The 48642-nt window shown below is 43.8% G+C and carries 44 protein-coding genes, 1 tRNA gene and 1 rRNA gene; 29 read left to right on the top strand and 17 right to left on the bottom strand.

Features of this window, described 5'->3' with window-relative positions:
- The 3 genes from AB204_RS03695 to AB204_RS03685 all read left to right on the top strand — a co-directional run.
- The coding region (locus AB204_RS03695) for a PI-PLC domain-containing protein (protein ID WP_152671490.1) at nt 1-1445 on the top strand (1445 nt) is incomplete at its 5' end.
- 114 nt (nt 1446-1559) lie between these two features.
- A complete protein-coding gene (locus tag AB204_RS03690; RefSeq protein ID WP_047962032.1) occupies nt 1560-2036 on the top strand; it encodes a hypothetical protein in 477 nt (158 codons plus the stop codon).
- Nucleotides 2037-2363: a lysozyme inhibitor LprI family protein gene (locus AB204_RS03685; RefSeq protein ID WP_047962031.1), complete on the top strand. Its 327-nt coding sequence runs from the start codon at nt 2037-2039 to the stop codon at nt 2361-2363.
- Between the two features lie 67 nt (nt 2364-2430).
- Here the strand turns inward: AB204_RS03685 and AB204_RS03680 are convergent, their stop codons facing one another.
- The 3 genes from AB204_RS03680 to AB204_RS03670 all read right to left on the bottom strand — a co-directional run bounded on the left by AB204_RS03680 (nt 2431) and on the right by AB204_RS03670 (nt 4807).
- Nucleotides 2431-3126, bottom strand: coding sequence for a hypothetical protein (locus tag AB204_RS03680; protein WP_047962030.1), 696 nt, complete (start codon nt 3124-3126; stop codon nt 2431-2433).
- A 39-nt stretch (nt 3127-3165) separates the two neighbouring features.
- A complete protein-coding gene (locus tag AB204_RS03675) occupies nt 3166-4080 on the bottom strand; it encodes a hypothetical protein (protein WP_047962029.1) in 915 nt (304 codons plus the stop codon).
- Between the two features lie 268 nt (nt 4081-4348).
- On the bottom strand, nt 4349-4807 hold the full coding sequence (locus AB204_RS03670; protein ID WP_458864239.1) for a GNAT family N-acetyltransferase: 459 nt from the start codon (nt 4805-4807) through the stop codon (nt 4349-4351).
- A gap of 258 nt (nt 4808-5065) precedes the next feature.
- Here AB204_RS03670 and AB204_RS03665 point away from each other — a divergent pair, with 258 nt between their 5' ends.
- Both AB204_RS03665 and AB204_RS03660 read left to right on the top strand, forming a co-directional pair.
- Complete coding sequence (locus AB204_RS03665) at nt 5066-5293, top strand: TA system antitoxin ParD family protein (RefSeq protein WP_047962028.1); 228 nt, start codon at nt 5066-5068, stop codon at nt 5291-5293.
- The gene (locus AB204_RS03660; RefSeq protein WP_047962027.1) at nt 5271-5597 is read left to right on the top strand and encodes a type II toxin-antitoxin system RelE/ParE family toxin; all 327 of its coding nucleotides are present in this window, start codon (nt 5271-5273) and stop codon (nt 5595-5597) included. The genes AB204_RS03665 and AB204_RS03660 overlap by 23 nt, the downstream gene beginning before the upstream one ends.
- Before the next feature lie 194 nt (nt 5598-5791).
- Here the strand turns inward: AB204_RS03660 and AB204_RS22230 are convergent.
- Nucleotides 5792-5886 (bottom strand) — tRNA-Sec (locus AB204_RS22230).
- A 232-nt stretch (nt 5887-6118) separates the two neighbouring features.
- On the opposite strand from AB204_RS22230, the gene prlC reads away from it, so the two are divergent.
- Nucleotides 6119-8161 (top strand): oligopeptidase A, encoded by a 2043-nt coding sequence (prlC, locus tag AB204_RS03655; protein WP_047962026.1) that lies wholly within the window; start codon nt 6119-6121, stop codon nt 8159-8161.
- A gap of 7 nt (nt 8162-8168) precedes the next feature.
- Complete coding sequence (rsmJ, locus tag AB204_RS03650) at nt 8169-8912, top strand: 16S rRNA (guanine(1516)-N(2))-methyltransferase RsmJ (protein ID WP_047962025.1); 744 nt, start codon at nt 8169-8171, stop codon at nt 8910-8912.
- Between the two features lie 87 nt (nt 8913-8999).
- Here the strand turns inward: rsmJ and gdhA are convergent, their stop codons facing one another.
- Both gdhA and uspA read right to left on the bottom strand, forming a co-directional pair.
- Nucleotides 9000-10343, bottom strand: a complete 1344-nt coding sequence (gene gdhA, locus AB204_RS03645) for an NADP-specific glutamate dehydrogenase (RefSeq protein ID WP_047962024.1) — start codon at nt 10341-10343, stop codon at nt 9000-9002.
- A gap of 259 nt (nt 10344-10602) precedes the next feature.
- A complete protein-coding gene (gene uspA / locus AB204_RS03640; RefSeq protein WP_047962023.1) occupies nt 10603-11034 on the bottom strand; it encodes a universal stress protein UspA in 432 nt (143 codons plus the stop codon).
- A gap of 282 nt (nt 11035-11316) precedes the next feature.
- Between uspA and uspB the strand changes: the two genes are divergently transcribed.
- Nucleotides 11317-11646 (top strand): universal stress protein UspB, encoded by a 330-nt coding sequence (gene uspB, locus AB204_RS03635; protein ID WP_047962022.1) that lies wholly within the window; start codon nt 11317-11319, stop codon nt 11644-11646.
- A 97-nt stretch (nt 11647-11743) separates the two neighbouring features.
- Here uspB and pitA read toward each other — a convergent pair whose 3' ends face one another.
- Entirely contained in the window at nt 11744-13234 is a 1491-nt protein-coding gene (gene pitA, locus AB204_RS03630; RefSeq protein WP_047962021.1) for an inorganic phosphate transporter PitA, read from the bottom strand.
- A gap of 298 nt (nt 13235-13532) precedes the next feature.
- Between pitA and AB204_RS03625 the strand changes: the two genes are divergently transcribed.
- Entirely contained in the window at nt 13533-14777 is a 1245-nt protein-coding gene (locus AB204_RS03625; RefSeq protein ID WP_047962020.1) for a BaiN/RdsA family NAD(P)/FAD-dependent oxidoreductase, read from the top strand.
- Here AB204_RS03625 and AB204_RS03620 read toward each other — a convergent pair.
- Nucleotides 14774-15040, bottom strand: coding sequence for a hypothetical protein (locus AB204_RS03620; protein WP_053067827.1), 267 nt, complete (start codon nt 15038-15040; stop codon nt 14774-14776). The two genes, AB204_RS03625 and AB204_RS03620, sit on opposite strands and share 4 nt — an antisense overlap.
- Nucleotides 15041-15606: 566 nt before the next feature.
- Here AB204_RS03620 and AB204_RS03615 point away from each other — a divergent pair.
- The 5 genes from AB204_RS03615 to AB204_RS03595 all read left to right on the top strand — a co-directional run bounded on the left by AB204_RS03615 (nt 15607) and on the right by AB204_RS03595 (nt 22357).
- On the top strand, nt 15607-16737 hold the full coding sequence (locus AB204_RS03615) for a LuxE/PaaK family acyltransferase (RefSeq protein WP_047962019.1): 1131 nt from the start codon (nt 15607-15609) through the stop codon (nt 16735-16737).
- A 1-nt stretch (nt 16738) separates the two neighbouring features.
- A complete protein-coding gene (locus AB204_RS03610) occupies nt 16739-19174 on the top strand; it encodes an acyl-CoA reductase (protein ID WP_047962018.1) in 2436 nt (811 codons plus the stop codon).
- A gap of 18 nt (nt 19175-19192) precedes the next feature.
- Nucleotides 19193-20434, top strand: coding sequence for a phenylacetate--CoA ligase family protein (locus AB204_RS03605; protein ID WP_047962017.1), 1242 nt, complete (start codon nt 19193-19195; stop codon nt 20432-20434).
- A gap of 12 nt (nt 20435-20446) precedes the next feature.
- Nucleotides 20447-21373 (top strand): GNAT family N-acetyltransferase, encoded by a 927-nt coding sequence (locus AB204_RS03600; protein ID WP_047962016.1) that lies wholly within the window; start codon nt 20447-20449, stop codon nt 21371-21373.
- Between the two features lie 288 nt (nt 21374-21661).
- Complete coding sequence (locus AB204_RS03595) at nt 21662-22357, top strand: pirin family protein (protein ID WP_047962015.1); 696 nt, start codon at nt 21662-21664, stop codon at nt 22355-22357.
- Nucleotides 22358-22472: 115 nt separating this feature from the next.
- Here AB204_RS03595 and pckA read toward each other — a convergent pair whose 3' ends face one another.
- From pckA to AB204_RS03575, 4 genes are all read right to left on the bottom strand, one after another.
- Complete coding sequence (gene pckA, locus AB204_RS03590) at nt 22473-24092, bottom strand: phosphoenolpyruvate carboxykinase (ATP) (protein ID WP_047962014.1); 1620 nt, start codon at nt 24090-24092, stop codon at nt 22473-22475.
- A gap of 260 nt (nt 24093-24352) precedes the next feature.
- A complete protein-coding gene (gene hslO / locus AB204_RS03585; protein WP_047962013.1) occupies nt 24353-25225 on the bottom strand; it encodes an Hsp33 family molecular chaperone HslO in 873 nt (290 codons plus the stop codon).
- A gap of 26 nt (nt 25226-25251) precedes the next feature.
- Nucleotides 25252-25665: a ribosome-associated heat shock protein Hsp15 gene (hslR, locus tag AB204_RS03580; RefSeq protein ID WP_047962012.1), complete on the bottom strand. Its 414-nt coding sequence runs from the start codon at nt 25663-25665 to the stop codon at nt 25252-25254.
- Between the two features lie 82 nt (nt 25666-25747).
- Nucleotides 25748-27952, bottom strand: a complete 2205-nt coding sequence (locus AB204_RS03575) for an IgaA/UmoB family intracellular growth attenuator (protein WP_235428016.1) — start codon at nt 27950-27952, stop codon at nt 25748-25750.
- Nucleotides 27953-28211: 259 nt separating this feature from the next.
- Here AB204_RS03575 and nudE point away from each other — a divergent pair, with 259 nt between their 5' ends.
- Nucleotides 28212-28763, top strand: coding sequence for an ADP compounds hydrolase NudE (gene nudE, locus AB204_RS03570; RefSeq protein ID WP_047962011.1), 552 nt, complete (start codon nt 28212-28214; stop codon nt 28761-28763).
- A 526-nt stretch (nt 28764-29289) separates the two neighbouring features.
- On the opposite strand, the gene mrcA is transcribed toward nudE, so the two are convergent.
- A complete protein-coding gene (gene mrcA, locus AB204_RS03565) occupies nt 29290-31821 on the bottom strand; it encodes a peptidoglycan glycosyltransferase/peptidoglycan DD-transpeptidase MrcA (RefSeq protein WP_047962010.1) in 2532 nt (843 codons plus the stop codon).
- Between the two features lie 235 nt (nt 31822-32056).
- Between mrcA and pilM the strand changes: the two genes are divergently transcribed.
- The 11 genes from pilM to trpS all read left to right on the top strand — a co-directional run bounded on the left by pilM (nt 32057) and on the right by trpS (nt 41786).
- Nucleotides 32057-32890, top strand: a complete 834-nt coding sequence (pilM, locus tag AB204_RS03560) for a type IV pilus biogenesis protein PilM (protein WP_047962009.1) — start codon at nt 32057-32059, stop codon at nt 32888-32890.
- A complete protein-coding gene (locus AB204_RS03555) occupies nt 32887-33438 on the top strand; it encodes a PilN domain-containing protein (RefSeq protein ID WP_047962008.1) in 552 nt (183 codons plus the stop codon). The genes pilM and AB204_RS03555 overlap by 4 nt, the downstream gene beginning before the upstream one ends.
- Complete coding sequence (locus AB204_RS03550; RefSeq protein WP_047962007.1) at nt 33428-34015, top strand: hypothetical protein; 588 nt, start codon at nt 33428-33430, stop codon at nt 34013-34015. The genes AB204_RS03555 and AB204_RS03550 overlap by 11 nt, the downstream gene beginning before the upstream one ends.
- Nucleotides 34012-35091 carry a secretin N-terminal domain-containing protein gene (locus AB204_RS03545; protein ID WP_084728517.1) on the top strand — a complete coding sequence of 360 codons (1080 nt, stop codon included), beginning with the start codon at nt 34012-34014 and terminating at the stop codon, nt 35089-35091. Before AB204_RS03550 ends, AB204_RS03545 begins: the two co-directional genes overlap by 4 nt.
- Before the next feature lie 397 nt (nt 35092-35488).
- Complete coding sequence (gene aroK / locus AB204_RS03540) at nt 35489-36010, top strand: shikimate kinase AroK (RefSeq protein WP_038237472.1); 522 nt, start codon at nt 35489-35491, stop codon at nt 36008-36010.
- A gap of 45 nt (nt 36011-36055) precedes the next feature.
- Nucleotides 36056-37153 (top strand): 3-dehydroquinate synthase, encoded by a 1098-nt coding sequence (gene aroB, locus AB204_RS03535; RefSeq protein WP_047962006.1) that lies wholly within the window; start codon nt 36056-36058, stop codon nt 37151-37153.
- A gap of 263 nt (nt 37154-37416) precedes the next feature.
- Complete coding sequence (locus tag AB204_RS03530; protein ID WP_047962005.1) at nt 37417-38388, top strand: SPOR domain-containing protein; 972 nt, start codon at nt 37417-37419, stop codon at nt 38386-38388.
- 85 nt (nt 38389-38473) lie between these two features.
- Nucleotides 38474-39292 (top strand): adenine-specific DNA-methyltransferase, encoded by an 819-nt coding sequence (dam, locus tag AB204_RS03525; protein WP_047962004.1) that lies wholly within the window; start codon nt 38474-38476, stop codon nt 39290-39292.
- A 58-nt stretch (nt 39293-39350) separates the two neighbouring features.
- Entirely contained in the window at nt 39351-40028 is a 678-nt protein-coding gene (rpe, locus tag AB204_RS03520; RefSeq protein ID WP_047962003.1) for a ribulose-phosphate 3-epimerase, read from the top strand.
- Complete coding sequence (locus AB204_RS03515) at nt 40025-40747, top strand: phosphoglycolate phosphatase (protein ID WP_047962002.1); 723 nt, start codon at nt 40025-40027, stop codon at nt 40745-40747. The genes rpe and AB204_RS03515 overlap by 4 nt, the downstream gene beginning before the upstream one ends.
- 4 nt (nt 40748-40751) lie before the next feature.
- Nucleotides 40752-41786, top strand: coding sequence for a tryptophan--tRNA ligase (trpS, locus tag AB204_RS03510; protein ID WP_047962001.1), 1035 nt, complete (start codon nt 40752-40754; stop codon nt 41784-41786).
- A gap of 118 nt (nt 41787-41904) precedes the next feature.
- Here the strand turns inward: trpS and yiiM are convergent, their stop codons facing one another.
- From yiiM to sodA, 3 genes are all read right to left on the bottom strand, one after another.
- A complete protein-coding gene (gene yiiM / locus AB204_RS03505) occupies nt 41905-42576 on the bottom strand; it encodes a 6-hydroxyaminopurine reductase (RefSeq protein WP_047962000.1) in 672 nt (223 codons plus the stop codon).
- 136 nt (nt 42577-42712) lie between these two features.
- The gene (locus AB204_RS03500; protein WP_047961999.1) at nt 42713-43126 is read right to left on the bottom strand and encodes an Exc2 family lipoprotein; all 414 of its coding nucleotides are present in this window, start codon (nt 43124-43126) and stop codon (nt 42713-42715) included.
- Nucleotides 43127-43242: 116 nt separating this feature from the next.
- Entirely contained in the window at nt 43243-43869 is a 627-nt protein-coding gene (gene sodA, locus AB204_RS03495; protein ID WP_047961998.1) for a superoxide dismutase [Mn], read from the bottom strand.
- A 371-nt stretch (nt 43870-44240) separates the two neighbouring features.
- Here sodA and acs point away from each other — a divergent pair, with 371 nt between their 5' ends.
- The 3 genes from acs to actP all read left to right on the top strand — a co-directional run bounded on the left by acs (nt 44241) and on the right by actP (nt 48334).
- Nucleotides 44241-46196, top strand: a complete 1956-nt coding sequence (gene acs, locus AB204_RS03490) for an acetate--CoA ligase (protein ID WP_047961997.1) — start codon at nt 44241-44243, stop codon at nt 46194-46196.
- Nucleotides 46197-46364: 168 nt separating this feature from the next.
- The gene (locus AB204_RS03485; RefSeq protein ID WP_047961996.1) at nt 46365-46676 is read left to right on the top strand and encodes a DUF485 domain-containing protein; all 312 of its coding nucleotides are present in this window, start codon (nt 46365-46367) and stop codon (nt 46674-46676) included.
- On the top strand, nt 46673-48334 hold the full coding sequence (gene actP, locus AB204_RS03480) for a cation/acetate symporter ActP (RefSeq protein WP_047961995.1): 1662 nt from the start codon (nt 46673-46675) through the stop codon (nt 48332-48334). Before AB204_RS03485 ends, actP begins: the two co-directional genes overlap by 4 nt.
- Before the next feature lie 96 nt (nt 48335-48430).
- Here actP and rrf read toward each other — a convergent pair.
- Nucleotides 48431-48546: ribosomal RNA gene (rrf, locus tag AB204_RS03475) — 5S ribosomal RNA — on the bottom strand.
- Nucleotides 48547-48642: the final 96 nt, after the last annotated feature.

The following is a 48642-nucleotide window of genomic DNA, read 5'->3' as shown; positions in this document are numbered from 1 at the left end:
CCCTTTTAAATTTATACTACACTAATAATAACCTACTCCAAATGATTCTTGTAAATTATAATATTTACTTAATAAAAGAGGTTATTATGGGTGAGACAGCATCTCTTTCATTGATCAATAGCACCAATGCTGATTGGGAAATAGTTAAAAGTTCTTCTTATCAGATGAATTTTTGGTATTTCCCAGAAAAAATAACATCTAAAGACGCAGTCCAATTAATCATAGAAAGAAGTGGTTGGATTTTTAATGATCATGATCTTGATATGGGTATTGCTGAATACAAGTTACTTGACTCGAATGAAAGTCATTTTCAAATAAGTGCAAAATATCATAAAGATAAAGGGCGTTTTTTGATTAGTATTGATTTTATCAGTTTACAAACAGACGGAAATTTACCAGGATCAACCCTAATATTAGGGTGGACACCAGATTCATTAACCACATTTATACTTTCAGGTACAGAAGGAAGCTATACAGGAACAAATCTGAAAACGGAGAGTTGGATGTATGATAATAGAAAAATTTTGGGCGATCTGCCATTAAAATCAATCTGTATCACTGGCTCTCATGATGCCGGTATGAGTAGAATAACAGGTGGTACAGCAGCAGGGGTTGAATGTAATACATTAACTCAATCTTATGATCTATTAGGACAATTAAATTTAGGGATAAGGTTCTTTGATATCAGGCCAGTCATCAGTGCTGCCCATTACTCTACCGGTCATTATTCTAAAGTTGGTTTCTCCTGGCAAGGAGCAAACGGCGAACCAATTCAATCTATCATTAATGGTATAAATTCATTCACAAAAAACAACAATGAGTTGATCATTATTAGGCTTTCTCATTCTCTCAATACTGATCTTGGCAACACTTCTTATCGTTCATTTACACAAGAAGAATGGGATGGTCTATTTGACCAATTAAGTAAGACTAAAAATCTCTATTATTATCAGGATGATGAAACAGGTTCCCCCTTTTCTCTTGCAAACATAACCTTAAACAAGTTTACCAATAACGGTGCCAATTCAGCAGTTTTATTCGTAATACGAAAAGATGAAAAAAACAAAATTGACTTAGGAAAACGATATAAAAAAGGTTTTTTCTATCTTGATGACCTTAATATATATGGTAAATATTCCAATACAAATGATTTCAGGAAGATGTCGGATGAACAAATAAAAAAAATGAATAACTTCTATGGATATAAATACTTTTTATTATATTGGACATTAACCCAAAGTACAGCACAATCAATCCTTTGTAAGCTACCGGGAGTTGATAGCATTAAAGATTTAGCAAATTACGCGAATCAAAATCTGTCTGCTTATCCTTATATCGTTATAGATTCATCATCATACCCGAATATCATTAATGTTGATAATGTATTAGATACGAACATAACTGCATTTGCAGTAGCCATTAATTATAAAGTACATTCGGCATAACAAAAAGGCTATTTAAAAATGGCTTCAACAATAAGTCAACGTATATCCTCTGTGATGGCACAATTAAATAATCTGTGCCATACTTTTTTAGTCTCAAACGGGGAGTATGCTGCTATGTTTTCAAAATACTTAACTTATTTGGGTGCCAGTTGTCTTTTATTATCTGCCTTTGCGCAAGCACAATCACCATCCAAGCAATTATCCCTAAACCAGAAAAAATACCTGCAACAACAGATTAATGAACAAATTACAGATAAATCTGCTCTGAAAGATATAGCAAACTGGTCAGAGGCTAAAAAAGTGGCTGAGTTTATTTGTCGCCCTTTTGCTTTGCCCATCATTCAACAGCATCACAAAGATGCCGATAAGGTTTTTCTGGGTGATGTCTCACCCGACAGCATAAAGCTGGAACATTCATCTGAATTGGTTGGTAAAGGTATGTACCGAACAGATGATGGTTGGAAGGATATCCGGTTCTCCTGCAAATTGGATGCAACGGGTAAGGCACACTCATTTAAGTATGAAAATGCCGAGTCTCCCAAATTGCAAACCGGGCCCGGGCCTGTTATCCCCTCCCATAAGGAGCAATAAATGAGGTATCTCTGTTTTATGTTATTTATCCTGTCGCCATTAAGCTTCGCTGCCAGTTTTGACTGTGCGAAAGCTAAAACACCGGATGAAAAAGCGATTTGCTCAAACCCAAAGCTCAATGATTTGGATGTGGAAATGAGCGTAAAGTATCACTTTCTGCAAGGGTTATTTGCCATGGGAGTATCAGGGGAGATGTATGATAACCAAACTGCATGGCTGAAGCAGCGCCAAAAGTGCAAGGGAGATACGGCCTGTTTACTGCAAAGTTACCGCCAGCGGATTAATCAACTTGATACGCTGTATAATTCGATAGAGAAACCGATTTGATAGCAGATATTCAGGAACTCAAGGAGGGATTTTCTTTCCTTGAGTTTTTTTATGACAAAGAATGACATTAATGATATTGAGTTAATTCCTTAACTAATTCAGGTATAAACCCTATTTTAACTGGCTGCATACCTAAACCAAGCTTATCGTATATTTGCCCACCAATACCAGGAATAACCTCACCTGAGTGAGTATCTTTTTCAGCATCAACGGCAAAATAAATAAATTTAAATTTTTTGCTGATTCGTGAAGGAAATTCTTTTAATAAAGACGTTTCCGAATTCTTATGCATAACAGGTGAAACAATATAAATATTTTTCGCCTTAATTTTCTCAATAACTTCAAGCAAATTTGTACGTACAACACAGCTACCAGAAATGACCGATTTAACAATAATTAATTGATTAGATTTGTCATACCCTGGCTCTAAGAATTTATGCACTATAGGGGCAACACTTACACCATCTTTCAATAAATAATGGTTATTCCAAAAGACAGCTGTTTTAGCCTCATGATCTTCTTTCAAAGAGTCTAATACTCCTCGTGAAAGATAATCGGCATCTTCGGCAGTAGAAACTACAAGGCACTTATCCGTTTTAGGAATAAATGGAGACAAAACATGCCCCAAAAAGCAACCTAGCTGCTTCATCACAGCACGATATTCATCAGGATTTATCTGGTCTTCCAATAAGCGGTTCAACGCAATTTTAGCCTTATCATCAGTATACTGGCTAAAGCTTCTATTATTTATGGGAGTGACCATATTCCCTCCTAATCTTTTTATATTCTGCTATGTAAGCCTCTATAGGAAGCTTTGTTTAGTAATATTAGTCAAAATATCTAGAAATGTATGTAATTCAGTTGCAGAATCAATTTGCTTTAACTGCTCAGACGTCAGCTGATCAGGAGCACCAGCAACAACGACTTCTAAGCCACGACAGCGCATATAAACGACACCGGATTCTACACTAGCAATACACCCATTGAAAGTGGCGCATTTCTCAGTTAGCCATTCTGGTACCTGCCGCGATGGTATCAGCCCATGAAAAATATTTGGACATGACATAGATTTTGCTTCACCAATAATGTCTCCAATCGTTCTCACTCCCTGAGAATCATTCGTTACCCAAGCACTGTGAATAATTTTAAATGCGGTATCAAGTGCTTGCAGACTCGTACTTGCACAAATTTTTTCTAAATCAGAACGTAATAGTTTATGTTCCATTATCAACTCAGTTGAACTTTTAAAATAAGGAAAATATTCACAATCACAAAAAGTACGTAAATCTATAGGAATTTTTTTCAAATTTCTTCGACACTTAGCTTTTGAACTAACAAGTAGAACATTGCGTGAAGTTTTCACGCCATGATAGTTAATATCTATATGATATTGGCTTTTAAATCTTTCTTGTAAATCATTATTCCAATCAGCAACATGATTTTCAGAATTCTTTGCCTGATAGTTTACCTTTAGACCACTATCCCTGCTCCTCCAGCAAAGATCATCTACAAACGCTATTTCTTGTGCTGATAATACATAGTTATCATAAGAATTATCTTTCATGGAATTAGCAACAGATGAACAAATTTTTGCGACTGCATAATAATTTTCATATTGAGTCCCCTTTTGATTACTGGAGCCACCAATCTTTATTCTCTCTAACTTTATTCTTAGTGATGGGCCAAGCGTATGTTCAACAAAATCTGCTAAAGTCAAATTATTCACCTATATTTATATGATTTCAAATGAGATGATCAGATAGACTTATTATTTAAATAACCAATTAACAAAATAATATAAAGCGTAAGTCCAAAAAAATTTCAAACGATTATTAACCATTAAATTAACACACCTGATACTATAGAGAATATCTAATTTGTATGGCTTTTTTCAATAGATTAAATGAATGGGAATAATATATAAAATTCATTACTCCCATATAGTTAACGACTAATGTAATAGTTTCCAAAACCAATAATTGGAATTACTCTTTCTTATAAATATCCGGACGAACTATCTGCCAAACACCATTTTCACGGTTAACGGGAGAGTAACCAAATTTTTCATATAACCAAGGCGCGGTTGAAGTTACAAGCATGATTCTTCTTAACCGTTGTATCAAAGGATGAGATTGGCAGCATGTCATCAACCAACGTCCTAGTTGTTGTTTCTGATACTCCTCTAAGACATACACATCACACAAATAGCCGAAAGTAGCAAAATCCGTCACCAACCTCGCAAACCCTATTTGGGTTTTGTCTTTGTACAACCCAAATGTCAGGCTGTTTTCAATCGCTGTCCGCACTGTTTCAAGATCAATGCCTTCTGCCCAACGGGAACGTGTAAGAAATTGGTGAATAGCGGTGATATCTAATAGCGATTTATCTGTTGAGACTTGTGAGACAAATTCACAGTGGCAGTGATGAAGCAGTCCCAGACCTATCTCATCCGTGACAGGAGGCACATTATCATGAGCATATCAAAGCTCACGGGGGGAAGGTTAGCTTTAGCTGTGGTAAAAGTGAGTTGGATGGTGCTGTTTTTAGGCTTTTTTTGCCGGATGATTTGAATCTTCCTCGTCCTAAAAGTGATAATGAAATGAATCATAAAACACCTTTTCACATGATTGCAATTTGCGACAAATTGTCGCATAGTATTTAATGCAATTTGCTAATATTCCAGTGGATACGAGGGAGGCAATATGGCCATTAGCATTAGGTTGGATGATGAGTTTGTAAATGATGTAAAAATTCATGCAGAGGCATCGAACAGAAGCGTTCCAAAACAGATAGAGCATTGGGCTAAAATTGGTCGAATCGCAGAAGATAATCCTGATCTAACTTATTCATTCATCCATGAAATTTTACTAGCTCAAAAAGAAGTAGAACATGGGAGAATAAGTAAATATGTCAGAAGAACAAAAAAATGATATCGAAGTTTATGAAACCAGACGGTTTTCTAAGGCGTTAGATAAATTGCCAGAACAAACGTTATATCTGGTAGAAAATGAAATCGAGAAAATCATTGATAATCCCAGGATAGGTGAAAAGAAAAAAGGGGATCTCGACTTCCTGATGGTTCATAAATTTTCATTAAATAATCAATTAATGCTGATTGGATATCATTGGAAAGAAAATAAGTTGGAACTATATCTACTTGATATAGGTACCCATGAAAATTTCTACCAAGAACAAAAACGACACAGAAAAACAGATCTTCGGCTTATTAAGTGACCTCCAAGCTTCTAAAGAAAGATAACAGGTGGGACCACGGTCCCAACCTATTCTTCAAAAATCTCACCAGCCCCCAAACAATTTGGACATTTCTGTTGACCACATCAGGTTGACCTTGAGGAAAGCATAACAAATTGCAATTGCAGGTAGTATAAGGGATTTATTGAACTGGGTGGAGTTATGTGAAGCTTAATTGGCGGAAGATCACAGGAGTTGAACCTGCCAAGAGCCGCTGGCGGCCCCATCTGGATTTGAAGTCCAGCCGCCCCACCGGGGACGATGATCTTCCATTAAATAATCTGATGAAGAGCAGGGATTATAGCGCGTCTATCTAAATATCTAAATGTCTCCATCGCTTCACAGATCTCTGATATAAAAAGAGCCGAATTACTCGCATAAAAGTGCGGCATTAGCATTGAACTCACGGTATCTTATCCCCATCTATCGTCAACGACCCATTGGGATATAAGGCTGGTTTCAGCGTATACCCTAACTCTAACTACACATATAAGGCGCTCATTATGACTAATCCGTTACTGACACCTTCTGCATTGCCTAAGTTCTCTGCAATTGAACCAAAACATGTCGTGCCTGCTGTGAAAGAGACGTTAGCCAACTACCGTCAAGTAATTGAGAAGATTTTGTCAGAAAATTCCGCTTTTACTTGGGATAATCTGTGCCAGCCAATTTCTGAAGAGAAAGATAAACTTGCCCGTGTATGGTCGCCTGTCGGTCATTTAAATGCCGTCAAGAACAGTCCGGAGCTGCGCGAAGTCTATGAGCAAAGCCTGACTCTGCTTTCTGAATTCGATACTTGGCTGGGGCAACACAAGGGTCTGTATCAAGCATATAAGTCCCTGAAAGCAAGTGAAGCTTTCAAAAATCTTCCCCAGCCACAGAGCAAGGTCGTTGAAGATGCCCTGCGTGATTTTGAGTTGACCGGTATTGGCCTGCCAGAAGAGAAGCAAAAACGTTACGGTGAAATTACTGCCCGTTTATCTGAGCTTGGCGCGAAGTTCGGCAATAATGTGCTGGATGCCACAATGGGATGGACTAAGCTGATTACCGATGAGTGCGATCTGGAGGGTATGCCAGAAAGTGCCAAAGCTGCCGCTAAAGCCGCTGCCGAAGCCAAAGGGCAGGAAGGGTGGCTACTGACACTGAATATGCCAAGTTATCTGCCTGTCATGACCTATGCTGATGATAGTGAACTGCGTGAGGAGATGTATTACGCCTATACAACCCGTGCTTCCGATCAAGGGCCAAATGCCGGGAAGTGGGATAATAATGAAGTCATGTCCGAAATCCTCGCATTGCGCCACGAACTCGCTCAATTGCTGGGTTTCAAGAACTATGCTGAAAATTCTCTTGCCACTAAAATGGCTAAAACACCTCAGCAAGTGCTCGATTTCCTGAACGACCTGACCAAACGCGCCCACAAGCAAGGTGAGGAAGAGTTGGAAACGCTAGAGGATTTCGCTGAATCTCACTACTGGGTTGATGAGCTGGAAGCGTGGGATCTGGCCTATTATAGCGAGAAGCAAAAACAACATGACTTCTCGATTGATGATGAACAATTACGTCCTTACTTCCCTGAACAACGTGTGCTGGAAGGGCTGTTTGAAGTCGTTCGCCGTATTTATGGCATCACTGCCAAAGAGCGCCACGATGTGGATACATGGCATCCCGATGTCCGCTTCTTTGAGTTGTATGATGATAAGCAAGTATTGCGCGGCAGTTTCTATCTGGATCTCTACGCTCGCGAGAATAAACGTGGCGGCGCATGGATGAACAGTTATGTCGGCAGAATGTGTCATGCTTCTGGTGTGCTGCAAGATCCTGTCGCTTATCTGACGTGTAACTTCAGCAAGCCTGTCGGGGATCAACCTGCCCTGTTCACGCACAGTGAAGTCACAACGCTGTTCCATGAGTTTGGGCACGGCCTGCATCACATGCTGACCCAAATTGAAGCGCTGGATGTGGCAGGTATCAACGGTGTGCCTTGGGATGCGGTAGAATGTCCGAGCCAGTTTATGGAAAACTGGTGTTGGGAACCAGAAGCACTGGCGTTTATTTCTGGTCACTATGAAACTAAGGAACCACTGCCGAAAGAGATGCTGGATAATATGCTGGCAGCCAAAAACTATCAGGCCGCGATGAAGATTCTGCGTCAGCTTGAGTTTGGTCTGTTCGATTTCCGCCTGCATGTGGAATATGATCCAGCTAAAGGGGCACAAATTCTGGAAACGCTGAAATCGGTGAAAAAACAGGTGTCTGTTGTCCCATCACCAGATTGGGGACGCTTCCCGAACTCCTTCAGCCATATCTTTAATGGCGGTTATGGAGCCGGTTATTACAGCTATCTGTGGGCGGATGTTCTGGCGGCGGATGCGTATTCCCGCTTCTCTGAAGAGGGAATTTTCAATCGCACAACCGGTCAGTCATTCCTCGATAATATCCTGGCCCGTGGTGGCTCAGAAGACCCAATGACGCTGTTTGTACGTTTCCGTGGTCGCGAACCAAAACTGGATGCTATGCTGAAAAGCTACGGCATCGCTGGATAAGAAACTTGTGAAGATTTGTTTGATTTGTGAAGAAGGCGCTGATCACAGCGCCTTATCGCTATTGGCTGAACGCTGGAATCTGGTTCATGATGAAGGTTCAGTCATGGCTCTGGTACTGACTCCCGAACGGCTGGAGCTGCGCAAGCGCGATGAGCCTAAACTGGGCGGAATTTATGTTGATTTTGTTGCCGGAACGATGGCTCACCGCCGCCGTTTTGGGGGCGGTCGTGGCGAAGCAGTTGCTAAGGCCGTCGGCATCAAGAAAGATTATTTACCTTCGGTTGTGGATGCGACCGCAGGTTTAGGCCGCGATGCCTTTGTGCTGGCTTCCATCGGCTGTCACGTCAGAATGCTGGAGCGCCACCCGGTGGTAGCAGCATTGCTGGATGATGGTCTACAGCGCGGCTATCAGGATGAAGAGATCGGGGGCTGGCTGAAAGAGCGTATGACGCTGATTCATGCCTCAAGCATTACGGCACTGACGGATATTACCCCTCAACCTGATGTGGTTTATCTCGATCCGATGTATCCGCATAAACAAAAAAGCGCTCTGGTCAAAAAAGAGATGCGCGTTTTCCAGTCTCTGGTCGGGGCGGATGAGGATGCAGACGGTTTGCTGGAACCCGCATGGGCACTGGCAAAGCGTCGGGTTGTGGTGAAACGACCGGATTATGCCGAACCGCTGGCAGGCGTTAAAGCCTCTGCCTCAATTACCACGAAAAATCATCGTTTCGATATTTATTCCTGTTAATCGAGATTTCAACGCAAAAAAACAATCCCCATATTTTCATGGGGATTATCCGTAAATTGACTATCGATCACATGCCAAACTAAGCAACTACACGATCCCCTGCGCTAACATGGCATCTGCAACCTTAACAAAACCCGCAATATTCGCGCCTTGTACATAGTTAGTCTGCTTGCCTTCTCCCCCATATTCTACACAAGCGTGATGGATATCGAGCATGATGTGATGTAAGCGAATATCCACTTTTTCCGCTTTCCAACTCAGGCGCGCCGCGTTCTGAGCCATCTCAAGGCCGGAAGTCGCCACACCACCCGCATTGGCGGCTTTGCCCGGCGCAAACAAAACTCCCGCTTTAAGGAAAGCATCTGTAGCAGCGATGGTTGCCGGCATATTTGCCCCTTCCGCAACTACTTTTACCCCATTTTTAATCAGCACTTTTGCCGCGTCTGAATCCAATTCATTCTGAGTCGCACAAGGCAGGGCAATATCCACTGGAACTGACCACGGGCTCTGGCTCTTGAGGAAAGTTAATCCGCGCTCTTTGGCATACTCTTCTATACGGCCGTAACGCTGATTTTTGATCTCTTCAAGATGGGCGAGTTTTTCCGGTGTAAAACCCTCTTCATCCAATACCGTGCCGCCTGAATCCGAAGCCGTAACCACTTTTGCACCCAGTTCTATACATTTTTCGATGGTATATTGTGCAACGTTTCCTGCGCCGGATACGGATACCCGCATGCCTTCCAAACCCATGCCGTGGCGTTTTAACATCTCATGGGTGAAATAAACCAGGCCATAGCCCGTGGCTTCAGGGCGGATCAGGCTTCCGCCAAATGAGAGATCTTTGCCCGTGAAAACACATGCCGTATTGTTGGACAATTTTTTCATCATGCCAGCCATAAAGCCAACTTCACGACTCCCCACACCGATATCTCCGGCGGGCACATCGGTATCCGGCCCCAAATGGCGATAAAGTTCTGTCATTAATGCCTGACAGAATCGCATGATTTCACCGTAGCTTTTCCCTTTGGGATCAAAATCAGAACCCCCTTTTCCGCCGCCCATTGGCAATGTTGTCAGCGCATTCTTCAATGTCTGTTCAAAGCCCAAAAATTTCAGGATAGAAAGGTTAACCGAAGGATGAAAACGCATCCCGCCTTTAAATGGCCCAATGGCAGAACTAAACTGAACCCGCCATGCACGGTTAACTTGTACTTTTCCTTGATCATCCACCCAGCAGACGCGGAATTGGATAACCCTTTCCGGCTCTACCAGACGTTCCAATAATCCTTGCTCACAATATTGCGGGTTTTGTTGAAGAAAAGGCCAGAGAGAGGTCAACACTTCTCGTACTGCCTGTAGGTATTCTGGTTGATGCTGATTGCGGGACTGAACCGAATCGAGAAATGTGACTAAAGATGATGCAACATTCATTTAGGGCTTCCTTTTTGTCATTCAGAAGTGATGACCCCCAGCCATTTTCCATATTATTTTTTTGTCGAAAATGTGAGGTAATTACGGTTTGCTTTCTGAATATAGCACCGTTTTATGCTTACATTTCAACAACTATTTTTTATATATTTCTTTAAAAATAGCTTTGACAATTTCTAAAGCAGTTTCATTATCCTTTCTAAGGGCAAAAAAATCGCCTGCATAAGCAGGCGATTTTATAGAATAAAATTTCAACCGAAGATTATTCTTCGTCACGCAAAGGCACGATCAACATATCAACATGAACGGTGTTAATAAGCTGACGAGCTGAAGACATCAACTTGCTCCAAAAATCCTGATGATGACCACATACAACGAGATCCATATCGTATTGCTTGATAGCATCAACAAGGACTTGCCCTAAATCACCACTGCCACTCAACGTTTCCTGAACAGGGTAACCTGCGCTGGCAGACAACTCTTTCAGGGATTTACGGGTTTCATCCGCGATACGTTCTTGCATATCGCCAAGATTAACGTCAATCAGGCCGGTATAAAGATCGGAGTAGTTTACATCAACATGGATCAGGGAAACTTTGGCATTGTACGGTTTTGCCATTGACACAGCTTTCTCCACCAAAATCTGACTTTCTGGTGATAGATCAACCGCAACAAGAATATGTTTGTAAGCCATAAGAGCTCCTTCCATACGTCGATTAAATGGATTGGCAGCACTAAATGCTGTGATTTGATGTTTATACTATAACTGCTCAATGTACCTTTTGAGTGTTGTTTTGATCACAACTTATTGTTTTTCTTTCTTCCTTAAATAAAGCACCCCGTTTCATTATTTCTTCAATACACAGGACACTGTATTTTCTTCTAAAATTTAATATAGTTATTATTCACATTAGAATCTTTTCGGTTGATTTCTTCTTTCTGGCAGCATTTGTTGCCGCTATAAGTAGGAGGAAGTATGTTCAATGCTATTGCACTCTTTTGGGCAGTTTGCCTTATCTGCATTATTAACATGGTTCGCTACTTTTCTTCGCTTCGTGCACTATTGTCAATCTTGCGCGAGTCAGATCCCATGCTATATCAGTCGGTTGATGGGAATGGTTTTTTTACAACCAATAGTCAATTCAGCAAACAGTTTCGGCTCGTGCGCTATATCAATTCGCAAAGTTATATCAACCATCACGATCCCGATGTCATCTTGTTGTGCGAAAGGCTGAGAAAGCAATTTATATTGACGGAAGTGTTGTTTGGGGCTGGTGTGCTATGCCTGATAATAATCGTTGTTTGAATTGGGTTTGAGAAACTAACGTGAACAGAAATAAAGTCAGAAATAAAAAAGGGTTGGCTTACAAACACAGTAGCCAACCCTTTTTCCTAAGATGTCATTAGATCAGTTTCAAGGCAATCCAATACAGAATACCTGACAATCCAATTGAAATAGGCAGAGTCAGAACCCACGCCAGCATGATATTTTTGATGGTCTTGCTTTGGACACCACCACCATCAACCAGCATTGTTCCCGCTACAGCAGAAGAAAGTACCTGTGTCGTAGATACCGGCATTCCCGTATAACTTGCAACACCAATGGAAACTGCGGCTGTAACTTGAGCAGAAACGCCTTGGGCATAAGTCATGCCTTTTTTGCCAATCTTCTCACCAATGGTCACAGCAACACGCTTCCACCCTACCATGGTGCCCAAAGACAGAGCGAGCGCCACAGCAACGATGATCCACAACGGTGCATATTCCACGGTATTCAGCAGATCTTTGCGCAGTTTATTCAGGAAACGGGCATCTTCAATACTGGTTTCCGGCAACTTAGCCACGGAACTTGCGGTATCAGTGATACACATCAGCATACGACGCATGTTGTTACGTTGGTCCGGCGTCAACTCGCTGAAACTCTGGATATTCCCCAGCATGTTTTCAGTCTTGTTCAAAACCACCAGAGCGCGTGAGCTATCACAATGGAACTCCATATCCAATTGGTCTTCCACAGAAGCGATAGCCGGAGTCAACTCAATCGCATGAGCCAGTGCCGAGCCATGCTGCCCATAATATTGCTGCAAATGAACAACAGCATCATGAGTACGGGCAATATCATAACTGGTTGAGTTCATATTGACGACGAAGCCCGCAGGCGCAACGCCAATCAGAACCAGCATGATCAAACCAATACCTTTCTGGCCGTCATTGGCTCCGTGGGAGAAGCTCACACCAACAGCAGAAAGAATCAGGGCAGTACGTGTCCAGAATGGCGGTTTGCGTTTACCATCCTGTTTTTCACGTTCGGCAGGCGTCATATGGATACGGCGACGTTTTTTCGTACCGCTCCAATAGCGGCGCAGCAAAAACACCATCGCTCCGGCAATGATCAGACCAATCAGAGGAGACAGGATCAAGGACATGAAAATCTGTATCATCTTCGGAATATTCAACGCATCCACTACCGAAGAACTGGTCACTATCGCATTAGTCAAACCGATGCCGATAATAGAACCAATCAACGTATGGGAACTGGATGCTGGAATACCGAAGTACCACGTACCTAAATTCCAGATGATCGCTGCCAGCAGCATGGAGAAAACCATAGCCAAACCGTGAGCCGAGCTGACATTTAGCAGAAGATCCGTAGGCAGCAGATGCACAATCGCATAAGCGACACTTAATCCACCAAGGAGAACACCCAAAAAGTTAAAAACCCCTGCCATGACAACGGCAAGCTGCGAACGCATCGCCCGGGTATAAATAACAGTTGCTACTGCGTTTGCGGTATCATGAAACCCATTGATGGCTTCATAGAAAAGCACAAACAACAGAGCAAGCACTAACATAAGGCCGGTATAAAATTCCAGGCCAGTAAACAGATGTAGCATATACGTTAAGCCAGTTAGTAGGACATGAACGCGCGCATTATCAGTGACAAACGTTAGCGGGAAAAGAGAAATATGACCTTTTTTTGATTTAATGACAATAAAACGACATAAAAATCCTTACATTTATCAAAAATATCAAACAGTTATTTAATTTTAATATTTTGATATTTTTTTGATGAAAAATAACTTTTGCCAGCCAAAAGTGAAACTAAATGCGTATTTTTCTCCGTAGTTCGTGAATACAACCCCCACAATGCGGTGATTTCCTATAATTTACTCGGCCACAAGAGACAGGCGAATGGAAAAATTTGATGTAGTTATTATCGGTGCCGGCGCTGCTGGCTTGTTTTGTGCTGCTCAGGCAGGGCAAGCCGGATTAAACGTTCTGGTACTGGATAATGGCAAAAAAGCGGGGCGCAAAATTTTGATGTCCGGTGGTGGGCGCTGTAATTTTACCAATATGTACACCGAACCCGCCGCGTATCTTTCTACCAACCCGCATTTTTGTAAGTCAGCACTTGCTCGCTACACGCAATGGGATTTTATTGATCTGGTGCAACGCTATGGTATCCCTTATCACGAAAAAACGTTGGGCCAGCTTTTCTGTGATGACTCCGCTCAACAAATTATCGACCTCCTTTTAAAAGAATGCAAACTCGGCGGCGTCACAATTCGCTTGCGTAGTGAAGTCACCCATATAGAAAAGAAAGAGCCGGGTTTTGTTATTACAGCCTCAGAAAAAGAAGTAAGCACACACTCACTCGTTGTTGCATCTGGTGGCCTATCCATGCCCGGTTTGGGTGCCTCACCTTTCGGTTACCGTATCGCAGAACAATTTAGTCTCAATATCCTGCCTACACGTGCGGCATTAGTACCTTTTACCCTGCATAAACCTCTACTGGAACAACTGCAAACACTTTCTGGTGTCGCGGTTCCTTCTGTTGTCACCGCAAAAGATGGCACCGTATTCAGGGAAAATATCCTCTTCACCCATCGCGGTCTTTCCGGCCCAGCTATTTTGCAGATTTCCAGTTATTGGCAGTCTGGCGAATATGTGAGTGTTAACTTACTTCCTGATACAGATTTGGAGCACTTTCTGGATCAAGAACGGGAATCACACCCTAACCAGAGTTTGAAAAACACACTGGCTCAGCTCCTGCCTAAACGTTTGGTGGAATGTTTACAGTCTCTCGGGCAATTGCCGGAACTATCCCTGAAACAACTTAGTCCCGCACAGAAAAAAGAGTTGATCGCAACCCTGCAATGCTGGCAGGTACAACCGAATGGCACGGAAGGTTATCGCACTGCGGAAGTGACTCTTGGTGGTGTGGATACGAATGAATTGTCCTCAAAAACAATGGAAACCCACAAGGTGAAAGGGTTGTACTTTATCGGTGAAGTGGTTGATGTGACCGGCTGGCTAGGTGGATATAACTTCCAATGGGCGTGGAGTTCAGCGTGGGCTTGTGCGCAGGCTTTGATCACCGAGTGTAGAGATAATAGCGTTAAGCCGACTACATTAACTACAGATAAGATCATTTAAAGAGCTTCAACGGGCTCTGGATATTGACCAATATCCAGAGCATTATCAGAGACAACAGCACGCAAATCCGAAGGCAAGACAGCCTCAATTTTAGCAATGGCATCTTGTGCCGCGAGAGAAAGTGCGCTGTCTGTCTGTTTACTGACCCGTTGTGCACCGACCGTGAGGGCCTGAATTCCTTCTTCGGAAAACATGAGTGGCGGTAACAAGAACCCAGCGCAGGATAAAATACCAACTTCACCAAACCCCAACGATATATTCATGTCGTATCCATCCATTATTAGAACAATAACTCTCACGGTATGCTCCCTTAACCTGTCAATTCATTTTGACAGTTTTTTCCCATACTTACGGAGATCTTGAAGACAGCAGCACAATTGTCAGATTGAGGTAAGTTTGCGTGTAAAAAGAAATTTCAACCAATCATCACATAACAATAAATAATGAAACAAACGTATTAAATAATGATTGTCTAAAACATAGGAACGAGGTAAAACATTAGAAAAACGATTTGATTGTTACTATGCGGTTTGGAATAATGCGCTCCGCAAATACAGGGCTGACATTGACTATAAAAATGCAAAAAAACGCGAAATAATATCGCCAAAAAGCTAATTTTACCAAAATTAGACTTAATCACTGTCAGAAACCAAAAGTATCATCCTCCAACAAGGCTCAAAAAATTAATTGAGATAGCCCTTTATTTCATAACGTTAGGTAACAAATAAAGCCTGTCAAAAATTATTACATTCAATACGCGAATACATAAATTAATTAAAAAAATTAATTAATAATCCTTTGTAGTTGTTACTAAAGAATGAGTCTTAATATGCAAAATTTACCTCACGTCAAAGCACTGTGTGCTATCACACACCCTTATCGTGCTTGTGCCGAATATGATGCATTATTTGATGCCGCTATGCGTGAACTGACGCTGTATCACTGCGAGCATACTCCTGGCTATAAGCAATGGCTGACAGATCATGGTTTAGACAAACAGGCGATAATGGCACTGGATGATTGGTCAAGCCTGCCGCTGCTATTTGCCAATTACTTCAAGCGTAATTTGATACTCAGTGAAAGTGCACAAAATGCGCTGGAACTGACTTCCTCCGGAACCACTGGGCAAAAGAGCCGCATGCGTTATGACGCTGAAAGTATTACCTCTGCCCAACATATGGTGGACTGTATTTTCGACTATTATGGCTGGAATACGCCCGATCAACCGTGCAACTATCTGCTACTCAGCTACGAACCCGCAGGTGCTGTTACGCTGGGTACGGCCTATACCGATCAGTTTTTGGCTAAATATGCCCCCGTAAATCGCGCTTATTATGCTTTGCGTCATAATGGCCAAGGCAATGAATTTGATCCTTTCGGTACAATTGCCGCACTCCAACAATTCGCTGAAGAAGGGTTGCCGGTACGTATTTTCGGCTTTCCCGCTTTCCTGTGGTTTACCCTGCAAAGAATGGCGCAAATGGGGCTTCCTGCACTGAAATTGCATCCAGAGTCACTGGTTTTTCTCGGTGGAGGCTGGAAAACTCATGCCGATAAATCCATCCCTAAACTGAAACTGTATCAACGTCTGACTGAACAACTGGGTATCCCTGATATTCGCTGCCGCGATGGTTATGGTTCAGTGGAACATCCCGTGCCTTATGTTGAATGTTCCCATCATAATTTTCATGTCCCGGTCTATGCCCGGGCTTACGTGCGCCACACCGCCAATTTGTCGCGCCAGCCTTATGGAGAACCCGGCTTCCTGCACTTTGCATCGCCTTATATCACTTCCTGTCCTGCCCATAGCATCGTCACAAATGATCTTGCCATACTGCACTCCGCTGACAGTTGTGGCTGTGAACTGGACACTGACTGGTTTGAATTGCTTGGCCGTGCCGGTACCAGCAAAAATCGTAGTTGTGCTATCGCCGCTTCAGAATTGATTAAGAGATCTTGATATGTCTTCCGTAAATACAGTTTCCGTAAGTTCAATGAATAATCCAATCTCTCCAGAGCCATTGGCAGGACAAAACATCGCAAAATTACGTGAGCGGTTACCCGAGTTGCTGGCACATCCTCATACTTCCGAGCAAGTGCTCGATTGTGCACAACGTTTCGCGGATTATCTGTCCAATCTGGATGATCATCCCCTGTTTGATGCGCAAACCCGAAAGGCACTCAGCGCTTTCTGCCAACGTCAGGCGTTAGAAGCCAAACTGGAGCGGGAACTTGGAAAAAATGCCTTTTCACTGCGTCGATTCGATTATGTTCAGAATCGCTATGAGGCTTGGAAACCACTGGGATTAGTCGTCCATATTACCCCCTCCAATGCCGCACTACTGCCTTTTATGGCTGTTATCGAAAGTCTGTTGGTCGGAAATATCAACTGGTTGCGTCCCAGCAGCAGCGATAATGGGTTTAGTTCGCAACTGTTAGCGGAATTCTTGGCACACGATATTTCAGGTGATTTAGCTGATCGGGTAGCGGTATTACCATTGCCTGTAACACAACTGGCAGAATTACTGAATCAGGCTGATGCGGTTTCTGCCTGGGGGGGCGATTACTCTCTGGCATCCATTCGTGCACAGCTACCAACCGGTTGTCGCTGGATAGATTGGGGACACCGCATCAGTTTTGCCTGGCTAAGTCCCGAAGCCATTGATGATACCCTGTTGGATGCATTGGCTGATGATATTTGTCGTTTTGATCAGCAAGCCTGTTCCAGTCCGCAATGCCTGCTGGTCGATAGTGATGATCCAAACGTTTTACAGCATGTCGGACAACGCATGGCCGCAGCCCTGCAACGCCGTTCTGAATTACACCCGGCATTAAAACCGGATATGCAGGAAGCCGCTGAAATTACAACCCAAACTGCTTTTCAACAACTCGATCTCTCTTTTACGCAGGTAAACGGCGAAGTCTGGCAAGCGGACGGATGGCGGGTGATCTGGCGACACGAAAAAGAACTGGCTGCGTCCCCTCTGTTCCGCACATTGCAGGTACGCCCGGCTCCGCGCCAACGTCTATGCTCTATTTTGCAACCTTGGCGTAATCACCTGCAAACCTGTGCGTTGATGACTCGTCAGGAATCTATAACCGAGATGAGCCATGCGCTGTTCGCAGCAGGTATTAGCCGTATCACACCGGCGGGTCAGATGCATGATGGCTATAGCGGTGAGCCGCACGATGGCGTTTATGCGCTCTCGCGCCTGACTAAGCGAGTCTCAGTCAGTCTGGCCCCAGATTTAATGGCAGGCTGCGCCCATCTTGATATTTCCCCATCGCGTCCGCGTGGGTTGGAAAATCTGCCTGTCATGAATAAAGCCGATTTTCATGCGCTGGTTCCGAATGAAAAATCCCGCCTGTTTTTCCGCAGCGGCGGCAGCAGCGGTGAGCCTAAACTGGCTGCATATAGCTATCAGGATTATCACCGGCAAATGCAGGCCGCGGCTGATGGCGTATTCGCTTCTGGGCTTGAACCCGCGACTGATCGGGTGATGAACCTGCTGTATGGCGGAAAATTGTACGGCGGCATGATGAGCTTTTTCACCATCCTGGATAAATTGGGCGTGGCTCAATATCCAATGGGCGGCCCTGCCGATAATGATTTCCGTGAAATCGCCGATTTCATCGTACAACAACGTATTAATACGCTGGTGGGAATGCCAAGTACGTTGCATCGGTTATTCCTGAATGAGGAAGCCAAACTACGTCAATATGGCGGTATTCGTAAGCTATTTTTGGGTGGTGAACACCTGAATATGAGCCAGCGACATTTTCTGACCGGCTTTGGCGTTACCCTGATACGTTCAACCATCTACGGTACAGTGGATGCCGGCCCTGTAGGTCATGGATGTGCCGCCAGCGAAGACGGTGTTTTCCATTTAATGGCCGATACTCAATGGCTGGAAATCCTCAATGTCGATAATGATCAACCCGCTGCTGATGGTGAAACCGGCCGCTTGGTATTTACTTCCCTGCATCGTGAGGCACAACCTGTCCAACGTTATGATTTAGGCGATCTCGGTTGCTGGATCAATCAACCCTGTTCTTGTGGCCTTTCTTCTCCCCGCTTCCGTTTGATGGGACGCAGTGGTGCTTTATTACGTGTAGGTAGCATTTTTGTCAATCTGGCTGATTTGTCTCAGCAACTGGGTTTACCCGTGCAATGGATAATCGAGCATGACAGCAACGGCGTAGATAGCATTCAGCTATTGGTTGATGGTTCCGATCCAGCCGCAGTACGCCAGCGTTTATTACAGAATGCAAAACTCGCCGAAGTGGTTAATGGAAAACTACTGAATTTAGATGTTATTTCCACACCCGCCACTCAATTCCGCCAAAATATGTATAGCGGAAAATCACCATTATTCATTGACTTACGTAAATATTAAGTGAGTAAAATTCAGATAATGACCAGAACAGCATTGATTGATTTGCTCCATCATGCACGCGAGCATTCTGCTTATTACAAAGCACTCTACCAGTCCGTTCCCGAGAACTGGACGTTGAAAGATTTGCCACTCGTGGAGCCCAGTGATTACTGGGCACATTCAAACGATTTACAAACTTGGCCGGTACTGACTGCACCACTGGCAGGCGGTCATGTATATAAAACGGGTGGATCAACCAGCGATGGACGATTATCAGTTTTCAGTCAGCAAGAGTGGAAAGCATTTATTCACGCCTTTGGGCAAGGTATTGCCCGCCAGTTGAAGACTGGGGATCGTGTAGCCAATCTGTTTTTTGCTGGCGATCTGTATACCAGTTTCATATTTATTCACGGCGCATTATCAAATTCGCCACTCCCCATATTGGAATATCCTTTCACCTGCAAGGTTGAAGATGATTTGCTGGTTAACAATATTCAACTGCATAACATCAATGTGCTGGCGGGGGTGCCCGTTCAGTTAATCCGCCTTGCTCACTATCTGAAAGATGTGGGACAAACATTGCCGATGGTGGAGACCATTTTGTACGGTGGAGAGAGCCTGTTTGATTCACAGACAGCTATCATACAGCAGGTTTTTCCTAATGCGCGTTTGGGATCAATAGGCTGTGCCAGTGTTGATGCCGGCTTGATCGGCTTTGCTGATCCTGAGTGTCAACAAGGAGAGCATCGGGTATTTGAGGAAGACACCATTATCGAAATCGTGGATGAAATTACTCACCAACCGATTACGGCTCCGGGTAAGTGCGGCCTGCTCGTTGTCACCAATCTACAACGAAAACTCATGCCGGTGATCCGCTATCCTACCGGCGATATGGCTTGCTGGTGTGAGCCAGAACAGATGCACCGCAAGTTCGCTCTGCAAGGACGTGCCAACCAAGGTTACCGCATTCGGTTTGGCACACTGTCATTATTCCCTGATGATTTAGCCACACAGCTATCACAGCAGACGGAGCTTCTGGCCTGGCAACTAGAGCTAAGTCAGCAGGCAGGAGAAGACAAAATCAGACTGTTGGTAGCAAGTCTTCAAACAGTCGATATCGACAAAATACGCCATAGAGTACTGACGGCTTTTCCTAATCTGGCCAAGGCCAACATACATCAAAGTCTGTTGGAGATTGTGCAAACCAATATTGATGGTATGTATACGCACCCACGATCAGGAAAATTGCAGAGAGTTGTGGATCTGCGTAGTTATAACTAAAGGTTGAAATCGATGACTATCTTCCCTTCCGCTATTCAGATTAGAAGTTACCAGTCGGGTGATGATAAAAAGATCAGCCGATTATTCCGTGGAGTCTACGGCGACTCGTATGTCTATCCTGATATTTATCTGCCAAGGCTCATTGATGATAATCAAGTCACGGGGCAGTGGTATTCTGCCTTAGCGTTCCATCAAGGGCGGTTCATCGGTCATGCTGCACTGGTTAAAGATGCGGTGCAGCAAAACCATGCAGAACTTGCACTCATCGCCGTAGATCCCGATTTTCAGGGCTATGGTGTGGCTAAGTCTCTGGGCAGCTATTTATGCCGCTATGCAAAAGAGCTAAGTTATAATTTATTGACGATAAAACAGGTATGTTCTCATCCGAAAAGCCAGTACATCGCCCGGAACTTAGGCTTTTATTCGACAGCCCTGATGCTGGATTATGTCGATTCACCATTTGGGCTGCCTGAGCCTGAAAGTATCGTTCAGGGCATTTTGCCGCTTAAGTCGTTGCCACTGCCTAAACTGAACTGGCCACGACCCTGGCAAAACTGGGTTACCCAGATAAGCCAATATGTGGGTGAGTCATCCCCAAGTGGGCAGCAAGCCTATCGTCGTTTCCTTACCTCGGGGCCGTTTACCATTAAAAAATCCGGTCGACGTCTGGAGATCACTCTCTATGAGGTTCATTCTGACTTTTTATCGGAAGTTATCGATTTTCCAACCGGACAATTAATCTATTTAAAACTGCCTGCGTGTGAAGAATCCCTGAAATTGTATTCACAGCTCAAAAAAGGGGGCTTCCGCTTCGCAGGATTATGCCCCGACACACATGATGGCTGGTTTTTACTATGGCTAAGAGGCTATCAGCTAACGCCCTATCAGTTTCATGACTCAGGAACCCGACATCTCTATCAAATGGAATTAGGGGTATAGATAAACGCATCCTAAATTTGATTAAAAAAACACTTTACAAGTGATATTGAGAACGATTATCATTCTTAACACTTTCAGTGCACCACCTTCAGGGTCCATGTGAAAGTACGACATTGCTCACATTGCTTCCAGTGTTTACTTTTTATAAGCCAGCTTATTGCTGGCTTTTTTTTTGTCCGATAATTCCTCGCTTTTTGTTCAGTTTTTTTGACTTCTAAGATTAAATTTCTAATCTTTTATATTTCAGCCCTTCAACTAGACTACAAAAAACATTGAGGGATTTTGAAAATGATCTACTTACGTCGCGCTTCAGAACGAGGCCATGCCAATCATGGTTGGCTGGACAGTTGGCACACTTTTTCATTTGCCAACTATTACGATGCAAATTTTATGGGATTTTCCGTTCTCAGAGTCATTAATGAAGATGTTATTGATGCAGGCCAGGGATTCGGCATGCATCCTCACAAGGATATGGAAATATTAACTTATGTGCTGTCCGGAACAGTAGAGCATCAAGATAGCATGGGAAATCAGGGACAAGTGCCGACGGGAGAATTCCAGATTATGAGTGCAGGAACCGGCATTCGTCATTCAGAATTTAATCCACATCATGATAGCCAGTTACACCTTTACCAAATCTGGATCATGCCAGATAAAGCAGGACTCATTCCCCGTTATGAACAGCGCCGTTTTAAGACTGTTGAAGGCCGCCAGTTAGTCCTTTCTCCTGATGCCCGTGCGGGTTCCCTGCAAGTTTTTCAGGATATGACGTTATGGCGTTGGGCCTTCAAAAACGGTGAAAAGGGGGAATATCATGCGGAAAAAGCACGAAAAATCTGGATTCAGGTTGTTCGGGGAGAAGTGACGATCAATGGAACGCTGGCTACCACCAGCGATGGTGTCGCTATCTGGGATGAATCCCTTCTTCAATTAACTGCCAGCCAGAAAAGTGAGATTCTGCTGTTCGATCTGCCATCCCATTAATGTCAGAGCTTTAATTTTATGCCCTTTCCCTGTATCAAATTGAGAAATATCAGTTAAGAAAGCCCCCTATCCGGCCGGATAGGGGGCTTTCATAGGAATAGCTTATAAACAGAAATTACAGTTTAGGGCCAGCCTTCACCAGCGCGGCTCCCGCAGCGGTATCGGTATATTTATCGAAGTTATCGACAAAGCGCTGTGCCAGATCTTTCGCCTTAACTTCCCATTCGGATTTATCCGCGTAGGTGTTGCGTGGATCAAGAATCCCCGTATCTACACCCGGCAATGAAGTTGGAACAGTCAAATCAAAAATCGGCAGCTCGATGGTATCTGCATCTTCAATGTCACCGTTTAAGATAGCATCAATAATCGCACGGGTATCTTTGATAGAAATACGTTTGCCTGTACCATTCCAGCCAGTGTTGACCAGATAAGCTTTCGCGCCCGATACCTGCATGCGCTTAACCAGCACTTCTGCATATTGAGTCGGATGCAGTGACAGGAATGCCGCACCAAAGCAAGCAGAGAAAGTTGGGGTCGGTTCTGTCACACCACGTTCAGTTCCCGCCAATTTCGCAGTAAAACCTGACAGGAAGTGATATTGAGTCTGCTCTGGAGTCAGTCGGGAAACCGGAGGCAGCACACCAAAAGCATCTGCTGTCAGGAAAATCACTTTAGTCGCGTGTCCTGCTTTTGATACCGGCTTAACGATGTTGTCAATGTGATAGATAGGATAAGAGACGCGGGTATTTTCTGTCTTGGAGCCATCATTGAAATCAACCGTGCCATCTGCCAGTACAGTAACGTTCTCCAGCAAGGCATCACGGCGAATAGCGTGATAGATATCTGGCTCGGCTTCTTTGGATAAGTTGATGGTTTTCGCATAGCAACCACCTTCAAAGTTAAACACGCCGTCATCATCCCAGCCATGTTCATCATCACCGATCAATTTACGTTTCGGATCAGTGGAAAGTGTTGTTTTGCCCGTACCGGAAAGACCAAAGAAAATAGCGACATCGCCTTTTTCACCCACGTTGGCGGAGCAGTGCATGGAAGCGATACCTTTCAGTGGCAGCAGGTAGTTCATCATTGAGAACATCCCTTTTTTCATTTCCCCGCCGTACCAGGTACCACCGATCAACTGCATACGCTCTGTCAGGTTAAAAGCAACAAAGTTCTCAGAATTCAGCCCTTGCTCTTTCCACTGTGGGTTCGTGCATTTGGCGCCATTCATCACAATAAAATCAGGCGTGAAACCGACCAGCTCTTCATCAGATGGGCGGATAAACATGTTTTTCACAAAATGAGCCTGCCAGGCGACTTCGGTGATAAAACGCACTTTCAGGCGCGTATCTTCATTGGCTCCGCAGAAGGTATCCACAACAAACAAACGTTTGCCTGAAAGTTGTTGAGTAACTAACCCCTTGAGATGAGACCAGGTTTCCTGACTGAGCGGTTTATTATCATTTTTACCTTTACCTTGATCAGCCCACCATACGGTATCGCGAGTAACATCATCACGGACAATGTATTTATCTTTCGGGGAACGTCCTGTAAAAATACCTGTATCTACTGCGACAGCACCAAGATTAGTGAGTGTGCCGCGCTCATATCCCTGTAGTGAGGATTGGGTTTCTTCAGAGAATAACAATTCATAACTTGGGTTATAAACAATTTCACTAACACCACGAATACCATAAACCGCAAGTTCCTGCTCAGTAATGCCTGTAACGCTCATTTGTTGCTCCTGGTCAGTTATACTTTATCTCTATCTCTGCGGGGGGATAATAAATAATTATGACTAATTAACAGCGATTGTTATCAAAAAATCGAAATTACATTACTTTTTTTAAGTTTATATGAGACACAGAACACGGAATGAAAACAGGATAAATAATAAAAAGGGCGTATTTTACGCCCCATAAAAAACGGTTATGCATAACGAGTGCAACTGCACAATCTATCTATGCAAATACATTATCCCATGCAAATACATTATCATTGCGACTGTTCTTTTTTCGTCGCTTTTATTTCGCTGACATCTTTCTCATCGAAAACATAGTGCATCCCGCAGAACTCACACTCCATATCAATTTTGCCATCGTTGTGCAAAATTTCCTGAAGGTCAGCATCTGGTAATGTCGCTAACGTATCAGCACAACGTTGTTGGGAACATGTGCATCGAAATTCAACCTGCTGAGGATCATAGAGCGTGACATCTTCTTCATGATAAAGGCGATGCAAAATCTCTTTCGGATCCAGAGTAAACAGTTCTTCACCTTTAATGGTTGCAGTAAGTTGCACCAGATGGTCAAGCATATCCTCGCTGCCTTCTTGTACACTCGGCAAAACCTGCAATAACATGCCACCCGCAGCCATTTTTCCATCCTGCATTCCAGTACGGATAAACAAACGGGTTGGTAACTGCTCAGACTGTCTGAAATAAGCATCCAGACATTCTGCCAACGTATCGCCTTCCAGAGCCACAACCCCCTGATAGCGCTCACCTTCTGTTGGGGTAACAGTAATGACCATATAGCCATTGCCTATCATGTCCCTCAAGCTGCTGGCTGCATTAATATCACCATCAATGCGTGCAGTGCCGCGCATCTGTTGCTGGTTGTTGCCATTAATTACCGCTAACTTGACCGGGCCATCACCCTGAATCTGTACGGTGATATCCCCATTGAATTTCAATGTCGCTGTCAACAGGCTGGTTGCGACCAACAATTCACCCAATAGCTGCTGTACAGGTTGAGGAAAATGGTGATTCTCCAGCATCCGCTGGTAAGTCTCGCTGACGGAGACGAGTTCCCCCCTGACAGAATAGCTTTCAAATAAAAAGCGGTGTAATTGGTCATGCTTGGTCATAAATATCTCTCATTTCACTGAGACGGTTATTCCGCCTCATTTAATTTTGTGTTCTTGAATTTAATCAGTGTACGCCGCTCTTTTTTATCTGGACGGCGATTAGGATGCGGCATCGTCAGCGCATTCATTTTACGGGCCAATGCCATTTTTTCCCGATTGATAATACTTTCTGCCGTTTCCTGATAAAGTTGCTGGGCTTCGGTGGCGCTACGTCTGTGGCTGTTCAATGCCAGGACGATCACCGTTTTCTCATCATTGCCCTGACGCAGTTTGATCTCTGCGTTCAACTCAACCAGTTTACTCGGCTTACTCCGCTGCCCATTATAATGGACTTTACCCCCTTCAATCATTTCACGTGCGTTGGAACGGGTCTTGTAAAAACGGGCAGCCCACAGCCATTTGTCAAGGCGTACAGCCTGATCGGTATCTGAATTCAACATGATAGCTTCTCCCAATTGTCTGATCCCACGATCTAATCGGAGCCGGCAAAAAGACGGACTGAGGGTAACACAGCCCATCGGATTATCGCCAATCCACCGGCGATGAGGATGATTTGAAACAGTTATCGTAATATTGAGTGATATGCTGGAGACGCCGTCGGTTTTTCTGCTTTTTCTTTATAACCAGTATCATGTTGATCGTGAACGTCGTCAGTAATATTGCCAACAGCAAACAACTGCCCAGATAACGAATGAGAGTCTTGGTATCGGGTTCACGATGCAGCGTGATCTGGCGGGTCCCATTTGCGTTCTCGGACAATTCCGTCACAATCCCCCCTGTTTCGAATGGCGTCCGCATCAGTAATCCTAAAACTTCTTCTAATTCCTGCCATCGTTCCAGAGCAGTATGTTCATACATATTGCCTACCCGCATCGGATATTCGAGTAAATCTTTCCTCTCTGCACTAATCAGCAAAACGCCTCCCGGCGATGGACTATTTATCAGCGTGGTAATTTTATTCATTTCCCTATAGATAAATGATGCCGTCGTCGTATCAACCAGTTTTTCCAACGCATCCGCACTGGCAGAACGCAATAACACTTTAGTTCCATCCAGCTTCCCTTTTCTGGCATCGTTCAATAGCGCATTCCAATTCTTGGCGTTCCCCAAATTGGCAAGTGCGTTCTTAAGGCGGTTACACTCAGGCTCTTTCTGGCATAAACTGTGCGTTTTTAAGACGATTGGAGCAAAATTGTCGAGCAGGATCATACCCGATTTAACAATAGATCCATCCAGACTTGGGTTGATCTTCCTGTTATTTGAAAACGGATGCAATTGCTCATTAACTATTTTAATCAGCGCAGCCGCTTTCTCAACGGGTTTAGATTCCAGTAATGGCAATGGCGTTTCGCTGTTCCAATAGATACCGAAGCAATCGAATGCAGCGAAGAACGAAAGCTCTCCCCCATATACCCTATTGGGCGGCATATAACACATCCCGACACCTTTGACCTTCAGGACATCTCCTGGCTTCAACGGCATTTTTTGTAGCTCGGTAAAACTGGTAATAACTTTAGTATTGTTGCCATATAACCACGCCAAACTGAGCCGCATGGATAAACTCACGGGCTGGTAAAAATAAAGCAATGACATGGCCAATACGGAGAAAACCACCAATATCAAATTCTTCCTGTGGCGCTGATAAGGGTAGTGTTTTTCTTCTTCATGTAAGGAAAGATAGCGCCCCTGCCGGGTAACATGGCAGTTGGCGTACATGTCTATATCTGTATTCTGGTCAAGATCGTGAAAAACATAGGGTTCCCAATGCGTCGGATAAATGAGATCAATACCGCCCAGTGAAATATTTTTTCTTTGCTCTGGTTCAAACTCGCTGAATACTCCCCAACGTTTGGGAATACCGCTGAAACAATGAATATTGGATAATTTTCGACCCGAAGGCAACCGAAAGTACGGCCAGAAACTGCCCAATATGCTTAAGAATGCAACCGACATTAACCATGGGAACATGGGGATGGGCAAGAAAAGAGCAACAAACCATATCGAAAGCCCCATACTCATGAGAATGCCTTCCTGAATCCCTGTTGAATGTCTCAGGCGATATTCTTCTAATGTCTCCTTGCGGACATACAGTAAGTTAGCACTTGAATTACCATTTTTTTGGATGGAAGCATGCTCTTTTTTGGCTATCGCCCGCGTAATGGACAGATCCTGCTGATAATCTTTCAGAAAGTGACCATTGACTGCGATGACAATCGGTATCGAGCTTGTCTGGATAATTTCAATCGTATTCTGCTGCTTGATAAATGGCTCAAGAAAAACAGGTAAATGTATTTCCGTTTCATCAACATAATAACGCCAATGGTGAGATTCATCTCCGGCGGCAGAAAAACGGGTAATAGGGTGGCTGGTGATATAAACATTATCACTTTTAACCGGTAACGCCGGATAGCCTGCCTGATGTCGGCTACCTTGCTTCATCAGAAGATGAGCATTTCTCAAGTAAGATTCTATGGATTGATATTCATCAGCATTCAATTTACGTCTGGCTGTTTTGACCATCGACGGTAGATAACGCGCGTTATCAAGCCGCTTCCATCTGAAATTCAGAAAGGAAGCCATTATAATCAGGCTAATGATAAAAGTAGCCAATATAATGACCAATGAGCTCATTTTCTTCCCCACGCCCATAACAGCAATACAGAGACTGGCAGAATAACAATCTCGTGAAACAACCAGAATCAGGCTATTCCTATTCTTGCCTTCCATTTTAATTTTATTTACAAAAGGTTATATAAATTTTCTCATACCTTTCCATAAAATAAAGTTTTTTGTAAGAGTAAGATAGTAACAAAAATACATTCAAGCGATAATCGCTATCATTTACTAACATAATCAGCCATATTAAAGCAAAGTTTGGATGCGTCTCCAATTTAATCACAAGACCTGAATTAGCCGAGAAGATCTCATTAATTGGGCGCATTACTGTTTTAAATTAGCCAGCATATGACAACAATCAGGGGCAAGCATGATTGATCATAAAAAACCTAAGATACTGAATATAAATGATATTGCCCGCTCACGTTTATTCAATATTCAATCTGTTGATCTTGAATTCAGCAACGGTGTAAAACGCGTTTACGAGCGTATGAAGCCGACTAATCGTGAAGCAGTTCTGATTATTCCCATCATTGGCGATGAGTTAATCCTTATTCACGAATATGCGGTAGGTATTGAACAATACGAGTTAGGCTTTCCAAAAGGAGCCATTGATGCCGGGGAAAGTGTTTTTGACGCCGCCAATCGAGAATTAAAGGAAGAAATTGGTTTCGGAGCGGGAAAATTGGAACTTCTGGCGAAGTTGACGATGGCACCTTCCTATTTTTCCAGCAAGATGAATATTGTGATTGCCCACGATCTGTACCCCGAACGCCTGGAGGGTGATGAACCCGAACCCTTGGCGCAGAAACGCTGGCCTGTCTCTGAAATGATGTCACTGTTAGAACATCCGGATTTCAACGAAGCCAGAAACGTCAGTGCCTTATTTTTTGCCCAACGCTACCTGCAAGCAAAAAAATAATGAGGAATTTCAGGTAAATTAATTTTCGAAACGGGTATTAAAGTTGCTATTTCGATACCCGTTTTTTACCCGTTTAAACAAATACGGCAATAAAAAATAATCACCTAAATAAAATAGGGTTTTATTTTATTCGTATAATTGCCAAATAACACTCCACAAAATTCATTTAGTTTATCAAAAATAATAAATAAACATATTTATTATTTTTCTTAGAATTAACTCCCATATAAAAGCATAATCCTCTTCGAAGAGTCACGTCCCTCAATTAACCCCATTGAAACAGAATAATTTTTTAATAAACGATCAGAGCCTAAATATATTTTAAGCTGGATAACGAATATTGACAGGCCATAGTGTAATCCTGCCCATCAGTCAATAAAACATGACGCATAGTTATGGCAAACAAGATAGGATCACGATTTACCTGAAGCCAATTGTTGATAATCCATTGATAATTAATTGGCAAAAAAAGCCCCATCAGAAAACTGACAGGACTTTTTCGTTATCTTTACTGCCTCAGAATCAATCAGAACAACTCATGGCTTTCGCCATTTTCAATGACTGTCGTTCCCACATCCGGCACAGCATATTCCGTCGGTTGTGTTCCCTCGATGAAATATTCTTTGCGGGTATTCCCGCCACCGTTGGGTAACTTGCCTGTCGCCCGATCAATCGTGACAGAGATAATACCGGCAGGCGGCTCCATCATTTTCTCAGGAACGCCTTCCAGCGCGGCTTTCATGAAATCATCCCAGATGGGTTGAGCTGTTTTCGCTCCACCTTCCCCTTTTAAGGCCGGAGTGCGTCCCAAACTTCTACTGTGTTCATCGAAACCAATCCAAGCCGTCGCGACCATATCCGGGCCATAACCGGAGAACCACGCATCTTTTGAGCTATTCGTCGTTCCCGTTTTACCGCCAATATCACGGCGCTTCAAATCACGGGCAGCACGCCAGCCTGTTCCCATCCAACCCGGTTCACCAAATATATTGGAGTTCAACGCATCGTGGATCAGAAACGCAAGCGGTGTACTGATAACATGAGGGGCATACTGCTGATCATCCACGCCAGCATGGGTCGAGACACTTTTGAGATCCGGTTGAGGTGGCAACGCCGAGTTTTGCGGAACATCGGAATGAGCCACATTCTCAATCGAATCTTCCGATAATTCGATGGAACGTACTGTATCCCCATAAATCACCGGAATGTTTTCGCATTGCGGACAGGCAATTTTAGGCTTAGTCTCAAACAACACTTTTCCGTCATCATTTTCAATTTTGCTGATGAAGTAAGGATCAACCAAATAACCGCCATTCGCCATCACCGCATAGCCGCGTACCAATTGCATCGGGGTAAAAGAAGGCGATCCCAGAGCTAAGGATTCTGTACGTACAACGTTTTCACCCGGCAAACCAAAACGCTTCAAATAATCAGCGGCATAATCGACACCCATTGCGCGCATGGCTCGAACCATGATCACGTTTTTGGATTGGCCCAATCCCTGACGCAGACGAATCGGCCCATCGTAAGTCGGAGGTGAATTTTTCGGACGCCAATCCGTCCCCGCCCCCGCATCCCAACGGCTGATAGGAGCATCATTCAGGAGTGATGATAATGTCAGCCCCTTATCCATCGCCGCGGTATACAGGAATGGCTTAATATTGGAACCGACCTGACGCAGTGATTGTGTCACTCGGTTAAATTTACTCAGCTCAAAATCAAATCCACCCACCAGCGCTTCTACCGCACCGTTTATCGGATTGATGGAAACCAAAGCGGCATTGACATCAGGGAGCTGCGCCAACCACCAGGTGTCATTGACTTTTCTCACCCAAATCTGCTCACCTGCCCGAATGACCTCATTGACGCTACGAGGTGTAGCGCCTTGCAGACTGTCAGTTTTGAACGGACGTGCCCAACGAACCCCAGCCATAGTCAGCTCAACTTTACTGCCATCCACCAGCATCGCTTCTGCCTGATTGGCGTTGGATGTTGTGACAACCGCCGGTATCAGAGGGCCGTATTTGGGCAAGGTTTTCAGCTTATCGATAACCTGCGCTTGACTCCATGCCGGTTGGCTGCTTTTCCATAACACTTCCTGCGCACCGCGATAACCATGACGAACATCATAATCAATCACATTGGAACGAACAGCATCAACAGCCGCCAATTGGGTCTTGCGCGTAATAGTGGTGTAAACCTTATAACCATCGGTATAAGCATTTTCGCCATAACGATTGATCATTTCCTGGCGTGCCATTTCAGTCAGGTAAGGCGCAGAGAAAACAATCTGTGGAGCGTGATAACGGGCGACCAGTTTTTCTGCTCTGGCTTCGTCATACTGGCGTCGGGTGATATATCCCTCTTCCAGCATCCGCCCCAGCACCACATTACGGCGGCTGACGGCCCGATCGTAGGAATAAAGCGGATTAAGCGTTGAAGGCGCCTTCGGCAATCCGGCAATCATCGCCATTTCACTCAACGTCAACTCATTAACATTCTTGCCAAAATAGACGTGAGCAGCAGCCCCGACCCCATAGGCACGATAACCGAGATAGAGCTTGTTGAGATATAACTCAAGGATTTCATCCTTCGTCAACAATTGTTCGATCTTAATTGCCAGAAATGCTTCTTTCGCCTTACGTATCAGCGTCTTCTCTGGGCTGAGGAAAAAGTTTCTCGCAAGCTGCTGAGTAATAGTACTCGCCCCTTGGGAAGCGTGCCCCGAAGTCATCACAACGGAAACCGCCCGGATAATCCCGATAGGGTCAACACCATGGTGCTCATAAAAACGACTATCTTCCGTGGCAATAAACGCTTTCACCATTAGAGGAGGCATTTCGGATAGGGTAAGAGGCAGACGACGTTTTTCACCATATTGGGCTATCAATTCGCCATCAGCACTGAACACCTGCATAGGTGTCTGTAACCGGACATCCTTCAAAGTCGCGACATCAGGCAACTGCGGCTCGATATATTTGTATAAACCAAAAATCGAGGCGGTTCCCAATAAAATGCAAACAACGATAAGGATCAAAAAATACTTTATGAACTTCACCTGAAATTTCTCACGCCATGTTAATCGGGCAGTTTATAAACGATTAGTACGTAGTATAAAAGGCAGTACGTTGTTGTATAAAAGGCTTAGTAGAAAGGACTTAGTATAAAGGCTATACAACACCATGGATATGACCTTTCATTAATACGGTTGTCATAAATAACGGCTTTCATGAACGACCGCTTTGCTTTGCTTTTAATACGGGTAGATAAATAGTAGATAAGGAGATCTCTACATGTATCCATCTAAATGGTATATCGGACTGGATATCCAAGATCATTACATTCGTGCTCTTGCAGCCACTAAACGTCGTGATGGCTGGCAACTTCGACATTGCTGGCAATATCGCTTATCGAACGAAATTATCTCAGGAGGACGGCTACAACATCCTGAAAAGTTGCTTCATATTTTAATGCAATGGAGACAAACATTACCTAAAAATATTAAATTGAGATTAGCTATCCCTGTTCAGCAAACCTTACAGCGGCAGATAGCCTTACCCAGCCATACTGTATTGCAGGAGCCAGAACTTGGCTGGTTTGTGCATGCCAACGCCGGAAAACAATTTCCTGTCAGCGATCTTGCATTGGACTACCGGGTTCATGGTCAGCAGGTTTGCATCAGTGCTACCCGCCAAAAAGATCTCAATCTCTGGCTGAATTTATTTGCAGATATCAATTTATCCCTTGATGTGATTGATATCTCTCCCTGTGCGTTACGTTATGTTGCCAAATGCGCCGGCGTTCCTGACGACTGTTGGCTGGTTCACAAACGCACGACAGATTGGCTATGGGTCGCCCCCGCCAATCATCCTTTTAGCTACGGGCTGGTGACGTCACAATCTCATCCCCATCTCACTCAAATCATCAGCCAGCTACCCATGACACCAGAAACTGAAGGTTATGCAGTTTATTACAGTGATGAAGAGCAACCTACATCAGTACCACCAGAGGGTGCTAATTTCTGGCAAATTTTGGCGGCATTTCGCCATTATCACCCCCCATTACCAGAGAAAATCAATGCATTCACCATTGCCGCAGGTTTGGCGCTCAGGCCGGATGACCAATGATACATCAAATCAATTTCTTACCTTGGCGACAAAAAAGGCTAAAGCGCAAATATCAGGCATGGGGTTTATTACTCTGCTTGCAACTCAGTGTATGGGCAACGGTTTTAGTGTTCATCTCTGCTCAGAAAACAAACCAACTTGAGCAATATCGTGGGAAATTAACGGAAATTAGGCATCAATTAGCTCAATTACAGCGAATTATTCAAGAAACAGATCAAGCGATGCTTCACCATAACCAACTGACGCAACAATTAAGGAAAAAACAGGTGTTCATGGAACAGAACCAACGGTATTTACAGTTATTTCGTCAACTTCCCCATGTGTTACCAGAAAAAAGCTGGCTCACCGCATTTAGCGACGACAGTGGACAGTTAATTTTTACTGCTCACAGCCAAAACTACGCGGATATCTCCGATTTGCTGGATAACCTGACAGACAACACTGAGCTTATCAATGTACAGCTGAAAAAAATGACCACAACTGAGGATTACCTTAAAGCCTTTACTATTGATGCAGATTGGTTGACAGGAGAATCCGATGGGAAATAACTACCTTGAATGGTTTCATCGACCTGCGTGGCTGTTGGTTCTCTTGCAGCAATTGTTTACCCTTCCATTACTATTGGGGTTTTATTTTCTTGTTTGGCAGGAAAATCAGTATGAAATTGATACTCTGCAAAACAATATTACGGAACAACAACACAGTACGAGACTATCTCAACAGCAATTGACTGAGTTGCCGCCCCTGTCTGATATTCAACAGAAAATCCAGAGGACAACCGCGGAGCTCGGCCAAAATAATCAAATTCCCCCTAAACACACTACTGTGCTCAAACGACTGCATTCGCCACTCATTCACTCCGGCAGTCAATTGATTGAATGGAAAACGCACAAAGAAAACAATCAAGTTTTCTGGCATATCATGCTGTCGCTGAATTATGTTCAATTTCTCCATTTCCTGAATGAAATTCAGCAATTGCAACCACCGTTATTGATCAAACATCTCACGATTACGCCTGCCGATGACTGGCTGACTGTCCGCATGGTTTTGTCAGATATTCCCCTGCCGGAAATGACTCAGCCAAACAGGATAAAACCAGACCCTGTTCATGAGGAGAAATCATGAACAGAAATGCTTTTATCCTGCTAGTCTTCCTGCTGCTACCTACTTTGAGTTTTTGTTTAGAAAAAAGCGCAGAGGAAGAACCAACTTTCGAAATGTCAGTGAGAAACCCATTCTTGCCTCCCATAACCCCAAAAGAGGACGATACTGATTTTTCTTTGGTCGAACATAATGAACAAGAACAGGAGATCGAATATCAAGCAATAGCCCTACAATATGCCGATGCAGGGCAGATTGCGGAACAATTACAGAAAAATCTTCCATCCCTGCTGACAAAATGGGGGAAGGTTGAACATGATCCTTTAACCAACAGTTTGATATTAGAAGATAAGTTTGATGCTATTACCCGTATCAAAAATTGGCTGAAAGAAGTCGATACCCCAAAACAGCAAGTACAGATTACTGCTCATATTGTTACCAGCAGCAGGGAAGCCCTGCATGAACTTGGCATTCATTGGGGCATGATCGCAGATCCACTGAATCGCTCAATGGGTCTAAATCGCTTGAATCTACATCAACCCGCAGGTATTCAGCGCCATCGATTAGTACTGAATACTGCCCGCATCCACTCAAGCCTGTTGGAAATGGAGCTGAGTGCACTGGAACAAGAAAACCAGCTCGATATTATTGCCAGCCCACGACTGACCGCTTCACATCAACAACCCGCCAGTATCAAACAAGGTTCAGACATTCCTTATGTTGTTCAACATAAGGGAAAGACAACCATTCAATTCAAAGAAGCGGTATTAGGTATGGAAGTTACCCCACATATTTTAAGGCAGGGGAAAATTCGACTGGCATTGAAAATTAGCCAGAACGCGCCCGGTTTTCCCATAAATCAGGGAGGAAATGAAAACCTGGCCATTGATAAACAAGAAATTATGACGCAGGTTACGGTCAGAAACGGGGAAACCTTGATTCTGGGCGGGATTTTTCAACAGAAAAAAGGCGCAAACCTGCAAAAAGTCCCCTACTTATCAGAAATTCCTCTATTAGGCTCATTATTTAACCAAAAAGGAGAACAACACAGCCGAAGAGAGCTCGTAATTTTTATTACACCTCAACTGAGCGATATTTAATCAAATAAAAAATATTCATTTTAAATCAACTGATTAATAAAGGTAATTGTACTTTTTTTGTCAGTTAGCCTACCATTTTTCTTGGTATGACCTGTTTATGGATTTGACGCTGAGAGTAATTTAGCATACAAGGATTAACTAATTGAGTGAGCAGGTCTAACATCACAAGTCAGGGTCTATACGTACTAGACTCTCAATCAACCCGCAAAGCATGAGCCAAATAACCGGGACTCGTGCCAGATTTATTTTATATAGTTGCAATACAGGTTGATGTGCTGAGATAATTTTCCTATCTGATCTCACATTCTCACTCATGAGGTTTCAGTTTAGGTCCCGCGGCTAATCTGATTGGCGGGGCGGGTTATCATTAACAAATAGTCTTAGTAATACCAAAAACATGGCAGAGAAACGCAATATCTTTCTGGTTGGGCCTATGGGTGCCGGCAAAAGCACTATTGGTCGTCAGTTAGCTCAGCAACTCAATATGGAGTTTTACGACTCTGATCAAGAAATTGAGCGACGTACCGGAGCTGACGTGGGCTGGGTATTTGATGTGGAAGGCGAAGAAGGCTTCCGCGACCGCGAAGAAAAAATAATTAACGAACTGACTGAAAAACAAGGCATCGTATTGGCTACCGGAGGGGGTTCCGTTAAATCAAAAGAAACCCGCAATCGCCTGTCTGCCCGTGGTGTGGTCGTCTATTTAGAAACAACCATCGAAAAACAGTTAGCTCGTACCCAGCGCGATAAAAAACGCCCTTTACTTCAAGTTGATGCACCAGCACGAGAAGTTTTAGAAAATTTGGCTGATGAGCGCAATCCTCTTTACGAGGAAATTGCTGACGTGACTATTCGTACGGATGAGCAAAGCGCCAAAGTCGTCGCTAACCAAATCATTGAATTACTGGAAAAAAACTGATTATAGCGAATCCGCACGGCGACAAACGATAAGGCGAAAGCTGATATGGAACAAGTGACTGTTACGTTAGGTGAAAGAAGCTACCCAATTACCATAGCCGAAGGGCTATTTTCTGACAATGAGGCGTTCAAGCCCCTGCAAGCCGGCCAGCAAGTCATGATAGTGACCAATGAAACGCTTGCTCCCCTGTATCTTGAACAGGTGAAATCCACATTGCAGAGAATAGATCTTCGGGTAAATGAAGTTATCTTGCCTGACGGTGAGCAGTACAAATCACTTTTTGTGCTTAATGACATCTTTTCCGCCCTGCTGGAAAATAATCATGGTCGTGACACAACACTTATCGCTCTCGGTGGTGGTGTAATCGGTGATATGACGGGATTTGCCGCAGCCAGCTATCAACGCGGCGTTCGTTTTATCCAAATACCCACCACGCTACTTTCTCAGGTTGACTCCTCTGTCGGTGGAAAAACAGGAGTCAACCACCCCCTCGGCAAAAACATGATAGGGGCTTTTTACCAGCCTGCATCTGTTGTTGTCGATCTCAATTGCTTGAAATCATTGCCTGCCCAAGAGTTATACTCAGGTCTGGCTGAAGTCATTAAATACGGCGTCATTCTGGACGGTGAATTCTTTCGTTGGCTTGAAGATAATATTGAGAAATTACTGGCTCTCGATAATCAATCAATGGCTTATTGCATTCGTCGCTGCTGTGAACTTAAAGCGTTAGTCGTAGCGGCAGATGAACAAGAACGCAGTGGAATGCGGGCGTTGTTAAACCTCGGCCATACCTTTGGACATGCGATTGAAGCTGAAATGGGTTATGGCGTCTGGCTGCATGGTCAGGCTGTTGCCGCCGGCATGGTGATGGCAGCACGGGCATCTGAACTTGTCGGCACATTCTCAAAACAAGAGACCCTGCGCATTATCCGTTTGCTTGAACGGGCAAAATTACCGATCAGCGGCCCTGCCGAAATGTCTCCTGATGCCTACCTTCCTCACATGATGCGTGATAAAAAAGTCTCCGCAGGAAAACTCCATCTCGTGCTACCCACAGCTATTGGGGAGGCAAAACTTCGTTCTGATATTGGGCAGGAAGTAATACTGGATGCCATTCGCCTATGTCAGCCATCCACCAGCTAATTCCACGATTTTATCCATAAATTTCAAGTTGCAGCTCAGTAGTGAGTGAAAGTCACTGTCAAAGCAGCAACTTGGAAGATGAAGGGAATATCGGGATGCGGCAAAATTCTCTCTGAGAATAAAAGCTGAATGATGAATCATTCTCTAGCTGTTATGCTATAAGATAGTTACATTATCAGACAGAACTTTATCGGTTTTAATTAGGTCAGGCTGCCAAACCTCTTAAATAACAATTGGCAGTATTATCTCTGTCGGGAGGGCATATGGACGAATTAAAATCAGAAAAAAAACAACAAACAGAAAACGAATTTAAGCCTGATACGTCTGATCGCAGCCCTCAGCGATCCAGAAAACAATCTAATCAACCCAAACTGGCTGTATCTCGTCAGCAAATGATGATTGGTGTTGGTATTCTGGTACTTTTGCTTCTGATTATTGCTATCAGTTCTGCATTAAAATCACCCACTGAACATGAAAAGCAGCAATCTTCAGATGCAACGGAAAAGAGTATCGATCTTTCTGGATCTTCTTCACTTTCCCCTGATACTCAAGGTAGTGAACAGCCTGAAGATAAAGCTCCCTCAGCCAATGAATCCTCAATCAATGGCTCTCGTGAAATCAGCCCGCCGCCAGTGAGCAGTACTCCAAGTAAAGATCTTGCTCCAGCATCCGGAACGGGTGGCTACAACCAGCGTATAGAATTGCCCGGTGACATCACTGATGCTTTGAATCAGCAGCAAAGCAACATCAATAACTCAGTACAAAAAAACCTGACGCCACCACAGGTCAAACCAACCACTACTCCGCCTGTTGAACAGAAAAAAATGGAGAAAATCACTCCTCCTAAAATAGAAAATAAGGGAAGCGAGGAAAGCCAGTCTAAGGCAGCGACTAAACCTATTACGGGCAATAATCAGGCCACCCACAATAATCACGTCAATACAAAAAGTGCAGGTGGTGACTTACTAAAAGCCCCGGCAAACCGATTCACTCTCCAACTGAGCAGCGCAAGCCGCTCCGATACCTTGATTGCTTTCGCGAAAAAACATAACCTTAATAATTACAAGGTTTATGAAACCAAACGTGACGGTAAGGCATGGTTTATCTTGATTCATGGTAACTACGGTTCAGTTTCTGATGCTAAAATAGCCATTTCCTCACTCCCTGCGGAAGTTCAGGCTAAAAAACCGTGGGTCAGAAAACTACAACAGGTTCAGCAAGATCTGAAAAGATAAAACTATTTTGATTAGGCGCTGATATGCTGTCCTAAACAGAGTACAATCTGCGGCTCTGAAATTATTGAATAACTAATTTGACGGCATGAAAAAAAAACGCGCTTTCTTAAAATGGGCCGGTGGAAAATACCCCTTGGTGGATGATATTAAACGTCATCTGCCAGAGGGCGATTGCTTGATTGAGCCATTTGTTGGCGCAGGCTCGGTATTTCTGAATACCGATTATGATTCTTACATTTTGTCAGATATCAATAGTGATCTGATCAATCTGTACGACACCGTAAAATCTCGTGCGGATGAGTTTATTAATCATGCCCGTCCATTATTTTCATCGGAATTTAACAGCTCCGAAAACTTCTATCGCCTGAGAGAAGAGTTCAACAAAAGCAAAGATCCCTTTCGTCGCAGTATGTTGTTTCTTTATCTCAACCGACACTGCTATAACGGTCTTTGCCGGTATAATTCACGAGGTGAGTTTAACGTCCCTTTCGGGCGCTATAAAAAACCTTATTTTCCTCAAGATGAACTTTACTGGTTTGCCGAAAAGTCCCAGAAGGCGACTTTTATCTGCCAACATTACGAAATCGCACTGAACAATGCGCCAAAAGGTTCGGTGGTTTATTGTGATCCCCCGTATGCGCCACTTTCGGCCACGGCTAATTTTACAGCCTACCATACAAATAGCTTTAACCTTCTTGATCAGGAAAAACTGGCACAAATCGCCTATTATCTCTCGTCTCAACAAGGCATTCCGGTACTCATTTCCAATCACGACACGCCGATGACACGAGATTGGTATCATCATGCTTCCCTTTACATTGTTAAAGCACGCCGGACAATCAGTAGAAATATTCTTGCCCGAAGTAAAGTTGATGAGCTTTTGGCGTTATACTGCCAGAAGTAAGTGAGGCTTCCTGTCCCTGAAATAACAGGGATAAAACAATGAATTGGAGAAGATAATAATGAAGAAAGACTTTCTGATCGCCCCATCCATTTTATCCGCAGATTTTGCCCGATTAGGTGAAGATACCGCTAAAGTTTTGGAAGCAGGCGCTGATGTTGTGCACTTTGATGTCATGGATAACCATTACGTGCCAAATTTGACTATTGGCCCAATGGTCTGCCAAGCGCTACGCGATTATGGTATCACCGCACCAATTGATGTTCACCTGATGGTAAAGCCGGTTGATCGCATTATCCCTGATTTTGCCAAGGCGGGTGCGACCTATATTACTTTCCATCCTGAAGCGAGCGAACATATCGATCGTACCCTACAGCTCATCAAGGAACATGGCTGTAAAGCTGGCTTGGTTTTCAATCCTGCTACACCTTTCAGCTACCTTGATTATGTATTGGATAAACTGGATGTGATTCTCCTGATGTCTGTTAACCCAGGCTTCGGCGGTCAGTCTTTCATCCCTGAGACACTGAACAAACTACGTCAAGTACGCAAAATCATTGATGACAGCGGGTACGATATCCGTCTTGAAGTTGATGGTGGCATTAAGCCTAATAATATTGCCGCGGCTGCTCAGGCTGGTGCTGATATGTTCGTTGCTGGCTCTGCTATTTTCAGCCAGCCGGATTATAAAGCCGTTGTTGATGAGATGCGTTGCGAATTATCAAAGGTAGCGTCATGACAAATAACGTTGTAGAAGGAATTCGTGCCATTGCATTTGATCTGGATGGCACACTGGTGGACAGTGCCAGCGGTCTGGCAGATGCGTTGGATCAAGCTCTGATTGCCAAGGGCTTGCCCGCTGCGGGCAAAGAGCGAGTTGCGATTTGGATAGGCAACGGGGCTGATGTCATGGTTGAACGCGCATTGAAATGGGCGGGTGTTGAACCTTCTGCTGAATTGCACCAAGAAACCCGCAAGCTGTTTGATGCATTTTATGAAACCAGCGTTACCACAGGCAGCCAACTATTTCCTCATGTAAAAGAGACATTGGCAGAACTGGCAAAACACAATTTGCCCATGGCGATTGTCACTAATAAACCCACTCCTTTTATTGCCCCATTGCTGGAATCATTGGGTATCAGTGAATACTTTTCATTGGTGTTGGGCGGTGATGATGTTAAAGAGAAGAAACCACATCCTGCACCGCTGTATCTAACAATGGGTATGTTTGGTCTACATAAAGAAGAATTGCTTTTTGTGGGTGATTCCCGTAATGATATTTTGGCAGCACAAGCAGCAGGCTGTCCTTGCATCGGTTTGACCTATGGATATAACTACGGAGAATCTATAGCATTAAGCCACCCAAATTATGTATTGGACCATTTTCCGGATCTACTCCCAACGATTGGACTATCCACTTTGAAACTATTATCCACTCTGAAAAGACAGGAAGCTTAATAAAATGAATGAACCCACTGTAATGAAATCGAACTCCCAAAAACCTATTGTATTCAGCGGTGCACAACCTTCCGGTGAATTGACCATCGGTAACTATATGGGGGCATTGCGTCAGTGGGTAAAAATGCAAGATGAATATGATTGTATCTACTGCATCGTTAACCAGCATGCCATTACCGTGCGCCAAGATCCCAATGAACTGAAAAAACGCACTCTGGATACGCTGGCGCTTTACCTTGCTTGTGGTATCGATCCAAAGAAAAGCACCATTTTTGTTCAGTCACATGTTCCACAACACACTCAATTGAGCTGGGTACTGAACTGCTACGCCTATTTCGGTGAACTTAGCCGTATGACTCAGTTTAAGGATAAATCTGCCCGTTATTCAGAAAATATTAATGCGGGCCTGTTTGATTATCCTGTCCTGATGGCCGCTGATATTTTGCTTTATCAGGCCAATCAGATCCCTGTGGGCATTGACCAGAAACAACATCTTGAGTTGACCCGTGATTTGGCACTGCGTTTTAACGCCTTATACGGTGATATCTTCACTGTCCCAGAGCCATTCATTCCAAAAGAGGGTGCTCGCGTGATGGCATTGCAAGATCCGGGCAAGAAAATGTCAAAGTCGGATGATAACCGCAGTAACTTCATTGCATTGCTTGAAGATCCAAAATCTGTCGCTAAGAAAATCAAACGTGCCGTTACAGATTCTGAAGAGCCACCCCGTGTACGTTATGATCTGGAAAATAAACCAGGTGTTTCTAACTTGTTGGATATTCTTGCTGGCGTAACAGGCAAAACTATCCCTGAGTTGGAAGCTGAGTTTGAAGGCAAAATGTATGGCCATTTAAAAGGGGCTGTTGCTGATGCCGTATGTGAAATGCTAACTGGCTTACAAGAGCGTTTCCACCATTTCCGTAATGATGAAGCATTGCTTAACCAAATCATGGCAGAAGGGGCAGCTAAAGCTCAGGCTCGTGCTCAGGCTACTTTGGATAAGGTTTATGAAGCTGTAGGACTTATCGCTCATCCGTAGTCACGTTATTCATCGCCAAAGGTGATCGATAGATCGCTTTTGGCTTTTTGTTAGAATTGTTTTTCTGAAATACACAATGTAAGAAACTGATTCTCATAGGGCCATTAATTGAAAAAATTCATTTCCCAAATAAGCGACGATTAAAATCTTCAATTTTTCCATACAATATTCGTTGCTGCATCTTCAGGTTCCAACTGGCAGATAACCCTGCTGCCCCCATTAAACGATGATATTCTTCTTCATCAAATGGGCTATGGAAAGCAATAGACACAGCCTCTTTAACAGAAATATCACTATTGCGGCTCAGTAATCTTATCGGTTCACTCACGCTGACAAAACCAGAAGAAATAACACGATATAGCCAACCACAATACCCACTGTCTTGCATGATGGCAGAAAAGTTATTAATTCCAGTAACATGATTGAGTTTATAACAAGGAGCGCGGGGCTGTGTGACCTGAATTAAGGCTTCTCCCCACTGAAATATATCCCCAATATAAACATTCTCTTCCGTCATGCCTTCTGTAGATAAGTTTTCACCAAACAATGGTGGTGAGAATAATTCCGTTAATTCAGGAAATTGCCTTTTCCAAAAGAGATAATGTTCCATAGGATAATGACAAAGTGCGCGATCAGGCCCACCATGAAAACGGGTTTCTGCCTGTTCATCACCTTCCAGACCAAGAGAGGTAAGCTGTAAACGGCCATTCACCAGCAGTTTGTTAATTGCACTGGAACCCAACTTTTCGGAGGATGTTATTTTGCCTCTATATACCTGTAGGTAATACATCTCTATCCCTCCTCAATAGACGAGTATAAATATTACCCTGCCCGAATAAACGCGGCAAGCCTCGCTTCAATTCACGATGGAGGGAGAGAATTCCCTCCAGTACAGACAAATGTTAAGCAGTGACAAACAGAAGGCATTAATTCCGGCCTTTGTAACCGTCTGTATAAGTGGCAGATATGGCTTCGGACATGGCCTTGAGCCATTTGGGTGAGGCGGCCTCGTTGTAAGCCTTACCTGCAAACCATGATTTTCTATGAATAGAATTCAGAAACTCATCGCTGTTGAAGTAACTTACACGTTTCTGCGCATCTTCCGGTGTCATTCCTGCTTCCCTGTCCTTTTTACCTAGTTGCCAGAACTGTTCAAAATAAGGTACAGAAAGCTGGATGCTATCGTATATTTTCGTACGGAAATTAGGGTCAAAATCGTCGTTAGAAGCATAAACGAAATGCTTGGCATTGCGTTCAGCACTACTTTTTGGCTGTGAGCATCCGACCATGAAAGAGGATACTATAAGGATCGTTACCATCATGACAGCGTTCTTTTTCATTATTGCGCCTTTAATCGTGAAACGGAAAGGATGCTAAGTCACAGAGAAGATAATAAGAAATAAAAATGCCGGTCACCACAGTGATCAGCATTATCAAGAGAGGGATTTTTTAGCACTTATTTAATTTTTTCTTCGTAACGTCTTGCAGCCTCATCCCAGTTAACGACATACCAGAATGCTTTAATGTAGTCGGGACGACGGTTCTGATACTTCAGATAATAAGCGTGTTCCCACACATCCAAACCCACAATCGGGTAACCAGAAGCGCCTGCGATCTCTTCACCCATAAGCGGGCTATCCTGATTGGCCGTTGAAACAACAGCCAGTTTGCCGTCTTCTTTCAACACCAACCATGCCCAGCCAGAACCAAAACGCGTGGCTGCCGCTTGTTCAAATTTTTCTTTGAAGCTATCGATACTCCCAAGGTCGCGCTCAATAGCCGCTTTCAAAACACCAGATAATTCAGTACCCAGTTTTAAGCCTTTCCAGAACAAGCTGTGGTTTGAGTGCCCACCTGCATTATTGCGAACAAAAGTGCGCTTATCAGCAGGCACTTTATCAAGATGCTGGACTAGGTCGTCAATATCCAGCCCGCTTAATTCAGGGAAAGCATCCAGAGCTGTATTCGTGTTATTGACATAAGTCTGATGGTGCTTGGTATGATGAATTTCCATCGTTTGTTTGTCGAAATGAGGCTCTAGAGCATCATAAGAGTAAGGCAGAGAAGGCAGTGAATAGCTCATGTCATATCTCCAGTTGTTTAGAATATATAAAACTCACACTTTGTAGACAGGATGATTATTATAGTGAATTGGACAATAATGAAAATGATTATCAATTCCATGTATTCACTATGGTTTCCTTTATAGGCTCGCGTTTCATACTAGAATTAAACTGAAAATCTAAACAAAATCGACTTTATGAAATTTTTAACTATAGATACAACTGACAACCTTACTTAACTTCACTCAATGACACTGCACTAAATGATCATTCCATGAAATTCATTCTCTCTATTGCGTGATCTTCCGCGCAAAAAAGAAACAAAAATTCTCCTTGCACTTTAGTTAACGTTGTTTTGACATAGTATTAACAATTGCAAGGAGATAAAAATATGACTCAAATAATCAAGCATCTTATTCCTGCTGATATTGCAGATACGGCCCTGATAAGCAAACAACAATATCGACAAGACTACCAATGGTCGCTACAAGACCCTGAAGGGTTTTGGGGTGAAAAAGGTAAAATAGTAGATTGGATAAAGCCCTACACGAAGGTCAAAAACACGTCTTTCGACCCAGGGCATATCAATATCCGCTGGTTTGAAGATGGAACACTGAATTTAAGTGCCAACTGTCTTGATCGCCATCTGGAAGAGCGTGGCGATCAAACCGCCATTATATGGGAAGGAGATAATCCAGCAGAATCCCGACACGTTACGTACCGCGAGTTACATCATGATGTCTGCCAGTTCACCAATGTTTTGAAAAAACTGGGCGTCAAAAAAGGCGATGTTGTTGCTATCTATATGCCTATGGTGCCAGAAGCCGCTGTTGCAATGCTGGCTTGTGCCCGCATAGGGGCAATCCACTCTGTGATTTTTGGTGGTTTTTCTCCGGATGCAATTTCAGGCAGAGTTATCGATTCTAATGCCAAGCTCGTTGTTACCGCAGATGAAGGTTTGAGGGCTGGCCGTACTATTCCATTGAAGAAAAATGTCGATGAGGCTCTGAGCAATCCTGCTGTGACGAGTGTCACTAATGTGGTTGTTTTCAAGCGTACTGGAAATGCTCACAACTGGCATGACGGTCGTGATTTATGGTGGCATGAGCTTATCGAAAATATCAGTTCAGATTGTCCTGTTGAAGAGATGAATGCTGAAGATCCGTTATTCATCCTTTATACCTCTGGTTCAACAGGTAAACCCAAAGGCGTTCTACACACAACTGGTGGTTATCTGGTCTATGCTTCTCTGACGTTCAAATACACGTTTGATTACCGCCCCGGAGAAATTTATTGGTGCACAGCCGATGTAGGCTGGGTAACAGGGCATAGCTATCTGCTCTATGGGCCATTGTCCTGCGGTGCCACTACCTTGATGTTTGAGGGCGTCCCCAACTATCCCGATGTTAATCGACTCTGTCAGGTTGTTGATAAGCATCAGGTTAATATTATTTATACTGCACCAACCGCCATCCGGGCGTTAATGGCCGAAGGCGATAAAGCCATAGAAGGAACACAACGTACATCATTACGCATCATGGGTACTGTCGGTGAGCCAATCAACCCGGAAGCATGGGAATGGTATTACCAAAAGATAGGTAATAGTAAGTGCCCTATCGTAGACACATGGTGGCAAACTGAAACAGGCGGATTCATGATTACGCCATTACCCGGTGCGACCGATCTCAAAGCAGGCTCCGCTACCCTGCCTTTTTTCGGTATCAGCCCGGCATTGGTCGATAATTCAGGGGAAATCTTAGAGGGAGAAAATGAAGGCAACCTCGTTATCACGGACTCCTGGCCTGCACAAGCACGTACTTTATTCGGCGATCATGAACGTTTCGAACAAACCTATTTTTCCACCTTTAAGGGAATGTATTTTAGTGGCGATGGTGCCCGACGTGATGAAGATGGCTATTACTGGATCACAGGCCGTGTCGATGATGTTCTGAATATTTCAGGTCATCGTTTGGGAACCGCAGAAATTGAATCAGCGTTGGTTGCACATCCCAAAATCGCTGAAGCGGCCGTTGTTGGTATTCCTCACCACATCAAAGGACAGGCTATTTATGCCTATGTCACGCTAATTCATGGTGAAGAACCTTCCCCTGAACTGTATACCGAAGTCAGAAATTGGGTTCGTAAAGAAATAGGCCCGATTGCAACACCCGATATTCTTCATTGGACAGATTCTCTCCCCAAAACGCGTTCCGGAAAGATCATGCGGCGTATTTTACGCAAAATTGCTTCTGGTGATACCAGTAACTTAGGAGATACCTCCACACTGGCTGATCCGGGAGTTGTTGAAAAACTGCTGGAAGAAAAACAATCCATAAAGATGTCGTAAAACATATATGCCGCCGCAAGGCGGCTTGAATGACGTATCGCCAAAAGTACATAACTGCTCAGGGACGCGGCTAATAGTCATGCATTCTCTCGGAAGCGGCTACCCGTATCTGGCATTCCATAATGTAACTTAAGGTGTGTCGTTTAAAATCAACAAGGAGATACTCTGATGAATACTGATATTTATCAAGAGATTGAAAATAATCCCCGCTTTAAGGAGTTGATTAAAAAGCGAGGACGTTTTGCCTGGTTGTTATCCATCATTATGTTAATGCTTTATGTTGGTTTTATTTTCCTTATTGCCTTTGCGCCTGAATGGCTTGGAACACCTCTCGATGAAAGCACGAGTATGACTCGCGGTATCCCTGTAGGCATTGGGATTATCTTTGTTTCTTTCATATTGACGGGGATTTATGTTGTGCGGGCAAATGGTGAATTCGATCGTCTGACATCCACTATTCTCAATGAGGTGAGAAAATGAAAAAAATTGTATTGTTAGCAATACCGCTATTTTCTTCCCTCTTTCCTATCTTAGCGCAAGCAGATGCCATTTCAGGTAATGTAGAAAAACAACCTCTGAATATTCAAGCTATTGTCATGTTTATGTTATTCGTCGGGTTAACGCTTTTCATTACTTATTGGGCCTCAAAACGGACTATTTCACGCTCAGATTATTATACCGCTGGTGGGCGTATTACCGGTTTCCAAAATGGAATGGCAATAGCGGGTGACTATATGTCAGCAGCCTCTTTTCTGGGCATTTCTGCGCTAGTTTATACCTCCGGTTATGATGGGTTGATCTATTCCATAGGCTTCCTCGTTGGCTGGCCAATTATTCTCTTCCTCATTGCTGAACGATTAAGAAATCTAGGGCGTTACACCTTTGCAGATGTTGCTTCTTATCGACTAAAGCAACGTCCTATCCGCACGTTGTCCGCAATGGGTTCACTGGTTGTTGTCGCGTTATATCTGATAGCCCAGATGGTAGGGGCAGGAAAACTTATCGAATTGCTATTTGGGTTGAACTACCACGTTGCGGTTGTTTTGGTCGGTATTCTAATGGTGCTTTATGTACTGTTTGGAGGGATGCTGGCAACAACATGGGTTCAGATTATCAAAGCAATCCTGCTGCTGGCAGGAGCAACATTTATGGCTCTGATGGTCATGAAAACAGTAAATTTCAATTTCAATGATCTGTTTAAAGAAGCCATTGCTGTACATTCCCTTGGGCCTGCAATCATGAGTCCCGGCGGATTGGTATCTGATCCTGTATCCGCTCTCTCTTTAGGGCTGGCATTAATGTTCGGTACTGCCGGATTGCCGCATATCATCATGCGATTTTTTACTGTTAATGATGCCAAAGAAGCCCGTAAAAGTGTTTTCTATGCTACTGGTTTTATTGGTTATTTTTATATACTGACGTTCATTATCGGGTTTGGTGCAATCTTATTGGTCGGTGCTAACCCTTCATTCAAAGATGAAACTGGTGCATTAATTGGTGGCACGAATATGGCTGCTGTCCATCTGGCAAGTGCCGTTGGCGGTGATTTCTTTCTTGGCTTTATCTCTGCTGTTGCTTTTGCCACTATTTTGGCTGTCGTTGCCGGATTAACGCTAGCCGGAGCCTCAGCGGTTTCCCATGATCTCTATGCCAATGTCATTAAACAGGGTCAGGCTAATGAACGTGATGAGCTGAGAGTGTCAAAAATTACTGTCGTTATTTTGGGTATCGTTGCTATCGGGTTGGGAATTTTATTTGAAAAGCAAAATATAGCCTTTATGGTTGGCTTGGCTTTTTCCATTGCTGCAAGCTGCAATTTCCCCATTATTTTACTGTCGATGTACTGGAGCAAGCTGACAACACGAGGAGCTTTAGTTGGCGGATGGTTGGGATTAATAACAGCCGTTGTATTAATGATCCTTGGCCCCACAATCTGGGTCGGTATTCTTGGCCATGAAAAGCCGATTTATCCTTATGAATATCCTGCTCTATTTTCTATGTTCATAGCATTTATCGGGGCGTGGTTATTTTCGATCACTGATACATCGAAACAAGGCCAACAAGAAAGGGAAATGTTTCGTCGCCAGTTTATTCGTTCACAAACGGGGATTGGAATTGAGCAAGGAAAAGCACATTAAGCTAACAGATTAAGTTGATCTTAAAATACGATATTTAATTTTCCCTAAATGCAAAAAAGCCATCCGGTTAAGGATGGCTTTTCTGACGTATTGAATGTCTGGCAGTGCCCTACTCTCACATGGGGAGACCCCACACTACCATCGGCGCTACGGCGTTTCACTGCTGAGTTCGGCATGGGGTCAGGTGGGACCACCGCGCTATTGCCGCCAGACAAATCCTGTATTCAATCCCGAACAAGCTGCTGTCTGTAGTTGAAACTGTTACTCTCGCACGCCCAAAACACCTTCGGTGTTGTCAGGTTAAGCCG

The sequence above is a fragment of the Xenorhabdus khoisanae genome (genome assembly GCF_001037465.1).
GTDB classification, from domain to species: domain Bacteria; phylum Pseudomonadota; class Gammaproteobacteria; order Enterobacterales; family Enterobacteriaceae; genus Xenorhabdus; species Xenorhabdus khoisanae.
The sequence above is the reverse complement of the archived record's forward strand: the minus strand, read 5'-3'. Positions and strand labels throughout refer to the sequence as shown.

What these genes read in the sequence shown, in the direction of transcription:
- dam (WP_047962004.1), top strand. Translation starts at nt 38,474, where the DNA reads ATGAAAAAAAAACGCGCTTTCTTAAAATGGGCCGGTGGAAAATACCCC.
- pckA (WP_047962014.1), bottom strand. Translation starts at nt 24,092, where the DNA reads ATGAGCGTTACAGGCATTACTGAGCAGGAACTTGCGGTTTATGGTATT.
- AB204_RS03515 (WP_047962002.1), top strand. Translation starts at nt 40,025, where the DNA reads ATGACAAATAACGTTGTAGAAGGAATTCGTGCCATTGCATTTGATCTG.
- AB204_RS03615 (WP_047962019.1), top strand. Translation starts at nt 15,607, where the DNA reads ATGCAAAATTTACCTCACGTCAAAGCACTGTGTGCTATCACACACCCT.
- hslR (WP_047962012.1), bottom strand. Translation starts at nt 25,665, where the DNA reads ATGTTGAATTCAGATACCGATCAGGCTGTACGCCTTGACAAATGGCTG.
- actP (WP_047961995.1), top strand. Translation starts at nt 46,673, where the DNA reads ATGAAAAAAATTGTATTGTTAGCAATACCGCTATTTTCTTCCCTCTTT.
- uspB (WP_047962022.1), top strand. Translation starts at nt 11,317, where the DNA reads ATGTTCAATGCTATTGCACTCTTTTGGGCAGTTTGCCTTATCTGCATT.
- yiiM (WP_047962000.1), bottom strand. Translation starts at nt 42,576, where the DNA reads ATGTATTACCTACAGGTATATAGAGGCAAAATAACATCCTCCGAAAAG.
- AB204_RS03555 (WP_047962008.1), top strand. Translation starts at nt 32,887, where the DNA reads ATGATACATCAAATCAATTTCTTACCTTGGCGACAAAAAAGGCTAAAG.
- rpe (WP_047962003.1), top strand. Translation starts at nt 39,351, where the DNA reads ATGAAGAAAGACTTTCTGATCGCCCCATCCATTTTATCCGCAGATTTT.
- AB204_RS03600 (WP_047962016.1), top strand. Translation starts at nt 20,447, where the DNA reads ATGACTATCTTCCCTTCCGCTATTCAGATTAGAAGTTACCAGTCGGGT.
- AB204_RS03530 (WP_047962005.1), top strand. Translation starts at nt 37,417, where the DNA reads ATGGACGAATTAAAATCAGAAAAAAAACAACAAACAGAAAACGAATTT.
- uspA (WP_047962023.1), bottom strand. Translation starts at nt 11,034, where the DNA reads ATGGCTTACAAACATATTCTTGTTGCGGTTGATCTATCACCAGAAAGT.
- AB204_RS03685 (WP_047962031.1), top strand. Translation starts at nt 2,037, where the DNA reads ATGAGGTATCTCTGTTTTATGTTATTTATCCTGTCGCCATTAAGCTTC.
- AB204_RS03595 (WP_047962015.1), top strand. Translation starts at nt 21,662, where the DNA reads ATGATCTACTTACGTCGCGCTTCAGAACGAGGCCATGCCAATCATGGT.
- AB204_RS03680 (WP_047962030.1), bottom strand. Translation starts at nt 3,126, where the DNA reads ATGGTCACTCCCATAAATAATAGAAGCTTTAGCCAGTATACTGATGAT.
- aroB (WP_047962006.1), top strand. Translation starts at nt 36,056, where the DNA reads ATGGAACAAGTGACTGTTACGTTAGGTGAAAGAAGCTACCCAATTACC.
- AB204_RS03575 (WP_235428016.1), bottom strand. Translation starts at nt 27,952, where the DNA reads ATGGAAGGCAAGAATAGGAATAGCCTGATTCTGGTTGTTTCACGAGAT.
- AB204_RS03610 (WP_047962018.1), top strand. Translation starts at nt 16,739, where the DNA reads ATGTCTTCCGTAAATACAGTTTCCGTAAGTTCAATGAATAATCCAATC.
- AB204_RS03605 (WP_047962017.1), top strand. Translation starts at nt 19,193, where the DNA reads ATGACCAGAACAGCATTGATTGATTTGCTCCATCATGCACGCGAGCAT.
- gdhA (WP_047962024.1), bottom strand. Translation starts at nt 10,343, where the DNA reads ATGAATGTTGCATCATCTTTAGTCACATTTCTCGATTCGGTTCAGTCC.
- AB204_RS03625 (WP_047962020.1), top strand. Translation starts at nt 13,533, where the DNA reads ATGGAAAAATTTGATGTAGTTATTATCGGTGCCGGCGCTGCTGGCTTG.
- AB204_RS03620 (WP_053067827.1), bottom strand. Translation starts at nt 15,040, where the DNA reads ATGAATATATCGTTGGGGTTTGGTGAAGTTGGTATTTTATCCTGCGCT.
- aroK (WP_038237472.1), top strand. Translation starts at nt 35,489, where the DNA reads ATGGCAGAGAAACGCAATATCTTTCTGGTTGGGCCTATGGGTGCCGGC.
- trpS (WP_047962001.1), top strand. Translation starts at nt 40,752, where the DNA reads ATGAATGAACCCACTGTAATGAAATCGAACTCCCAAAAACCTATTGTA.
- AB204_RS03485 (WP_047961996.1), top strand. Translation starts at nt 46,365, where the DNA reads ATGAATACTGATATTTATCAAGAGATTGAAAATAATCCCCGCTTTAAG.
- hslO (WP_047962013.1), bottom strand. Translation starts at nt 25,225, where the DNA reads ATGACCAAGCATGACCAATTACACCGCTTTTTATTTGAAAGCTATTCT.
- AB204_RS03500 (WP_047961999.1), bottom strand. Translation starts at nt 43,126, where the DNA reads ATGAAAAAGAACGCTGTCATGATGGTAACGATCCTTATAGTATCCTCT.
- prlC (WP_047962026.1), top strand. Translation starts at nt 6,119, where the DNA reads ATGACTAATCCGTTACTGACACCTTCTGCATTGCCTAAGTTCTCTGCA.
- pilM (WP_047962009.1), top strand. Translation starts at nt 32,057, where the DNA reads ATGTATCCATCTAAATGGTATATCGGACTGGATATCCAAGATCATTAC.
- AB204_RS03660 (WP_047962027.1), top strand. Translation starts at nt 5,271, where the DNA reads ATGTCAGAAGAACAAAAAAATGATATCGAAGTTTATGAAACCAGACGG.
- AB204_RS03690 (WP_047962032.1), top strand. Translation starts at nt 1,560, where the DNA reads ATGTTTTCAAAATACTTAACTTATTTGGGTGCCAGTTGTCTTTTATTA.
- pitA (WP_047962021.1), bottom strand. Translation starts at nt 13,234, where the DNA reads ATGCTACATCTGTTTACTGGCCTGGAATTTTATACCGGCCTTATGTTA.
- AB204_RS03545 (WP_084728517.1), top strand. Translation starts at nt 34,012, where the DNA reads ATGAACAGAAATGCTTTTATCCTGCTAGTCTTCCTGCTGCTACCTACT.
- AB204_RS03665 (WP_047962028.1), top strand. Translation starts at nt 5,066, where the DNA reads ATGGCCATTAGCATTAGGTTGGATGATGAGTTTGTAAATGATGTAAAA.
- acs (WP_047961997.1), top strand. Translation starts at nt 44,241, where the DNA reads ATGACTCAAATAATCAAGCATCTTATTCCTGCTGATATTGCAGATACG.
- sodA (WP_047961998.1), bottom strand. Translation starts at nt 43,869, where the DNA reads ATGAGCTATTCACTGCCTTCTCTGCCTTACTCTTATGATGCTCTAGAG.
- nudE (WP_047962011.1), top strand. Translation starts at nt 28,212, where the DNA reads ATGATTGATCATAAAAAACCTAAGATACTGAATATAAATGATATTGCC.
- AB204_RS03550 (WP_047962007.1), top strand. Translation starts at nt 33,428, where the DNA reads ATGGGAAATAACTACCTTGAATGGTTTCATCGACCTGCGTGGCTGTTG.